The sequence below is a fragment of the Nonomuraea sp. NPDC005650 genome (genome assembly GCF_040605375.1).
Classification (GTDB): domain Bacteria; phylum Actinomycetota; class Actinomycetes; order Streptosporangiales; family Streptosporangiaceae; genus Nonomuraea.
In genome coordinates, this window is sequence record NZ_JBEXCR010000073.1 from 1 (window position 1) to 49,959 (window position 49,959).

44 protein-coding genes and 4 pseudogenes are annotated in these 49,959 nt (G+C 68.1%); 22 read left to right on the plus strand and 26 right to left on the minus strand.

The features are described 5' to 3' along the window. Positions 1-207, plus strand: a 207-nt coding sequence (locus ABZS69_RS62540; RefSeq protein WP_355393118.1) for a hypothetical protein, incomplete at its 5' end; no start/stop codon positions are given. A 183-nt stretch (positions 208-390) separates the two neighbouring features. Here the strand turns inward: ABZS69_RS62540 and ABZS69_RS62545 are convergent. Genes ABZS69_RS62545 through ABZS69_RS62560 form a run of 4 tightly spaced genes read right to left on the minus strand, consistent with a single transcriptional unit; the run spans position 391 to position 5,112 of the window. Beyond that, positions 391-753 (minus strand): hypothetical protein, encoded by a 363-nt coding sequence (locus ABZS69_RS62545; protein WP_355393121.1) that lies wholly within the window; start codon positions 751-753, stop codon positions 391-393. Positions 754-772: 19 nt separating this feature from the next. Next, positions 773-4,606, minus strand: a complete 3,834-nt coding sequence (locus ABZS69_RS62550) for a trypsin-like peptidase domain-containing protein (protein WP_355393124.1) — start codon at positions 4,604-4,606, stop codon at positions 773-775. Next, positions 4,588-4,902: a CU044_2847 family protein gene (locus tag ABZS69_RS62555; protein WP_355393127.1), complete on the minus strand. Its 315-nt coding sequence runs from the start codon at positions 4,900-4,902 to the stop codon at positions 4,588-4,590. Before ABZS69_RS62555 ends, ABZS69_RS62550 begins: the two co-directional genes overlap by 19 nt. A 39-nt stretch (positions 4,903-4,941) precedes the next feature. Next, complete coding sequence (locus ABZS69_RS62560) at positions 4,942-5,112, minus strand: hypothetical protein (protein ID WP_355393130.1); 171 nt, start codon at positions 5,110-5,112, stop codon at positions 4,942-4,944. 667 nt (positions 5,113-5,779) lie between these two features. Here ABZS69_RS62560 and ABZS69_RS62565 point away from each other — a divergent pair. Next, positions 5,780-5,926, plus strand: a complete 147-nt coding sequence (locus ABZS69_RS62565; RefSeq protein WP_355393133.1) for a hypothetical protein — start codon at positions 5,780-5,782, stop codon at positions 5,924-5,926. A 216-nt stretch (positions 5,927-6,142) separates the two neighbouring features. Here ABZS69_RS62565 and ABZS69_RS62570 read toward each other — a convergent pair whose 3' ends face one another. Next, the gene (locus tag ABZS69_RS62570; RefSeq protein WP_355393136.1) at positions 6,143-6,517 is read right to left on the minus strand and encodes a hypothetical protein; all 375 of its coding nucleotides are present in this window, start codon (positions 6,515-6,517) and stop codon (positions 6,143-6,145) included. Between the two features lie 301 nt (positions 6,518-6,818). On the opposite strand from ABZS69_RS62570, the gene ABZS69_RS62575 reads away from it, so the two are divergent. Further along, positions 6,819-7,118 (plus strand): hypothetical protein, encoded by a 300-nt coding sequence (locus ABZS69_RS62575; protein ID WP_355393138.1) that lies wholly within the window; start codon positions 6,819-6,821, stop codon positions 7,116-7,118. Here ABZS69_RS62575 and ABZS69_RS62580 read toward each other — a convergent pair. The 4 genes from ABZS69_RS62580 to ABZS69_RS62595 all read right to left on the minus strand — a co-directional run bounded on the left by ABZS69_RS62580 (position 7,115) and on the right by ABZS69_RS62595 (position 10,336). Then, entirely contained in the window at positions 7,115-8,248 is a 1,134-nt protein-coding gene (locus ABZS69_RS62580) for an integrase core domain-containing protein (protein ID WP_355393141.1), read from the minus strand. The two genes, ABZS69_RS62575 and ABZS69_RS62580, sit on opposite strands and share 4 nt — an antisense overlap. 28 nt (positions 8,249-8,276) lie before the next feature. After that, positions 8,277-8,834, minus strand: a complete 558-nt coding sequence (locus tag ABZS69_RS62585) for an alpha/beta hydrolase (RefSeq protein ID WP_355393144.1) — start codon at positions 8,832-8,834, stop codon at positions 8,277-8,279. An 80-nt stretch (positions 8,835-8,914) separates the two neighbouring features. Next, positions 8,915-9,940 carry an integrase core domain-containing protein gene (locus ABZS69_RS62590; RefSeq protein WP_355393146.1) on the minus strand — a complete coding sequence of 342 codons (1,026 nt, stop codon included), beginning with the start codon at positions 9,938-9,940 and terminating at the stop codon, positions 8,915-8,917. 126 nt (positions 9,941-10,066) lie between these two features. After that, entirely contained in the window at positions 10,067-10,336 is a 270-nt protein-coding gene (locus tag ABZS69_RS62595; protein WP_355393149.1) for a hypothetical protein, read from the minus strand. Between the two features lie 358 nt (positions 10,337-10,694). Between ABZS69_RS62595 and ABZS69_RS62600 the strand changes: the two genes are divergently transcribed. Next, the gene (locus ABZS69_RS62600; RefSeq protein ID WP_355393152.1) at positions 10,695-12,326 is read left to right on the plus strand and encodes a serine/threonine-protein kinase; all 1,632 of its coding nucleotides are present in this window, start codon (positions 10,695-10,697) and stop codon (positions 12,324-12,326) included. A 66-nt stretch (positions 12,327-12,392) separates the two neighbouring features. On the opposite strand, the gene ABZS69_RS62605 is transcribed toward ABZS69_RS62600, so the two are convergent. Further along, positions 12,393-12,785: an integrase core domain-containing protein gene (locus ABZS69_RS62605; RefSeq protein ID WP_355393155.1), complete on the minus strand. Its 393-nt coding sequence runs from the start codon at positions 12,783-12,785 to the stop codon at positions 12,393-12,395. Between ABZS69_RS62605 and ABZS69_RS62610 the strand changes: the two genes are divergently transcribed. Then, positions 12,695-12,997, plus strand: a complete 303-nt coding sequence (locus ABZS69_RS62610) for a hypothetical protein (protein WP_355393242.1) — start codon at positions 12,695-12,697, stop codon at positions 12,995-12,997. The two genes, ABZS69_RS62605 and ABZS69_RS62610, sit on opposite strands and share 91 nt — an antisense overlap. Positions 12,998-13,487: 490 nt before the next feature. On the opposite strand, the gene ABZS69_RS62615 is transcribed toward ABZS69_RS62610, so the two are convergent. The 3 genes and pseudogenes from ABZS69_RS62615 to ABZS69_RS62625 all read right to left on the minus strand — a co-directional run. Then, positions 13,488-13,895 carry a hypothetical protein gene (locus tag ABZS69_RS62615; RefSeq protein WP_355393158.1) on the minus strand — a complete coding sequence of 136 codons (408 nt, stop codon included), beginning with the start codon at positions 13,893-13,895 and terminating at the stop codon, positions 13,488-13,490. Then, entirely contained in the window at positions 13,876-14,046 is a 171-nt protein-coding gene (locus tag ABZS69_RS62620; protein ID WP_355393161.1) for a LuxR C-terminal-related transcriptional regulator, read from the minus strand. The genes ABZS69_RS62615 and ABZS69_RS62620 overlap by 20 nt, the downstream gene beginning before the upstream one ends. Positions 14,047-16,003: 1,957 nt before the next feature. After that, positions 16,004-16,627: pseudogene (locus ABZS69_RS62625) on the minus strand (NB-ARC domain-containing protein); the annotation flags it as partial. A gap of 161 nt (positions 16,628-16,788) precedes the next feature. Between ABZS69_RS62625 and ABZS69_RS62630 the strand changes: the two are divergent. From ABZS69_RS62630 to ABZS69_RS62645, 4 genes are all read left to right on the plus strand, one after another. Next, positions 16,789-17,304, plus strand: a complete 516-nt coding sequence (locus ABZS69_RS62630) for a deaminase (protein WP_355393164.1) — start codon at positions 16,789-16,791, stop codon at positions 17,302-17,304. 27 nt (positions 17,305-17,331) lie between these two features. Then, a complete protein-coding gene (locus tag ABZS69_RS62635) occupies positions 17,332-18,819 on the plus strand; it encodes a DUF6298 domain-containing protein (RefSeq protein ID WP_355393167.1) in 1,488 nt (495 codons plus the stop codon). A gap of 1,140 nt (positions 18,820-19,959) precedes the next feature. Then, entirely contained in the window at positions 19,960-21,057 is a 1,098-nt protein-coding gene (locus tag ABZS69_RS62640; protein WP_355393170.1) for an aminoglycoside phosphotransferase family protein, read from the plus strand. 28 nt (positions 21,058-21,085) lie between these two features. Continuing rightward, a complete protein-coding gene (locus ABZS69_RS62645; protein WP_355393173.1) occupies positions 21,086-22,447 on the plus strand; it encodes an MATE family efflux transporter in 1,362 nt (453 codons plus the stop codon). Here the strand turns inward: ABZS69_RS62645 and ABZS69_RS62650 are convergent. From ABZS69_RS62650 to ABZS69_RS62680, 7 genes are all read right to left on the minus strand, one after another. After that, positions 22,416-23,015, minus strand: coding sequence for a TetR/AcrR family transcriptional regulator (locus ABZS69_RS62650; protein ID WP_355393176.1), 600 nt, complete (start codon positions 23,013-23,015; stop codon positions 22,416-22,418). The genes ABZS69_RS62645 and ABZS69_RS62650 overlap by 32 nt on opposite strands. Before the next feature lie 289 nt (positions 23,016-23,304). Further along, on the minus strand, positions 23,305-24,816 hold the full coding sequence (locus tag ABZS69_RS62655) for a glycoside hydrolase family 43 protein (protein WP_355393179.1): 1,512 nt from the start codon (positions 24,814-24,816) through the stop codon (positions 23,305-23,307). 6 nt (positions 24,817-24,822) lie between these two features. Then, positions 24,823-27,261 carry a glycoside hydrolase family 2 TIM barrel-domain containing protein gene (locus ABZS69_RS62660; RefSeq protein WP_355393182.1) on the minus strand — a complete coding sequence of 813 codons (2,439 nt, stop codon included), beginning with the start codon at positions 27,259-27,261 and terminating at the stop codon, positions 24,823-24,825. 27 nt (positions 27,262-27,288) lie between these two features. After that, entirely contained in the window at positions 27,289-28,011 is a 723-nt protein-coding gene (locus ABZS69_RS62665; RefSeq protein WP_355393185.1) for a glycoside hydrolase family 3 N-terminal domain-containing protein, read from the minus strand. Beyond that, positions 27,911-29,956 (minus strand): glycoside hydrolase family 3 C-terminal domain-containing protein, encoded by a 2,046-nt coding sequence (locus tag ABZS69_RS62670; RefSeq protein ID WP_355393188.1) that lies wholly within the window; start codon positions 29,954-29,956, stop codon positions 27,911-27,913. The genes ABZS69_RS62665 and ABZS69_RS62670 overlap by 101 nt, the downstream gene beginning before the upstream one ends. A 66-nt stretch (positions 29,957-30,022) precedes the next feature. Further along, a complete protein-coding gene (locus tag ABZS69_RS62675; RefSeq protein WP_355393191.1) occupies positions 30,023-30,913 on the minus strand; it encodes a nucleoside hydrolase in 891 nt (296 codons plus the stop codon). A 106-nt stretch (positions 30,914-31,019) separates the two neighbouring features. Beyond that, positions 31,020-32,045, minus strand: coding sequence for a LacI family DNA-binding transcriptional regulator (locus tag ABZS69_RS62680; protein ID WP_355393194.1), 1,026 nt, complete (start codon positions 32,043-32,045; stop codon positions 31,020-31,022). 285 nt (positions 32,046-32,330) lie between these two features. Between ABZS69_RS62680 and ABZS69_RS62685 the strand changes: the two genes are divergently transcribed. The 6 genes from ABZS69_RS62685 (at position 32,331) to ABZS69_RS62710 (ending at position 39,399) form a co-directional block, all read left to right on the plus strand. Next, a complete protein-coding gene (locus ABZS69_RS62685) occupies positions 32,331-33,557 on the plus strand; it encodes a family 1 glycosylhydrolase (RefSeq protein ID WP_355393196.1) in 1,227 nt (408 codons plus the stop codon). A 92-nt stretch (positions 33,558-33,649) separates the two neighbouring features. Continuing rightward, a complete protein-coding gene (locus ABZS69_RS62690) occupies positions 33,650-35,800 on the plus strand; it encodes a hypothetical protein (protein WP_355393199.1) in 2,151 nt (716 codons plus the stop codon). A 153-nt stretch (positions 35,801-35,953) separates the two neighbouring features. Further along, entirely contained in the window at positions 35,954-37,246 is a 1,293-nt protein-coding gene (locus ABZS69_RS62695) for an ABC transporter substrate-binding protein (protein ID WP_355393202.1), read from the plus strand. Further along, positions 37,243-38,172 (plus strand): sugar ABC transporter permease, encoded by a 930-nt coding sequence (locus tag ABZS69_RS62700; RefSeq protein ID WP_355393205.1) that lies wholly within the window; start codon positions 37,243-37,245, stop codon positions 38,170-38,172. Before ABZS69_RS62695 ends, ABZS69_RS62700 begins: the two co-directional genes overlap by 4 nt. Continuing rightward, complete coding sequence (locus tag ABZS69_RS62705; protein WP_355393208.1) at positions 38,169-39,032, plus strand: carbohydrate ABC transporter permease; 864 nt, start codon at positions 38,169-38,171, stop codon at positions 39,030-39,032. Before ABZS69_RS62700 ends, ABZS69_RS62705 begins: the two co-directional genes overlap by 4 nt. A gap of 139 nt (positions 39,033-39,171) precedes the next feature. After that, positions 39,172-39,399, plus strand: coding sequence for an alpha-L-rhamnosidase C-terminal domain-containing protein (locus ABZS69_RS62710; protein ID WP_355393240.1), 228 nt, complete (start codon positions 39,172-39,174; stop codon positions 39,397-39,399). 77 nt (positions 39,400-39,476) lie between these two features. Here ABZS69_RS62710 and ABZS69_RS62715 read toward each other — a convergent pair. Beyond that, positions 39,477-39,764: pseudogene (locus ABZS69_RS62715) on the minus strand (integrase core domain-containing protein); the annotation flags it as partial. 50 nt (positions 39,765-39,814) lie between these two features. Here ABZS69_RS62715 and ABZS69_RS62720 point away from each other — a divergent pair. From ABZS69_RS62720 to ABZS69_RS62735, 4 genes and pseudogenes are all read left to right on the plus strand, one after another. Continuing rightward, entirely contained in the window at positions 39,815-41,215 is a 1,401-nt protein-coding gene (locus tag ABZS69_RS62720) for an IS30 family transposase (protein ID WP_355393211.1), read from the plus strand. Beyond that, on the plus strand, positions 41,199-41,537 hold the full coding sequence (locus ABZS69_RS62725) for an integrase core domain-containing protein (RefSeq protein ID WP_355393214.1): 339 nt from the start codon (positions 41,199-41,201) through the stop codon (positions 41,535-41,537). Before ABZS69_RS62720 ends, ABZS69_RS62725 begins: the two co-directional genes overlap by 17 nt. A gap of 23 nt (positions 41,538-41,560) precedes the next feature. Continuing rightward, positions 41,561-41,785 carry a TetR family transcriptional regulator gene (locus ABZS69_RS62730; RefSeq protein WP_355393216.1) on the plus strand — a complete coding sequence of 75 codons (225 nt, stop codon included), beginning with the start codon at positions 41,561-41,563 and terminating at the stop codon, positions 41,783-41,785. Positions 41,786-41,849: 64 nt separating this feature from the next. Then, positions 41,850-41,948, plus strand: a pseudogene (locus ABZS69_RS62735) (hypothetical protein); the annotation flags it as partial. A gap of 86 nt (positions 41,949-42,034) precedes the next feature. On the opposite strand, the gene ABZS69_RS62740 reads toward ABZS69_RS62735, so the two are convergent. Then, positions 42,035-42,520 carry a DUF1772 domain-containing protein gene (locus tag ABZS69_RS62740; protein WP_355393219.1) on the minus strand — a complete coding sequence of 162 codons (486 nt, stop codon included), beginning with the start codon at positions 42,518-42,520 and terminating at the stop codon, positions 42,035-42,037. Positions 42,521-42,531: 11 nt separating this feature from the next. Further along, positions 42,532-43,359 (minus strand): NmrA family transcriptional regulator, encoded by an 828-nt coding sequence (locus ABZS69_RS62745; protein WP_355393222.1) that lies wholly within the window; start codon positions 43,357-43,359, stop codon positions 42,532-42,534. A 71-nt stretch (positions 43,360-43,430) separates the two neighbouring features. Between ABZS69_RS62745 and ABZS69_RS62750 the strand changes: the two genes are divergently transcribed. Beyond that, on the plus strand, positions 43,431-44,324 hold the full coding sequence (locus tag ABZS69_RS62750; protein ID WP_355393225.1) for a LysR family transcriptional regulator: 894 nt from the start codon (positions 43,431-43,433) through the stop codon (positions 44,322-44,324). A gap of 224 nt (positions 44,325-44,548) precedes the next feature. Here ABZS69_RS62750 and ABZS69_RS62755 read toward each other — a convergent pair. Together ABZS69_RS62755 and ABZS69_RS62760 are read right to left on the minus strand one after the other, a co-directional pair. Next, a pseudogene (locus ABZS69_RS62755) lies at positions 44,549-44,698 on the minus strand (hypothetical protein); the annotation flags it as partial. A 672-nt stretch (positions 44,699-45,370) separates the two neighbouring features. Next, complete coding sequence (locus ABZS69_RS62760) at positions 45,371-46,033, minus strand: dihydrofolate reductase family protein (RefSeq protein ID WP_355393228.1); 663 nt, start codon at positions 46,031-46,033, stop codon at positions 45,371-45,373. Positions 46,034-46,141: 108 nt separating this feature from the next. Here ABZS69_RS62760 and ABZS69_RS62765 point away from each other — a divergent pair, with 108 nt between their 5' ends. Both ABZS69_RS62765 and ABZS69_RS62770 read left to right on the plus strand, forming a co-directional pair. Then, a complete protein-coding gene (locus ABZS69_RS62765; protein WP_355393231.1) occupies positions 46,142-46,849 on the plus strand; it encodes a TetR/AcrR family transcriptional regulator in 708 nt (235 codons plus the stop codon). A 160-nt stretch (positions 46,850-47,009) separates the two neighbouring features. After that, a complete protein-coding gene (locus tag ABZS69_RS62770) occupies positions 47,010-47,276 on the plus strand; it encodes a DUF1883 domain-containing protein (protein ID WP_355393234.1) in 267 nt (88 codons plus the stop codon). Positions 47,277-48,334: 1,058 nt separating this feature from the next. On the opposite strand, the gene ABZS69_RS62775 is transcribed toward ABZS69_RS62770, so the two are convergent. After that, a complete protein-coding gene (locus tag ABZS69_RS62775; RefSeq protein WP_355393237.1) occupies positions 48,335-49,399 on the minus strand; it encodes an integrase core domain-containing protein in 1,065 nt (354 codons plus the stop codon). Positions 49,400-49,959: the final 560 nt, after the last annotated feature.

Below are 49,959 nucleotides of genomic sequence, written 5' to 3' on the forward strand. Positions count from 1 at the left end.
ACGTGGTCCTGTCTCCTGAGTGGCCAGAACTCGCGCCGCCACGCGAAGCCCTCGCAGAGTCATGGCCTGGGCGGATGTAATTATCGGCAGGCGCACAACCGCGTTCTGACCAAGGACCTGGCCGTCGCCCGCGCCGAGGCCGCGGCCGCCGGGCAGGCCCGGTCTGCCGCTGAGGTCGCCGCCGAGCGCGACCCCGCCCGCCGCTGACGCACCCGCTGACCAAGCCAGCCCCCAGCGCCGACATCGGTTCCGCCATCGATGCAAAATGCCTTCAATGCCAGCCAACGTGCCTGACACGCCTTAAAAGATCATCTCGCTCTGACCTGCGAGAAGAGGCCAAGAACCCAAGATAACGATTGCTGCCTGGACCCGATAAGGAGCCGCGTCCGATCAAATGATCACTTCGCGCGAGTCGATCACGTTGCTGGCGTCGGTGGACCCATCGGCCGGGGTGACCAGTACCCAGATGTCAGCGCGGTCGGTGTCATATCCGTTGTCCGCTAGCCACCGCTGTGCTTCGGCGGGCAGGTCGGTGTAGCTGATGGGTGAGGTCGGGTCGCGCGAGGTCGACTGAGCGAACAATCTCTCTTGCGAGGATCTGCGGCACAAGCACCGCTCGTCGATGTCGGCATGCTTGGCCATCTCCACCAGCTCCCAGAATGGCGAGACTTCGACCTTCCGGAGCCGTACGAGCCGGTGTGCGCGCCGGTGCTCGGGCAGTGAACTTTCCGGGACTTCGGTGGGGACCAGCACGGCTCGTCGGGGGTGGGAGTTACCACTCTTCGAAGTCGATGGGGTAGTGGCCGGTGAGGCGGCCGCGGGCGAGCCTTCGGTAGTAGTCGTCGAGCGCCGGGTCAGCCACGATGGCCGCCCAGAGCTCGGCCACCCTCGGGTGGTCGCGCTCGGCCAGCCGGTCGATCGCATTGGTGCGCTGCTTGCCCTTCCCCTCAGGATCCTTCGCGAGTTGGACGAGCGCCCTCGGGTCACCGAGGTCGGCCAACTCCCTGGCGGCCCACACCCGGTGCGCCGTCTCCTGGGCCCGATCGCTCGCGAGCCGTAGGAGCAATGCCCGACCCGCCGGAGAGCCGGCGCGGCCCAGCGCCGCCGCCGCCCTGATTCGCAGTGACGGATGCAGCGCCTCGCCGGTGAAGCCAGTCAGCAGGGAGACCCCTCGGGAGTCGCCCACCTCCAGGAGCCTGGAGGCGGCAAGAACCCCCACATAACCGGGGTCGGTGGCCAGATCAGCAAGCAGATCGGCCTCGTCAGGCCCGGCGTACTCGACGAACCGTTCCGCCGCCCACGGATGGGACTCGCGCCGGGCCGCGGCGTGCAGGAGCAGCATGCCCTCGGGCCGGCGCAGCCGGGTGAGAGCGGCGGCGGCATGGGAGTCCTCGGCGGCCAGCCCGGTCAGCAGCCGCGCGCCACGCTCGGCGTCGAGAGCCGCAACGGCGACGGCCGCGCCGACCTGCGCGTACGGGGCGATCGTGGTGGCGAGAGCGGCAAGCAGCTCGACGGCGTCCCGGTCGCCGAGGTCGGCAAGCGCCTTGGCGGCGTCCAGCCGATAGCCGTCGTACACCTGGGGATCAGCCACGACCCCCTTGAGCAGCTCGTTGCCGCGAGGGTCGCCGCGCCCGCCCACCTCGGCCGCCACCCGGACGATCAGGTGCGGGCTCAGCGCGGAGGAGGCGTCGGCGAGGGCTGCCCACAGTTCCGACACGTCCAGACCGGGCACCCTAGCCAGGGCCTCCACCGCCTGGAACCGCAGCACCGGATCGCCAGCCAGATCGGTCAGGGCGGAGACGGCCTCCTCCGGAGCCAGGTCACACAGCTTGCCCAGTGCCTTCGACCGCAGGTGGTCCCGCAGGCCGGGGTCGGTGGCGAGCTGGGCGAGCGTCGCGGCCCCACGCGGGTCGCCCAGCTCGGCCAGCGCGACCGCGACCGTGACGCGGGAGACGTCGAGCTCGGGATCGGCCGCCGCGCGGGCGAGCGTGTCGGCGAACGCCTCCCTGACAAGGTCGCCTGGATCACCCAGGCGAGCCAGCGTCTCCGCCGCGAAGCCCCTGGCGAGCGGATCGTCGTCGTGCAGCGCCCGCTCGGTCAGCGCGGCCACCCCGCGCGGATCTCCCATCCCAGCCAGCTTGCCCGCCGCGGAGACGGCATTGATGTAGCGGAGGTCTCCGGTGGCGAGTGCGGCCAGCACATCGGCGGCGCGCGGGTCGCCGATTTCCGCGAGGCGGTGAGCGGCGTAGCGCCGGCGGTCGTCGCCGAAGGAGGCATCGACGCTCTGCGCAGTCCAGGCGGTGCCCGCGTCGAACGGGCGGCCCAGGTGCAGGAGCGCCTCAGCGGCGTCGGTCCTGCTCTGGTTGGCGAGTACGGGCGTCGGATCGGCGGCCAGCGCGAGCAGCAGCGCCACGCCCCGCGAGGCCTCGAGCCTGGCGAGGGCCTCCGCGGCCAGCACCTGGTTGGGCCCGTTCATCTCCTTGGTCCTGGCCAGGGCGGCGAGCAGGTCGGCTGCCTCCGGGGCACCCAGCCTGACCAGGGCGAAGGCGGCCTCGAGCCGGTCGCTCTGATAGCTGGTCTTGAACTTCCTCGCGCCTTCGCGCAGGGTCGCCGTGGTCCGCGCGATCAGCTCAGGGTCGTCCACCGCGCCCTCGGCGATGAGCGCGGCCACGAAGAGCGCCCCCGCCAGGCGCCTCGCGAGCTTGCGCAGCGCCTGGACCATCCGGCTGTCGCCCGCCAGCGCTCCGGCGAGGAACAGGTCCTGCGAGGTGGGCGCCTTGCGCAGACGTTTGATCTCCGCCGCGGTGCGATCCCTGTCGGTGGCGATCGCCTCGGCGGCCATGAACTCCAGGAGCGTCTGGTGCAGGAAACGGAAATCGCCCGCCTCCTCTACCAGCAGCCCGCAGCGGCGCAGCAACTCCCTGACCAGTTCCGTCCAGTCGGCCGCGCTCAGCTGGGCGGGGCGCTGCGCGGCGGTCCAGTCCGCTATCAGGTCGGCGGCTGGGTCGCTCATGCCGTCGTGGCGAGCCAGCGCCAGCCGCCCGACGAGCTCGGGCATCCGGTCGCGCAACGCCTCAGCGCCCGCCACCGCGCCCGGCCCGAACCTGGTCACCGCGGTGACGCTCTGCTGGACGACCCCATCGGCGCCGTCGCGGAACTGGTGCCTGTGCTGCAGTTCCACGAACCGCCGGTAGATCGCCTGGCGCGCGGAGGGAAGTGCCCAGCCTGGCTGCTCGGCGTAGATCAGGCAGAGCATCGTGGCCATCAGCGGCGTCGTGGCCACCTCGGTCAGACCCGCGTTCGCGACGGCCGCGGCGAAGGCGGACGGGTCGGCGATCCCGTACCCGGCGGCGAACGCGGCCAGCTCGCCGCTCTCAAGCGGCAGCAACGTCAGCGTGCGAACGTTCCAGTCGAGGTCGAGCGGGCGGGTCGCGACCAGGAAGCAGTGTCCGGCGGCCGACCTCTGGGCGCGCAGCGCGGTCAGCGCGGCGAGCAGGTCACGCCGCCTGTCGGGTGCCATGACCTCGTCGAGCCCGTCCACGAGCACGAGCCAGCGCACCCCGGCGACCGGCGGCTCGCGGAAGAACTCCGGCGGCGGGCTCTCCCAGCCGAGCGTCTCCGCCCTGACCGCGGCGGCGATCGCCTCGGGTAAGGACCCACCGGTGAGGGCGGCCGCAGGGACCAGTACCGGCAGCACGTCGGCGCCGTCGCCGTCGATCCAGCGGCGCGCCAGCGTGATCACGATGTGCCTGAGCATGATGGACTTGCCCGCGCCCGGCTCCCCGACGAGCAGGCAGTCGTCGGGCAGCTCCATGATCGCGGCGGCGGTCAGAATCTCGTTGGTGTCGCCGAGCCTTGCCCGCTGCTCGAAGTAGACCTCCGGCAGTTGCGGCGCCCGCCTGGTACCAGCGTTCGGGTGGTTTCGCGCCACGTGCGCCGCCGTACTCAGGTAGGTGCGCAGGCGCGGTCCCGCGTAGCGCAGGCCGCTCGCGCGGATCTGCTCGTCCGACAGCAGGACGAGCCACTCCTCGTGCGCCCGCACCGGCTGCGGGCAGCGCGCGAGGATCTCTCCTGCGGGTAGGAGGTGCGCGCTTCCCTTGTGATCGGATGTGCACAACATGCCGAGTACGCAGCCCGTACGCAGGTTCAGTACGGGGCTGCCGCTGAAACCGCCGGCGACCGGGGTGCCGCGTAGCCGTGGGAGTGCGAGGGCGCCCGTTTCCGCTGACCGGAGTGACGATCCCTCGTACCTGAAGGTCGCGGGCTGGCCCGCGCGGAAGGACCCCTTGGGGTGCCCGTAGGTCCACAGCGGGTCGCCGACCTCGGCGGCCCCGCACAGCGTGACGGGCGTCACCTGCGGCGGCTCGCCCACGACGGTGAGGAAGGCCAGGTCCAACCCGGAGGCGTCCCTGAAGTAGTGGCCTGGGTCGCAGGTGAACTCCAGCGCGACGCCGCCCAGAGTCCCCTCAATCGCCAAGCCGGGCTCCAGGACGTGCGCGCAGGTGGCGACCACGCCCGGCCCCACGAAGAACCCGGTGCCCAGGCTCGACAGCGACGGCACCGTGATGGCCACGGTCGCCGCGGGAACTAGGGCTTCGGCGCCCATTCCAGTCCGACCTTGAACGTCGACTTGCCGCTCGCCTTGCCGATGACCGCGACGAACGAGCCAGACTCCAGAGCGAACTCGCAGCCGAACTCCACGCTGACCTTGCTCGCGTCGGTCTCCCGCAGCCTGACGCCCATCACCTGGGCCAGGCTGGCGAGCCCGTCGAGCGCCTGCTCCAGCGTGGGGATCCGGGCGCCGATCTCCTTCTCTTCGCCATCGTCCGGGTTCAGCTCCCTGACCGAGAGGTAGATGCGCTGGCCGTCCGCATCGAGTGGTACCAGGAGTTCGTTGTCCAAGGCTCCGCCTCTCCTCGTGGTGGTCTGAGCGCAAGATACCTAAAAGCCGCACGCCTCGGCGCGGAGAAGCCGGGCGAGCTTCTCGCCGTCTGCCGCCCGTACGCCCTTGGTCGCGAACCACGTGCTCACGTTGTGCGCGTCGCGGTCGAAGAAGACGAAGCCGGTGGGGTACGCGATCACGTTCACGATCTGCTGTGGGTCGGTGATCATCAACCGGCTCACCATGGGGATGCGTGAGGAAGGTGGCGATGGCCGTGAGTGTCGCCGATCCAGGCCAGACCGTTGCCGATGGTGGCGATGAGGACGCCGGCATGGAGCCGCCGAAGACCCCGGTCAGCAGCGGCGCCAGGATGATCAGCGCCAGGATCGGCTTCCAGCTGCGGCTCGTTCACGCCGTCGTCCGCGAGGTTGGCCAACTCGTTAGACGATGGCATGGGTTGCGGGTCGTCCGCGCTGGTGGGGCTGGACGGCGGCGGCGTTCGGTGGGGGAACGTACGGGCGAAGCCCGTTCCTTTCATCGAGGGGTACGGCTGAGACGCCTTGGAAGGCGTCGACCAGATCATGGGGTGGCTCACCAGCCTCTACATGGTGCTGCTGCGCGCGGGAGAACAACGGTGAACGCAGCGGGCACCTTCCTGCGACGGCGGCCTGCTTCCACCGCCAGCTCGCCGCAGTGCCGCGCGGCGGCGCCAGACGCCGCCGCGCGCTACCTGCACCCCAGTTCCTGGATGGGCGCCCTGCTCGCCACCGCTGACATGCCGGAGATCACCTCATGCGATCAAGGGCGCCGGCCGAGGACCTCGGGCACCCGGCTGTGCTGCCGCACCATGGTCGCCAATCCAGCGTCGACGTAGCCGAGGCACTGCAGGATCGCCTCGTGGTCAGCGATGAGGTGGCGGTGATGGATCGGTCCGTGATGGGCGATTTTGTTGCGGAAGATCCTGAGGTGATCGACTTGTTGGTGCAGGAGCCGGCGGCGGCCGCGGTAGCCGGGGGGAAGGCCCGGGACAGGGCGGTGCGCTAGAGCCGCTGGTCATAGCCGTTGCCCGGCCCGAGCAATGAGTGGGCGTTCTGTGGGCGTTCGTCCGGTCTGAGTTTGAGCAGCGGGCTCTACAGGATCCCACGGCTTCGACTCGAAGCTAGGCGCAGCTGGCGCCATGCCAAGCCTTGAGTGCGCCGAGGCGGCTGTAGTCCAGCCACGAACGCATCCCACGGCGCTTCAGTCAACGCCGTCGCCGGTTCAGCCGTCGGTACCGCAGGGTGGGCAGCTCGGCGATGAACGCCCCGCTCGCTGTGTCCACTGCGGATTGTCCCAAGTCCCTGTCAAGCGGATAATGTAGTACTGTTCCTGCACCAATGAATCGTAGTAAAAATAGCCAAGCCGTTTGATCAAGCCAGTTGAATTTCGCTTGATCTCAATATAGACCATTTGTGAATAGCTCGGCTTCACGATTGTCTGAGTTGCGTTGTCGAACCAAAACGAAGTGTTGCCATCTTCTATATAACGAAACCTCATGTCCAGACCCCCATTCAGGGAGTCATTATCAGGAATAATGCCGAGATTACCGGCCATGATTGATTTCTGAATTGATGCAGCCTGTGCTGGGGTGCTCACAGTTGCCATTGGTGCCACGAGGATTGCCGAGGCGGTGAGGGCGCCCAGTAGGTGCCTGAGTGCAGACGGTCGACGCATTGTTCTCCTTGTTTAGGGCCGGGAGGTCAAGTTGACCCGCTCGGATAGCCGCGCTTCCGCGCGTGATCAGCGCAGAATGTGGAGACTTGGGACACCTTGATATCCAATCTCTCGCTCCACAATCCGATATTTTCACATCTCGAAATCCTTCGGCATCGGCAAGATGTGCCTAGATATTGTGCCTACCTGCGTTGTTGGCACGGCGTGGATGCTTAAGGAGCCCATGGTGGAGACGATCTCGTCGCTGTCGCGCGAGTACTTGCCGTTCTTCGTGCGCGGCGCGACGGGTGTGGAGCAGGTCGAGGTGGCGTTCACCGTCCCCGGCGTTGAGCCGGTCGAAGGCGACTGGCACGACGCCGAGTGGAAACCCGATTCGGTCACCGAGCACGGCACGACCGCGCGCATCCTGTTCGGACCGGGCGGTACCGTGGCGCGTCCGGACGGCACCTACCAGGCGTGGGTGCGCGTGACCGCCACCGTCGAGCAGCCGGTGCTGCCCGCGGGACTCATCGACGTCATCTAAGAGGATGTTCTGTGAGGATGTGGGCCTTTCGTCCCTGCGTTTCGGTAGGGATTTTCGGCAAATAGGTTGACGTTCAGTGTGGGTGCGCTCAACTGACAGTTATGGGCGAGCGTCTGCCATACCCCAGCGATCTGTCCGGCGAGCGGAGCTGCCTGAGCCAAGGCTTGATGGGCTCGGTGCTCGTTGTAGAACTCCTCATAGGCGTACAGGGCATGCCGCAGGTGGCGTTCGTTCCAGAGCAGGCAGCGGCCCAGGAGTTCGCGGCGGCAGGACTGCACCCATCGCTCCATGACCGCGTTCACACGTGGCACGCGGACGCCGGTGAGCACGGTTTGGATACCAATGTCAGCGAGGATCTCCTCCATCAGGGCCGGAAACTTCCCGTCCCGGTCTCGGATCAGATAGCGCGCCCGGCAGCCGGCGTCCTCAAGGTCCATCACGAGATTCTTGATCGCCTGGATGACCCAGGCCGCGGTCGGGTGGGCGGTGGTGCCCAGCACGCGGATGCGCCTGGTGGCGTGTCCGATGACGGCCAGGATGTATCGGCGCTGCCCGTTGAGGGTGATGGTCTCGATGAAGTCGCAGGCCAGCAGCGCGTCAGCTTGGGAGCGTAGGAAGTCCGCCCACGTCAACAATGCCCGCTCGGGAGCGGGATCGATGCCTTCCTGCTTTAGGATCTCCCAGACGGTGGAAGGCGCAATCTTGATGCCAAGGGTCGCAAGTTCGCCGTGCACGCGCCTGTACCCCCACGCTGGGTTCTCGCGGACCAGCCGCAAGATGAGCAGGCGGATGGAACGCAGGGTGGGCGGACGCCCGGGCCGCCTGTTCCGGCAGATGCGGGCGTGGCGCCGTTTCAGCAGATCGCGATGCCAGCGCAGGATGGTGTCCGGACGCACGAGGAGCCGCAGCCGGCGCAGGACCTCGCGGGGCACCGATGTCAGGAGTGCGGCCAGGAAGGCTCGATCCGCAGGAGCGACGTACACCTTGGCGTCGCCGAGCTGCCGTTCAAGAACGGTGATCTGGTGACGCAGAGCAAGGATTTCGGCATCTTTGTCCCTGTCCCCCAGCGGTAGCAACCGCAGCGCGGCAAAGGCGTTCGTGACGGCCAGGTAAGCCAGGCGAAACAGCACAAACGATCATCTTGCCGCGAACCTGCCCCTATCGAGAGCCAAGCCGGCGCACATCGGGATCAGTTGGGCAAGCTAGATGACCTGCACGGATGACATAGTCGGCAGGGACAGGGTCGCTACGGTGTTGCCACCCCTTGGCAGCCTCGGTCGATGCGGCCCGTAAGGAAGTACGACACCATCTCGGTGGCGCAATTCGGTTCCCTGTGGCGGATCCGTGCATGTCGTCTTCGACCGTGAACAGGGTGCCGCCGATGGTCTTGCGCATGCGCGTCGTCCATTCGTAGGGGGAAATGGTTTCGTTGCGGTGGCCGGACAGCACCAGCGACCCGGCGGTGCGGTGTATCAGGGTCTTCTGGACGGGGAGTGGCCAGCCGGCGCATCCGGCGGAGAAGCGCAGGGCTCGGCCGGTCACCGGGCTGCGCTCCAGGCGGCGCTGGTAGGCCGTCCAGGAGGCGTCGAAGCCGAGGCGGCTGGGGTCTTCGTTGCAGAAGGCCGCATGGCTGGTGGTCGGGTTGAACTGCTCCGGCGCATCCGGTGACGGGACGGGCGGCGGGCCGCCGAGCATCTCCTTGACGGTGGGCGGCATGGTAGTCCTGGTGGTGTACCGCTCGAAAACTGTGTTACGTGTCCTGAGCTGCGGTTAAGCTGCGTGGCTGTACTCGCTGATCATGCTGGCAACAACCGGTTTCGGCGGATGGATTGCAGGTCGTTGAGGTCGGTCACGTCGCGAGAGGGCTGCGTTGCGATGTCCGGGGGCCGTTGCTGCCGGGATCGGTGCGGCCGGTGCCCGTTGTAATGGATCAGGTACTCGTGGAGCACACGGCCCAGGTGGCGTTCGCCGAGGATCAGAATCCGGTCCAGGAGTTCGCGGCGCAGGGTGCCGATGACTCGCTCGCAGATGGCGTTCATCCTCGGCGTCCGCGGCATGGCGGTGATGACTCGCAGTTCCTCGGCCGTGAAGACCTCCCGAAAAGCGGAGGTGAAGAGCGGATCCCGATCATGGATTAAGAACCGCAGCCCTGCCATGCGATCCCCCAGATCTATCGCCAAGTTGCGAGCCTGCTGCACCACCCACATTCCGGTCGGGTTCGCGGTCACTCCGGCCACGTGCAGGCGCCGGGTGCCGCGCTCGATGAAGACCAGCACATACAGCCGTTGGAGCAGCACCGTCTCGACCACCAGGAAGTCACACGCGGCGATCGCGTGGGCATGAGCGGCCAGAAACTGCCGCCAGGTCGGCCCGGCCCGGCGAGGCGCCGGATCGACACCTGCGGCGTGCAGGACCTCCCACACTGTGGACACCGCGCTCAGGTAACCCAGCCGAGCCAACTCGCCCTGGATTCTCCTGTGCCCCCATGTCGGGTCCTCCCGCGCCTTCCGCATGATCAACGCCTTGACCAGCCGGCGGGTGCAGGGCCGTCCCTGGCGCCGCCTGTCGGAGAAGGTCCATTTACGTGCCACGAGGCTGCGATGCCAGCGCAAGATCGTCGCTGGAGTGACCGCGAACACCTCCACCCACCGACGGCGGTGGACCAGCCGCGACAACGCCGCCAGCCAGAGCCGGTCGGCGTGACCCCACCGCGGCCTGCCGCCCAGCTGACGGCGAAGCACCTGGTTCTCGTGACGCAGCACCAGCAGCTCAACATCCTTGGACGGATCCGACCGGACCAGCACTGCCAGCAGGCCGAACAAGCACCTCACCAACCGGTAGACAAGCGACAACAACACCCCGCGATGGTCGCAGCCGCCACCCTGATCACGCAGCAAACCCCATTTCAGAGCACGAAACCGGGTTTCCGAGCGGGACACGGCGCTCCGTCAGGCCGACGCGGCGGCCTGGTCCTCCGCTTGCTCAGCCGGCACCAGTTCTACCGTGACCGTGGTGCGATAGACCCGCGCGGCCTCGAACAGCGCGTTGAGGACCCTGGCGACCCGCTCGCCGTCCGAGCCGTCGAGCCGTGCCCGCCATGCCCAGGAGCCTTGATCCCAGGCCATGTGCGGCTTGATGAGCTCCACCTGGCGCTCGAACTCCTGCGACGTCAAGTCGCGGTTGGAGTGCGCCGTCACGTTCACCTCGAATGCGTCCATGACGCCGTTGTACGCCGCGGCGCCGACAGAGGATCTCCGCGATCCGGCCTCGCGATCACAGTGGGAGGCACGTCAGCAGTCGTCGGCCTGCAGATCGGCCCCGGTGAGGTCCTCCAGCTCATCGGCGAGCGACCAGTGGCTCCCCATTGGATCAAGATCCACCTGATGTGGGTTTTGGGCGTATGTGGGCTGAATGCCTAACAAGGCATGGAACACTTCAGACCCCGTCTACGAACATCGCGACGGCGCCTATGAACCGCCCTGAGCGGGGCGTCCGCCCTGAGCGGGGCGTCCCCGGCCCGTCGTCCTTGTGGAAGGGTGCGTTCTAAATCACCAGTGGGTGTGGGAGGCCGTGCGGGTGTCCAACGAGAAACTGAAGCCGCTTGAGGCGAGCGACCCGAAGAAGGTCGGTGGGTACCGGCTGCTGGCGCGGCTGGGGGCGGGCGGGATGGGTCGCGTCTACCTGGGCCGCTCGAAGGGCGGCCGGCCGGTCGCGGTCAAGGTGATCCACCCGTACCTGGCGGAGGACGCGCAGTTCCGGCGGCGGTTCGAGGCGGAGGTCGCCGCGGTGCGGCGGGTCGGGGGCATCCACACCGTGCAGGTGGTGGACGCCCGCGCCGACGCCGATCCGCCCTGGCTCGTGACCGAGTACATCGCGGGGCCGTCGCTGCACGAGGCCGTCGGCGAGCACGGCGCGTTCTCGGCGGCGGCGGTCGCAGGGCTCGGCGCGGGCCTGGCCGAAGGGCTGATGGCGATCCACGAGCGGGGCGTCGTCCACCGGGACCTCAAGCCCGGCAACGTGCTGCTCGCCCAGGACGGGCCCCGCATCATCGACTTCGGCATCGCACGCGCGCTCGACGCCACCTCGCAGACCACCCGCACCAGCGTGGTCGGCACGCCCGGGTTCATGTCGCCCGAGCAGCTTCGGGGCCGCGAGGTCGGGCCGGCCAGTGACGTGTTCTGCCTGGCTGCCGTGCTGGCCTTCGCCGCCACCGGCCGGCGGCCCTTCGGCGAGGGCCCGAGCGAGGCCCTCGGCTACCGCGTCGTCAACGAGGAACCCGACTTGACCGGCGTGCCGGAGCCGCTGCTCCCGCTGATCGCGTCCGGCCTGGAGAAGGATCCGGAAGACCGGCCCGGCCTCGACGCGTTCCTCGAACGTTGCTCCGCGCTCACCGAGGGCGGGGACGCTCCGCTGCCGGAGCCCGTCAGCACGATGATCGCCACGCGGGTGGCGGAGACCAAGGTGCTGGCGCCCCCGCCGCAGGACGCGCCGGGGAACGGCCGGCGGTTACCGCCGCTCGGACGCATGAAGCTCCCGGTGGCCGCAGTCGTGGGCGTCCTGCTGGTCGCCTTCGCCGCCTGGGCCATCGGGGACGACGGAAACGCACCGGCCACCTCCAAGGCCATCACCACTCCCCAGCAGACCCCGACTTCCCCGACACCCGCGCCTCAGCCGTCCGAGACCGCGAGCGCCACCGACAGTGCCACCCCCACCCCCACCCCCACATCCGATCCCACCCGCAAGGCGTTCGAGAAGATCTCGGCGGGCGACTGCCTGGACGCCTACGCGCGTCCGTCCGGCGAGTGGAACAGGAGCAAGCCGCGCGCGGTCGGCTGCGGCCGCTCCAACGCCTACCTGAAGGTGCTCAAGGTGGTCCACGACTCCTCCGAGTGCCTCGGGCACGGCGCCGATCCGGACGGGGAACTGTGGTGGAGCTACGACGAGGACGCGAACGAGATCGCCCTCTGCGTGCAGCGGCAGTTCCGCACGGGTGACTGTTTCCTGGCCACAAAGGGTGAGAACGAGAACACGGTCAGCATCAACAACCAGGATCTGATGACGTCGTGGCCGTGCCGGGCCGACTCCGCTCCAGAGGAGTACGACTTCGTCCTCCGTATCACCGCGTTCACCCTCGGTGCCTGCCCGCCGGGCGGCAGAAGGGTCCGCTGGGAGATTCGAGGCCGCACCCTCTGCACCCGCATAGTCTGACCACGTTCGCCACCACGGCACCGGCACCAACCCTGGAACGGATCCTGCTGACCGCGCGGGACCTGGTCATCGAGCGCGGCCTGTCCGGTGCCAAAACTCCTCGTAGCGCTGGCCTGCGGTTTCGTGCCTCGTCAAGCAGACGGCGCCTCGCCGCTCTATTCGAGCCGTGAGATCGACTACCCCGGCTGGATCGTGAAGGGGTTGGCGTAGTGACAGTGCCTGATGCGGACGGTGCTCGTTGTAGTGGCGCTCGTACTCGGCCAGGACCTGCCGAAGGTGGCGCTCGCCAAGGACCAGAAGGTGATCGAGGCATTCGCGCCGGAGCGTGCCGACGAACCGCTCGGCGAACGCGGCGGAATCTTGAGGGCGTGCACGTCCGCGCCGGTGAGCACCTCGTCGAATTCTCCGCCGAACTTGCCATCCCTGTCCCGGATCAGGAACCGGAACCCGTCGGCTCACTCGCCCAGTTCCATCAGCAGATTGCGCGCCTGCTACGCCGTCCAAGCACCCGTCGGATGAGCTGTGACACCGAGGATATGCACGCGCCGTGTTTTGATCTCCATGACGAACAATACGTACAGGCGTTTGAGGAACACCGTGTCGACGTGGAGAAAGTCGCAGGCCAGGATGCCGGAGGCTTGAGAGCTGAGGAACTGGCGCCAGGTCGGTGAAGCCCGGCGCGGCGCTGGCCCAAACCCCGCTGCCGCCAGGACCCGGCGGATGGTCCCCTCCCCCACCCGGTATCCAAGACCGAGGAGTTCGCCCTGGATTCTCCCGTGCCAACCGGACGATCAGATCGCGGGTCTCTTCGGAGAGTGGGGGCCGGCCCTGCTTGGCGAGGTAGGTCCACTTCTTCTTGGCCAGCCTGCGGTGCCCAGGCGAGCGGCGTGCCGGGCGTCACGATGCGATGCAGTCGAAGGCGAGCGGGTAACAGCCTCGCCAGTGCAGCCAGCAGCGCCCGATCGGCCCAGTCCGGCCTGGGCCGGGCGACCTGGCGACGCAGCACCGCGACCTCATGCCGCAACATCAAGATCTCCACCTCTTTGGCAGCGCTGCCCCGAGTGAGCGGCACGAGCCAGCCGAACACCCTGACCACCAGCAGATACAGAAGTCGAAACAGCACGAGAGCCAAGCCTAGAAGACCAGATCAGACCCTCTGCATCAGTTCTGGCACCGGACAACGTCTTGACCGGCGAACTCGTCCGACGACCTTGTCGAGTACGCATTGCTGCCCGCAGGCCCGAAAACGATCCTGTCAGTTGTGCCGACGGACGCTACAGGGCATGCCGGCTTATGGAACTCACAGCAATGGCCGTCCACCAGCTCCATGCCTACGACTGCGGGGACTATCTCGAGCATCAGCCGTGGATGGAGATCGGTGCCGAGCAGGTGCGCCAGGAGGAGGAGCGCGCCCAGCAACTTTTCCCCGACGCGGTGGCACGATTCCATGTAGCCCTGCAGGCCCTGCCTGCCGAGCGGGGCGACAGCCCGTTTGTGAAGGCCCTGGTGGAGCTGGTCACGCTGCGACACCATGCGGACGCTGAGCTGCTCATTGAGCGTTTTCAGCAAGGCGAGGATGTTTCTGAGATCGTCCAATGCGTTCGTCGCCGGCGGCGCGATCGTCGGTGAATGACGCTACTCCGGCGAGTTCGGTGCGGTTGGCGACACCAAGCTTGGCGTAGACGTTGGAGAGGTGGGTCTTGACAGTGCTGCGGCTCATGAAGAGCCGTGCTCCGATCTGCGGGTTGTTGAGGCCGGCGGCGGCCAGCCGGTGCCACGCTCAGCTCGGTCGGGGTGAGGCTGTCCCAACCGGCGGCCGGCCGGCCGCGGGCACCCCGGCTACGGCGTACGTAGGCGACCGCGTCGTCGAGGGACAGCTCGGCGCCCGCTGCCCATGCCGTCGCGAACTCTTCACCGAGCCGCTGCCTGAGCCGGTCGAGCAGTTCCTCATACTCGCGTCGTTCGGCCACGCGCCGGGGATATCCCAGGGCCGCGCGTGCTGTGGTGCTCGCGGCCAGCGTCCGCACCGCGTTCGGCGGGGCCAGCCACGCGGCGAGCGCGTCCAGGCTGTCCACCCAGAACGTGCGCAGTCCGTGGGCGAGGCGAATGGTCAGCGCCTCGTGGTGCAGGTCGGGGTCGCCGGTGAGACGGGCCTGTTGCTGCAACACGTCCGCGAGGACGCGTGGCATGCCGAGCTTGCGAGCGATGGCCGCTGCCCGGTCGAGCTCGCCGCGGGCGTCCTCGTACCGGCCGGCGCGTCGTAGGGCCTCTCCGTAGCCGGCGTGCACCTGCGCCGCGAGGTAGGTCGGCGCGACGTGCTCGGTCTGGCGCACATCGTGCTCGAACCAGCGCAGCGCCCCGTCGAGATCGCCGCTGGCCACCAGCACTTGTGCGAGTGCCGACCCCACGCCGGGCACGAAGACGGCTGCTTCGGCATTCTCCATGAGCTGCAGCAGTGGCCGCATCGCCTCCAGCGCCGCGCTCACGTCTCCGGACGCGGTGTGCGCCGCGGCCAGGGCACCGCGTGCCATGCCGACGCGCAGATAGTCGCCGAGCGGCTCCGCGAGTTCGAGCGACTGCCCGGCCAGGCGGCGGGCCTCGGCCAGCCGGCCGCTCGCGAGCGCTCCGCTCGACAGGTACGCCAGTGTAGTCGACGCTATCCCACGGTGACGGTGGCGCAGGCCGTCGAGTGCCGCCTCCAGCAGTGGACGGGCCTCGTCGTGCCGGTCCTGCAGCTGTCTGATCATGCCCTGCAGCGCCAGCTGAGCATGCCTGAACAACTGGTCGCCCGCGAGGTCGGCGGAGCGGCTCGCCTCGACGGTGAGGTCCCAGGCAGCGGCGAAGTCGGTGTAGAACCGGCCGACCGCGGCCAGTGAAAGGCACTGGCTGCGCAGGCTCTCGTCACCGTGCGCGGTGGCCAGTTCGAGCGCCTGCTGTGCCACGTCGTATTCCATGTCCAGCGGGCTCGTGGTGTCCGCGACCAGCGCCAACCCGGTGAGCAGCTGTGCCTGCAGCAGCGATCGGTCCGCCGGCACGCGGTCGATGGCGCGCCGCAGGAAGGCGATGCCCTCGTGCCCGTGCCGGTGCAGATGCCACAACCACGACAGCTCGGCGGCGAGGCGGCGCCCCTTGTCGGGATCGGCGGCGTCCAGCCCCCACTCCAAAGCGGCGCGCAGGTTGTCGTACTCACCCTCGAGCCGGGCGCGCCAGGCATCGAGATCGACGGCCCGCTCGGGCCCGCCGGCGGCGAAGGCGAGGAAGTGGCCGAGATGGCGGTCGCGGACGAGGTGGACCTCCCCGGCCTCACGCAACCGGTCAGCGGCGTAGCCGCGAAGGGTCTCCAGCAGCAGGAAGCGGGACACGCCGCCGCGGGTCTCCGCGACCACCAGCGACTTGTCCACCAGCCGGCCGATGCTGCCGAGCACGTCGTCGCGGGCAATCGTTCCGCCTGAACAGGCCGCCCGTACAGCGTCCAGGTCGAACCCTGAAGGAAACACCGCGAGGCGGCGAAACACCGTCCGGTCCGGCTCGTTGAGCAGGTCGTGGCTCCAGGCGATGGACGCCGCCAGGGTCTGCTGCCGAGCGGCGACGCCGCGGGGGCTGCGGACGAGCAGGCCGAACCGGTCGTCCAAGCCGTGCTCGATCTGTTGCGGGGTGAGGGAGCCCAGCCACGCGGCCGCGAGCTCGATGGCCAGTGGGATGCCGTCGAGCCTGGAGCACATCACCCGTGCGGCGGCCTCGCCCGCCCGGTCCAGGCCGAACTGCTGCCGGACCTGGCGGCCCCGTTTGACGAACAGCTCCAACGCCTCGTCCGGCGCCAGCGACGGCACCCGCCAGACCACCTCGCCCGGCACGGCCAGCGGCTCGCGGCTGGTGATGAGCACCGACAGCTCCGGGCACGACGACAGTAGCGCGCCGGTCAGTTCGGCGGCGCCGTCGATGACGTGCTCGCAGTTGTCCAGGCAGAGCAGCGCGCGGCGGCCGTGCAACTGCGCCGTCATCGACCGTACGGGGCCTTGGACGGGTTCGACGAGCACGCCGAGCTTCGCCGCGACCAGCTCGGCGAGTCTCGCCTGGTCGCCGACGGCCGCCAGCTCGACCCACCAGACACCGTCCGGCCGGCGCGCGACCTCGGTGGCGGCGATCTCCGCGGCGAGCCGGGTCTTGCCGACGCCGCCGGTGCCGGTCAGTGTCACCAGCCGCTCGGTCTCCAGCAACGCGTGTATCGCGGCCAGCTCGGACCGCCTGCCTACCAAGGTGGCGAGCTGGACGGGCAGGTCAGGAGGCGTTGCGGACGTCATGGCAGGGCTCAGTCTGCCATCGAAGTGATGAAATCGGCCACCGGAGAGTTCTGGCCTCGGCCACCTGGCCGATGTTCTGCTCAGCCGTCGAAGGCAGGCTTGCCGCCAACAGCCGAACTCGACGACCAGGGAGCGACGTGATGGGATCCGTCATCGCCAGCATGTCAATGTCTCTCGACGGCTTCGTCGCCGGTCCGAACGACGAGGTGGACCACCTGTTCGCCTGGTACGACGTGGAGCGGGCCGGCGCCGAGGTGTTCCCGCCCGGCTCGCTGGGCTCGCTGGTCTGTGGCCGCAGGCTGTTCGAGCTGACCAACGCGTGGGGCGGCAGACACCCGATGGGCGCGCACGTCTTCGTCGTGACCCACAGCGTGCCGGACGCCTGGCCGCGCCAGGACACGCCGTTCACCTTCGTCACCGACGGTGTGGCCAGCGCGGTGCGGCAGGCCAAGGATCTTGCTGGCAGCCGCGATATCGCCATCGCCACCCCCGCCATCACCCAACAGTGTCTCGACCTCGGACTGGTCGACATGCTCGCGGTGGACCTCGTGCCCGTCCTGCTGGGAAAGGGCATCCCGTTCTTCGCCGGACTCTCCAAGGGGCCGGTCGGGTTGGGCACCCCGACGGTCATCGAGGGCAAGGGCGTCACGCACCTGCGCTACCCGCTCCACCACTGACACCGCCACAACCCGAAAGAAGACATCATGTCGGATACATCTACATACCGCGATCGGATGCCCGGCCCGCTGGAGGTATCCACGGACAACTCACGCTACTTCACCGTGCGTTCGGACAATCGGGTCGTGTATCTCACCGGCTCGCACATCTGGAACAACTTCCACGACGGCATGGGGCCCGGCGCGACTGCACCGGCTGAGCCCGAGAAGATGGACTACAGCGCCTACCTGGATTTCCTCGCCGCTCGCGGGCACAACTTCATCCGGCTGTGGCGCTGGGAACAGTTCCAGTCGCAGGCTGCCGGCGGCGCGTACCACCTGAACATGAGCCCGCAGCCATGGCCGCGCACGGGACAGGGCACGGCCAAGGACGGCGATCCGAAGTTCGACCTGTCCCAGTTCGACCCGGCCTATTTCCAGCGGCTGCGCGAGCGGGTCACAGCGGCCGGCGAGCGCGGCATGTACGTGGCGGTGATGCTGTTCGACGGCTGGGCGCTGCACCTCAGCCCGGCGCCGGACAACGTCGAGGGGCATCCTTTCCACGCCGGCAACAACGTCAACGGCATCGGGATCACCTCGATCCTCGACCACCAGGTCCTGCCGCTCGACCCCGCCGTACGGGCACTGCAGGAGGCCTACATCCGGCAGGTCGTCGACACCCTGCATGACCTGCCCAACGTCCTGTACGAGGTCTCCAACGAGTCATGCGGAGGTGGCGCCGTCAGCCCGGAGATGGCCGACGTGCTCGGCGTACCGCTGGAGATCGAGTGGGGTGATTCGACCGGCTGGCAGTACTGGGTGATCGAGTTCGTCCGGCAGTACCAGCGGCAGCAGGGATATGACCCGCGTCCGATCGGCATGACCATGCAGTTCCCGGTGGCCGACCAGACCCTGGTCAACGCGCCCCTGTTCGACGGGCCCGCCGACTGGATCTCGCCTGGCTACGATGACGAGATCTTCCGCGAGGGCGGTCACCCGTCCGCCCCGGGCGGCTCGCCGTCGCGATGGCTGGACAACCCGCCGCCCGCCGACGGCCGGAAGGTCCTGCTCAGCGACACCGACCACTTCGCCCCCGGCCAGGGCGACGCCCTCTGGGTGTGGAAGGCGTTCCTGCGCGGCCACAACCCGATCTTGATGGACTACGGCCTCATCGACGGTGTCCCGTCGTCGCCGGACGCCTTCGAACCGGCCCGCCAGGCCATGGGCGACACCCTGCGCTACGCCGAGAGGATCGACCTCATCGGCATGCCTCCTCGCGGCGACCTCACCTCCACCGGCTACGCGCTCGCACACCCCGGCAAGGAATACCTCATCCTGAAACCGGGCGGGACCAGCGAGGCGTTCACCGCCGAGTTGCCGGCCGGCGCCTACGCAGCCGACTGGTACGCCATCGACGAGCGGACATCCCTGGCCGGCGACGAGGTCACGGTGCCGAGCGACGGTCTGGTGAAGTTCACCGTACCGTCCACGATCCAGGGCCCGGCCGTCCTGCATCTGGCGGCCACCACCATCTGAGACCGGTGACCGGCATGTGGGAGCTGGTTGCCCGGCTGCTCGGCGACAGCCGCTACCTCGTGCTCGCCACCGCCGATCGCCAAGGGCGGCCGTGGGCCACACCCGTCTTCTTCGCCGTCCGAGATGAGGACCGGCTCGTTGCGCCGCACTTCTTCGACCGGCGGCAGCGCCTTGGTGTCCTTCAGCATGGACAGCATCAGCTCGGTGACCTTGCGCTGGATGTGCGGGTCCTCATCCAGCGCCAGCAGCGCGCGGGCGTGCTCCAGTTCGGCCTCGACCTCCTCCAGCGTGGCGAAGCCGCGCCGCCGCAACGGGTTGCGCCGCCGCCCGTCGGCGTGCGCGGGCAACTCAAGCTGATAGGCCCACCGGCCATGAGTGCTGCTCCACCACTCCCCGCCACCGGGGCGGCGCAGCTTCGGGCAGGCCTTGCCCAGTTTCTTGCCGGTCGCCTCGTCCCGGCAGGAACACGAGTTGAAGGTGGTTCCGTTCATCGTCGCTGTCGCGCCTTTCCCTTGTTCGCTGACCTCGCGTCGCCGCTGTGCCCGACGTCGCGCTTCCTGCGGCGCTCCCCTATCCCCCAACCCCCGCCGAGCGCCATCGGGGCACTGGGGCCGGTGCCGGACACCACCGGCGGAATCGCGTACCCGGCCCATCACCACGCGGGTCACTGTCCGGCGGCCCGGAGTGGGGATTACCATGCCCCCGGCCGAAGGGCGGCCTCGGTCGGCCCGCACAGGCCCGTCATGGGGCCGCGGCGGGGACGTTCCGGGGCCACCGGCTGGCCCGGGCCGGTCGGTATCGACGCCCATCTCCACCACCTACGTCAAGCGATATCCGCTGGTCACATGTCCGGCCCCACGCGCTGGTCACATGGCCACGCCAGCTGGCGTGGCCCGGCATGGCCTCGAGATCCAGTTGAATCGGCTGGACTGCACGGTCACCATCAGGCGCCCGATCTGGCGGGCGGCATCATCCCTGTCACTTATCTAAATACCGGCCAGAAACGCCGAGTTGGGACAGCATGCAAGGTCAACTCTTAGCCATCCGGCATCGCGACTCACCCCGAGCAGCCCCAGCGACCAACGCCATCGCGCGGTCTCCAACCCGCCACGTGCAAGGACGAATCACCGCGACCGCTTCATGAGAGCCCGGCACCAACAGATTCCGTCACCCATGCCGGTTTTCTGTAGAATCCCTCGGCAGGCGATCGCGTTGAGGCACGGCAATGGCGGCCGGATGGGAGTTCCGATGGAGAGCATCACGAAGAACCGGCAGCCGCTCAAGACGCTCCGGGCGATGATCGAACGGGCCTATGGGACCGCCCGGGTGCCCGGCGGTGACGACTTCGCCGAGGAGATCACGCACGGCTGGTTCAACGTGATCTACCGCATCCGGCTTCGTGACGGGCAGCAGGTGGTGCTGAAAATCGCCCCTCCCGGGCATGTGGCGGTGCTGACCCGCGAGCAGAACATGATGCGCAACGAGCTTGCCGCGATGGCGCTGGTCCGGGATCGCACCGGGGTTCCGGTGCCGCAGGTCGATCACGCGGATCTGTCCCGGGAGCTGATCAATGCGGACTACTTCTTCATGGAGTACGTCGACGCCGACAACTTCGGCCTCGCGGCGGCAGACGGTCGCCTGACGGCCGAGGTCATCACCGCAGGCGGACGACAACTCGGCGCCCTCAACCGGGAGCTGAACTCCATCGTGGGGCCGCACTTCGGGCCGCTGGAAGGCCCGGGATCGGCGACATGGCACGCGGCGTTCACCACGATGATCGAGGACACGCTCACCGACGGCGCCCGCGTCCAGGTCGACCTCGGCTGGGACCACGACGACATCCGCGCTGTGCTCGCCGAGAACGCGAGCGCACTCGATGCCGTGACCGAGCCCCGTTTCGTCGAGGTCGATCTCTGGACGAAGAACTCGATGATCCGCGACGGCCAGATCGTGTCCATCCTCGACCACGAGCGTGCCGTCTATGGCGATCCACTCATGGAGGCCGGACTCACCGGGATCGACCTGCCCGTCTTCGGAGATCCCGCCGACTTCATGCAGGGATACGGGCTCGGTGAATTGTCCGAGGCGCAACGAGTGCGCCGCCGGCTGTACTCGCTGTACCTGGCCGTCATCATGATCGTCGAGACGAAGTACCGAGGTCACACCGACACCACGACCTACGACTTCGGCCGTGCGCAGCTCGATCTGCTGATGGCGCAGTTCGGCCGTACCCGGTGACACGCTGATGGGCCGGCGCGGACCGGCAGTGCGCGATCACACGCAATCGCTGGGCAGCCGCCCGATCGGGCGGCTGCTGTGGTGGACCTGCTCGCAGACGACGCTCTCGGTGGGCGTTTACGGGATCTACGCACTCACCAACGCCTGGTTCGTCGCCCGAGGCGTCGGCGAGACGGCGCTGGCAGCGGTCAACCTCGTCGCACCGATCATCTTGATGCTGGGCGCGGTCTCGACGACCGTCGGCGTCGGCGGCGCGTCCGTGGTCTCGCGCATGCTCGGTGCCGGCCGACCCGATCAGGCCGCACGCGCCGCGGGGAACGCGTTCGTCGTGTTCTGGCTCGTGGCGTCGTCCGTCACCGTGGCCGGCCTTGTCGCGCTCGATCCGCTGCTGACCATGCTGGGTGCGTCCGGTCCGACGATCGCGTACGCGCGGCCCTACGCGGCCGTGATCATCGCAGGGTCGATCTTCTCGACCGGGTTCTCGGCTCTGGTGCGCGCGGAAGGGCGGCTGCGGTTCTCAACGATGCTGTGGGTGCTACCCGTGCTGGTGCAGATCGTTCTCGATCCGCTGCTGATCTTCGTCTGCGGCCTGGGCGTCGCCGGCGCGGCTCTCGGCACGGTCGGCGGCCAGGCCGTGTCGGCCGGCATGGCGATCTGGTTCTTCTTCCTCCAGCGCGGGCGACCGTACCGGATCCGGCCCGTCGACCTGCGCCCGCACCCGGCGACGATCGGGGCCGTGCTCGCGGTGGGCGCCCCCTCCTTCCTCGCCGGCTTCGGCACCACGTTGCTGGCAGCCCTGATCAACACGACTCTCGCCGCGACCGGCGCGGTCGCGCTGGCCGCCTACGCGGTGTGCGCTCGGCTGCAGACCTTCGTGTTCACGCCGCAGATCGGCATCACCCAAGGGATCCAGCCGATCGTCGGCTACAACGCCGGCCGCGGGCTGACCGGCCGCGTCAACCGCACTCTCACGCTGGCCATGCGCGCCACCGTCATCTACGGGACGATCACCGCGGCGCTCATCGCCCTGCTCGCGCAGCCGCTCGTGGGACTGTTCATCAGCGATCCGCAAACCACGGCCGTCACGGTCGATGCGCTGCGCATCATCGCGATCGGATTCGTCTTCGCCGGCATCCCGCCGCTGATCTCCGCCTACTTCCAGGCCCTCGGCAGCGCCACGCCGTCGTATCTGATCTCGATCGGCACGCTCTTGATCATCAAGGCGCCCCTCGTCCTGGCGCTCGGGACGCGCGGCCCCACGGGAATCTGGATCAGCCTGCCGATCGGTGAAGCGCTCTCGGTCGTGGCCGCCACCGGCCTTCTGTGGAAGTTCGGCCGGCCCAAGACACAGCCGGTCGTCAGAGAACCTCGACCAGGAGCATCTCGCTGAGCCGCTGCCGGAAGCGGGCACCCATGTCCACGCTGGCCGGGTCGAGGAGCCACTGCACCTGCAGACCGTCGATCAACGCCATGAGATCCGATTCGGCACCCGCGATGCTCACCCCCGGCCGCACGAGCCCTCGGGCGTGGAGCTCCTCAAGCGCATCGCGAATATCCCGCCGGATGTACATATACCGGTCGACGAAGTACGCGTGCGCCGGATGCGCCGGATCAGCGGCCTCGACCGACAGCACGGCGTACAAGCTCACCAGCTCCGGCACCGTCGCGTTGTACTCCACCAGTCGCGCGAGCCGGGAGAAATAGTCCAGGCCATCCGCCGCCGCGTCGAATCCGGCGAAGAACAACTCGCCGTTGACCCGATCCCGTTCTTCGAGCACAGCGCCCAGGAGCGCTTCCTTCGTCGGAAAATGATGCGCCAGGCCCATCCGCGACACCCCACAGTCCGCGGCGATCTGCACCATGCTCGCATTGCGGTACCCGACCGAGGCGAACTTGGCGAACGCGGCCTCGACGATCTCAGCACGTCGCCGTCGCCCCTTCGGATAGCCCGCGCTCACCGATCGACCCCCTCAGCTGCATGGCGGCTTCCTTGACCGGCTCAATGGTGAAGCCCGGGCAAGGTGGGCAGCACCATCGAAGATACCCGCCGAACGCCGTCCATCAGCGGCTCACGGACACTCCGGGCCGGCGCGCCCGTTCAGCTGGTCAGAGCCGCCTGGCCACCAGAACGCGGCGCAACGCAGCGATCGCATCGTGGATCATCCGCTGGAAGATCGGAAACATGCAGTCGTGCATGCGCGTGACCTCGCTGCCCGCGGCAGAGCGAAACGGTGGGGCCGGGCCTGTTCAGGACTGCGTGGGTTGGTAGGCGAACCAGTCGAAGGCGGCGGAGCCCTCGGCGGCGTACATGCCGATGACCCGGCCGGTGAAGCCGGTGGCGACCTCCGTGGACAGGTAGCGGCCGTCCAGCTCGGCCAGCGGCTCCCCTCCCGCTGACAGGGTGATGGTGTCCGGTCCAGTGGCGAACACGCCCAGGGGGTCGCTGTCGAGCTGGTCGGAGCTGGTCAGGGACGGCGGCAGGATGTCGTGCGTGCGGATGTCGATGGCCAGGGTCACCGGCCCGGGTGGTAGCGGGCGGCTGGCCACCTGCTGGCGCAGTGGGCCGATCCTGGCGATCACGCGCACGTGCCCGCCGCCTGTCTCCAGGTCGTAGTGGTGAGCCTCGTCGAGGCGGATGCACAAGCCGCCGGTGGCCGTGCCGGGATCCATCCGGGCCTGGATGCGGCAGTCGTGGTGTTGCTGGCGGCGGCCGATGAACGTATGGCCGGGGCGGTCCAGGGTGGGGCCGGTGGCGTGCAGGGTGAGCCAGCCGGGGCGTTCGGTCAGTGACCACGAGGTGGGGGGACGGCTGCGGGGCGAGATCCAGTAGGGGGCCAGGGACGGGCTGTCGAAGTCGTCCTGGGAGGCGGGTTCGGGCAGGGGGTGCCACGTCGAGGGGGCGGGATGGTGCTCCTCCACCGGCCCGGTGGCAGGCCAGCCGTCCTGCCAGGTCACCGGGATGAGGAAGGTCTCGCGGCCGAGCACGTGGAAGCCCGGGGTGGCGCCGCGTGGGCGGGTGCCGAGCAGCAGCATCCACCAGGTGCCGTCGGCTGCTTGGACGAGATCGGCGTGGCCGGTGCTCTGGATCGGCCGGTTGGTGCTGCGGTGGGTGAGGATCGGGTTGGCCGGCGCCGGCTCGTACGGGCCTCGTGGTGAGCGGGCGCGGGCCACGGACACGCAGTGGCCGCGCGCGGTGCCGCCTTCGGCGATCAGCAGGTACCACCAGTCGCCGATCCGGTAGAGGTGCGGTGCCTCCGGGAATTGCATGCCGGTGCCCGGCCAGGCCGGGTAGGGGCCCTCCAGCACCGTGCCGCGCCGAGGATCGATGCGGGCCACGTTGGTGCCGGAGACGGCGCACCAGCAATCGCCGTTCTCGTCCCAGGCCAGGTCGGGGTCGATGCCGGGCAGGTCGAGCCAGACGGGGTCGGACCAGGGGCCTTCGGGACGGTCGCTGGAGACGATGAAGGTGCCACCGGCGCCGACCAGCGTGGTGATCAGGTAGAACCGGCCGTCGTGGTAGCGGATGGTGGGCGCGTAGATGCCACGCGAGGCCGGGATGCCCGGGCGCAGCCGTAGCTGGGAAGGCCGGTCCAGGACGTTGCCGATCTGCTGCCAGTGCACCAGATCCCGGCTGTGGAAGATCGGCACACCGGGGAAGTACTCGAAGCTGGAGCACACCAGGTAGTAGTCATCGCCGACCCGGCACACGCTCGGGTCGGGGAAGAATCCGCCGATGACAGGATTGCCGTACTCGCGCATCAAGGCTCACAAGGTCGTGGTGGAGATCCGGGGGCCCGCCGGTTGCGCCACCGTGACCAGGACGCCGACCGGGTCGCAGTCCGGGGCAGTCGCGGTCAGGCGGATGGTGCCGGGTGCGGTCGGTTTCACCACGGCGAGGGCGCGGCCCTGGTAGGTGTGGCGCTCGGTCGCGTCGAAGCGTTCCTCTGTCGACGGGTCGGCGCTGCCGAAGCCGATCAGCGTTCCTTCACCGGAGACTTCCACGTGTACGGGACGGTCGGCGGCGGTGTGCACCATCCCGGCTGAATCGACCAGGGTCAAGGTGATGTGGGCGAGGTCGCCGACCCCCGCCGTGACGACCGGCCGCTCGGCTGCGGCACGCAGGACGACGGGGCCGGTCGCGGTGCGCAGGATGTCGCGCCCGGCTTCGACGCCGTCGCGGTAGGCGATCGCGACGAGTTCGCCTGGTTCGTAGGCGGTCTCGAAGCCGGTGCGGAAGCGGTGTTGTTCGCCGACCGGGTTGCGTCCGAGGGAGCGGCCGTTGAGCTGGAGTTCGACCTCGTCCGCGTCGCTGTACACCTCGACGAAGATCGGGGCGTTCTCGTGACCGGGCCAGGTCCAGCCGGCAATGCTGTCACTCCAGGCCCACCGACTGCTGATGACGGTCTTGCCGTGGTGTTGCGGCCGCTGGACGGCGAGGTAGGGCTGGTCGCGCAGGCCGTAGACGATCTCCCGGTAGTAGGAGATGGGCAGCCGGTGACCGGTGATGTCGATGTCTCCGCAGTCGGCCAGCAGGTACGGATACGGCGCCATGAACGTGGGCTGCGGGGTGCCCGGGGTGGCGTACTGCGGCCGGCCGATGCCGACCTCGCCCAGGTAGTCCCAGCCGGTCCAGGTGAAGTCGCCGATGACGTGGCTGTGCTGTTGGACCAGTCGCCAGTTGTGGTCGATGCGGGGCGGGAAGGTCTCGGTGCCCAGGATGACCCGGTTGGGGAACAGCGTGCGGTCGGTCGCGTAGCGGATCTCCGAGTAGTTCATCCCGGCCACGTCGAGCACGCTGTAGGACTCGGCGGTGCGGGTGGTCACCAGGTCGGAGCCAGCGACGGCGTTGACGTCGAAGCCGCTGTCGGCCATCAGGGTGTTGATGCCGGTGTCGTCGCCTTCCTGTGCTCGCAGATCGGGCAGCAGGGCCAGCAGGTTGTTGATCCCGTTGGTGAGGAAGCGGGTGTCGTCCAGCGCACGAACCTTCTCGGCGAGCCGGCGGCCCCATAGGGCTCCAGTGGCCGCTCCGGTTTCGGGGATTTCGTTGCCGAGGGAGTACAGGATGACGCTGGGATGGTTGAAGTCCTTGGCCACCATCGCCTCGATGTCGCGTTCCCACCATTCCGAGAAGTCGAGGCTGTAGTCGAACGGGCTCTTGGCCCAGGTCCACATGTCGAACGCCTCGTCGACCACCAGCATGCCGAGACGGTCGCAGGCATCGAGCATCGCGGTGCTCATGGGATGGTGCGACATGCGGATGGCGTTGAACCCTGCGTTCTTGAGCAGCCGCACGCGACGTTCCTCGGCCTGGGCGAACGTCGCGGCGCCCAGCGGGCCGTTGTCATGGTGAATGCACGCGCCGCGCAGCTTGACCGTCTCGCCGTTGATCCTCAGCCCGCGCTCGGGGTCCAGGCGCAGGGACCGGATGCCGAAGGCGGCCTGCGCGGCGTCGATGTCCGTGAGGGAGGCGGCGCACGTGTAGAGCGCGGGCGAGTCCGGGCTCCACAGCGAGGGGTCGCGGACGTAGAGACGCTGTCGGGCGACGGCCGGTTCGCCGGGGTGCACGGTGACGGGCGCGGTGTCGGACGCGACGACGGCTCCCGCGGCGTCGCGGATCTCGGTGACCAGTTCGACGGTGCGGATGTCGATGGAGTCGTTCTCGATCGTGGTGGCGACCTCCACGACCGCGCGTTCGGCGTCGATGTCCGGGGTGGTGACCTGGACGCCGTCCGGGCTGATGCGGACCACGTCGCCGACGAGCAGCCAGGTGTCGCGGTAGATGCCCGCGCCGGAGTACCAGCGCGAGTCCTGGTGGGTGCGGCACTCCACCCGGATCTCGTTGTTCTCCCCGAACCGCAGGAACCGGCCGGCGTCGATGAAGAATTTCGAGTATCCGTACGGGCGTTGCCCGGCGTAGTTCCCATTGACGAACACGGTGGCGTCCCGATAGACGCCCTCGAACTCCAGCACGATCCGCTTACCCCGGTGCTCCTCGGGCGCGAAGAACGTCTTGCGGTACTCGTACGCCCCACCGGGGAAATAGGCGGTCGCGGCGCCGTCCACGGTGGCCTCGCGGTCGCGGGTGAGCATCGCGTCGTGCGGCACCGTCACCGGCTCGAACGGGACCGCCCTTCCTGCCAGTTCGGCGAAGGGATTGACCTTCGGACGGTACTGCCAATCGTCGTTGAATGATGTTCGGATCACGTGGCTCCCTCGGTCGCGGTCGGCGGATCACTTCGCTCGGGCACGGGCGGCCTTGAGCCTGGCGATCGTCCGGATGAGGAAGGTCGTGCCCTCTCTCAGGCGAGCTTCGGGCAGCCTTCCGGAGGTGACGGCCTTCTCGAGCCGGCCGGTGTGAGTGTCGTCCGGGCCGCCTGGGGTGAGCCAGTTGTTACCACCTGCGATCATGTCGACGACGTCGCAGGTGTCGTAGGAGTTCCAGTCGGTCATGACGAGGCCGGTGAAGCCGAACTCCTCCCGGAACACTCCCTCGATCAGCTCGGGGTCGGTGGCGGTGTGCAGCCCGTTGACGGCGTTGTAGGCGGTCATGATCGTGTACGGCTGGTGAACGTCCATCGCGATCTCGAAGGTCTTCAGGTACAGCTCGCGCAGGCTGCGCTCATCGATGACGGACTGGTTGCGCTTGCGTGAGGACTCGGCGTTGTTCGCGACGACATGCTTGTAGCAGGCGCCCACACCGGTCGATTCGAGTCCGCGCGCGAAATGGCCGGCGAGCACACCGGACAGCAGCGGATCCTCCGAGAAGTACTCCGGGTGCCGCCCGTTCAGCGGGTGCCGGTGCAGGTTGAAGGCGGGCGCCAGGATCACGTCCACGTCGAAAGCCCGCGCCTCCTCACCGATGACCCGGCCGACCTGCTCGGCGAGGTCGCGGTCGAAGGTCGAGGCGAGCACCACGGTCGTCGGCATGCCGACGTTCGCGGCGTTGACGTTCACCCCGGAGTTGCCGTCGGCGACCTGGAAGAGCGGGAGACCGAGCCCGTCCGGGCGGGCGAGGACGCCGGCGACGCCGGTGCCCTCCATGCCCCCAGCCGTGCTGGGCGCAGACCAGCAGCCGGGCACATTCCGCGATGCTCAGGCCGGCGACGAACTCGGCGGCACGCGTCACGTCGTCCAGAACGGCGGAGAAGGTCAAGCGCTCCGCCTCGGGAGTCATGACGGCGGCCGTGTGCGGGGCGGGATCCCGGGCGGGTTCGAACGCATGGACGCCTTCCTTGACTCCGGAGCGCGCTCCGGTTGGGAACGTCCCCTCGGGGTCGTGGCGGGAGAGGGTCCCGATCGGCTCCACCGGCAACATCCGCGGCGCGGCCTGCCGCACCGGCACCGGGCTGTCGAGTGTGAAGTGACCGGCCACGACCGTGTCGGCCACGGAGGATCCGACGTGCACGAGATATTCGCCGGGCTGGGCGACGAACGCGCTCATGGGCGGGTCGTAGGTCGCGAGTGCACCGGGCCTGATCGACAGGACGACGGTCTCACAGGCTCCGGCGGCCAGGTCACCGGTCTTGGCGAAGTCGGCGAGCTCCAGGGCGGGCTGTTCGAGAGCCCCATCCGGCTTCGAGACGTATGCCTGCACCACCTGACGACCGGCGACCTCGCCGGTGTTCGTCACCGTGACGGCGATCTGGAACGCCTCGCGCCCGGGATCGAGGGCGGTGAACGGCTCGGGGACGAGGTCGAACGTCGTGTAGGACAGCCCGTATCCGAACGGGTAGGCGGGCTCGACGCCGAAGGTGGAGAAATAGCGGTAGCCGACGTACAGGCCCTCCTCGTACACGGTGTCGATCCACACGTCGACATCGGCGGGATAGCGTGGCTTGCCGCCCGCGCAGTCGTAGAAATTCCTGCTGGCGGGGATGTCGGCATAGGCCTTCGCCCACGTGTCGGGCAGGCGTCCGGAGGGGTTGACGGTGCCGTCGAGGACCCGCAGCAGCGCCGGCCCGGCCAGCATGCCGCCGATCCCTGCCAGGACCAGCGCGTCCACAGCGTGACGCGCGACGAACGAGGTGTCGATCGGGTACGGCGTGTTCAGCACCACGACGGTGCGCGCGAACGCGCCGCTCACGGCGCCGATGAGGACGTCCTCGTCATCGGTCAGGTAGAACTCGCCCGGGTCGGAGCTGTTGTCCATGTTCTCCCCGGACGCGCGGGTGAGCACGACGATGCCCACCTCGGACGCCGCGCGTGCGCGTGCGAGGACGCCTGGTCCGGGCACCGCGTCGCCGCCTGCCTGGTAGAAGGCCGCGAGTTCCTCGTTCAGCGTGAACACGTCGCTGTCGCCGATGGCGGAGCGCAGACCGATCGTGTGACGAGGGTTGATCTTGCCGGCACCGACCAGCGAGGTCCGGTACGAGTGCAGCGCATGCCCGAAGACGTTGAGCGTGCCCGGAGCAAGGGGCAGGACGCCACCGCGGTTCTCCAGAAGGACGATGCCCTCCTCTGCCACTCTCCGAGCGATCTCCTCATGCCCGGCGAACTCCTGCCGCGCTGCCGCACGGGGCCGGGTGCGGACAATGAGATCGATCGGCTCCATCATGATGCCGTCGGTGTCCGTGAATCCTTCGACGTGCAGCGCGTGCACACGCCCGTGGGCCGTGAGCCGGCCGAAGACGCGGACGGCCAGCACGGAGGAGACGACGCCTGACAGCTCCAGCTCCTTGACCAGGTGCGGCACCGGCTCGCCATCGAGGACGACCGTGCCGGAGACGGATCGGTCGATCCGTTTGGAGAAGAACACCACCGCCGAGCCGCCGAGGTCCCGGTCGAGCATGAACAGGCGGCCATCGACGTCGTCGATGTCGAACTCCACGACCTTGTCTTCGCGTACGGCGAGACGAGGCGGGTCCTGGGGGCCGCATGGGATCTGGGACGGGAAAGGCATTCAAACTCCTTGAGGTAGGCCGACGACCGAAGTGGTTCGCCACGATCACCCGCGTCGGGTCTGGCCTCACGCGAACCAGGCGTGCTCCCGGCCGAAAACCCGGATCTTGGCGAACATGTCCTCCAGCAGGAAGCGCACGTCGATCTCCTCGCAAACCTTGATCGGATGGTTGGAGCCGGGCAGGTGGGAGCCGTCCGCACCGAAGCGGGGAGCAGGTCGCACGCGGAGATTGCCACTCTCGGGGTAGAGCATCAGCGCGATTGCCGGATTGTCGCCTAGCGAGCGGGACTCGATCGGCCAGGGGTGGTAGGTGGCGTTCACCTCGCGCAGTTGCTTGATCAGGTAGCGGCCCAGCGGGCCGGTGTCACCGATCTTCTCCTCCAGCTCGGCGTAGCTGACCGAGACCTTGGTGTAGACGTCCCTGGGCACCTGCCACACGGTGAGGCCGGAGCCGAACACCACGTTGGCGGCGTGGATGTCGTTGGAGAGGTTGAACTCGATTCGCGGGCCCTCGTCATAGCCGCGGTAGCCGGGGCCGCCGATCCAGATCACCACCACGGGCCGGCGTACCAGCTCGGGGTCCAGCAGGATCCCCGAGGCCATGTCGGTCAGCGGTCCGAGGAACGCCACATAGAGCGGATCCTTCTCGCTTGCGAGCTTCGACTCCTCGATGATCAGACGGGCGCCGGGCGAGTCCACGGCAGTGTGCTCGTCGGGCAGCGCCGTCGCTGCGCCGTTCGCCACGGTGACGGAGTCCGTCAGATGGAGTAGGTCGAGCAGGAGATCGATCTCCTCGCGGGACTCTTCCATGCTGCGGCTCGTGCGCCGGGTGCCGAAGTGGGCTGGGACCAGCCCGCGAATGTCGAAGGTCGGTGACAGCAGTCCTTGGACGATGGCGAACTGATCGTCGGCCTCGTTCTTGGCGTCGCTATTGATGATCACTCTGCGTTGGCGCATCTCAGTCTCCGATGCATAAATAGTTGCTCGCGCATAGTCTTTCGAGCCGTAGATGGCCGATTCCCCGGGTAGTGTCAATGCGCTCGTAGAGCGCTCTGACGCACTCTCACCCCGACGGCGGTTGGGTTCCGGTGTCGCTGGGACACGAGCGGGGAGAGGCGGTGGAGTGCCGCACGACCAGGGTCGGGATGACCGAGAAGTGCACCGCCGACGTGCGGCCTTCGATGCGCTCCAGCAGCAGCCGTCCCGCCGTGCGGCCCATGACGACGCCGTCCTGGTTGACGGTGGTCAGCGAGATGTTGGGATGTGCGGCCAGCTTGGTGTTGTCGTAGCCGGCCACGGAGACATCGCCCGGGACGGACAGGCCGGCCTCGTGCAGCGCGGTCAGGACGCCGAGGGCCGCCTCGTCGGAGCCGGCGAAGATCGCGGTGGGGCGCGGTGACCGGCTCAGCAGTTCCTGGGCACCGCGGTAGCCGCCCTCCTCGGTGTAGGAGGTCGTGGCGACGGCGATCTCACCGGCCAGCCCGTGCTCGCGCATCACCCGCTCGTAGGTCTCGGCCCTGATCTGCGGCGTCCGGTCCGCGGCCTGCCCGTTCCCCTTGTCGAAGGTGATGTGCCCGATGCGTCGGTGACCGAGCCCGATCAGGTGCTCCATGACGAGCTCGGAGCCGACCCGGTCGTCGTCCACGATCGAGTCGAACGCCGGGGACCGGTCGTGCCTGCCGAGCAGCAGCGTGGGGATCTCGCGGGCCACCTGCTCCAGGTGAGTGCGGCCGGCCAGGGGGGCGATCATGAGGATGCCGTCCACCTGCCGGTCGATGAGGGCGTCGATGGCTCGCTTCTCGGTTTTGTCGCGGGTGCCGCCCTGGATCATGATCGCCTGGTAGTCGGACTCGGCGAGCTCGTCCACCAGGCCGGTCACGATCTCGGCGTAGAACGGGATGCCGATGTGCTGCATGAGCACGCCGATGGTGTACGCCCGCCCGCGCAGCGCCCGCGCGGCGGCCTGCGGCCGGTAGCCCAGCTCATCGATGGCTCGCTGAACGCGGTCGCGCATGGCCTCGCTGACGCCGTAGTCGTTCCGGATGACCTTGGAGACCGCCGCCTTGGAGACTCCGGCGTGTTTCGCCACGTCAGAAATGGTTGCTCTTCGTCGTCGCTCGGGCGCGACCATGGGCTTCCCTTCTCAAACCGAGTTCCGCCGATCCTACGGTGCCGAGACCACTGCGTGGATCGGTCTACGAAGACTAACGAAAGATCTCTTAACCAGGTACATCGGCTGGTACAGACGTCGTAGACCGGTACACATTTTTTCCTTGACCTCCGGACGACGTAACGGCTACGTTAACTCGCATTCCGGGGCTCGCCCCGGCTCTGCCCGCCATTTCTGCGGCACCGACACGTGATCGAGAGACGCATGCACACCTTCCCCGACGGCTTCCTCTGGGGCGCGGCGAGCGCGCCCCACCAGGTCGAGGGCAACAACGTCAACAGCGACTTCTGGGCGCAGGAGGAGCGCATGCCAGGAGCGGATCGCAGCGGCGACGCCCTCGACAGCTACCACCGCTACACCGAGGACATCCGGCTCGTCGCGGAGTCGGGTCTGAACACCTACCGCTTCGGCATCGAGTGGGCGCGTATCGAACCAGCCCCCGGACGGGTGTCCCGCGCGGCGCTCGCGCACTACCGGCGCATGATCGACGCATGTCTCGCCGCGGACGTCACTCCGTTCGTCACGATCCACCACTTCACCTCGCCGAGATGGTTCGCCGAGGAGGGCGGCTGGCAGGGAGACCGGGCCGTGGACCGCTTCCGCGCCTACGTCGAGACGGCCACCTCGATCCTCGACGACGTCGAGTGGATCTGCACGATCAACGAGCCCAACATCCTCGCGATCATGGTGCGCGAGGCGGAGGCGACGCTGGACTCCGATGCGGGCTCGGAATGGCTGAGCCCCACGCTGGAGGCGGACACCCCCCGGCCGGTGAAGCCGGCTCCGCCGATGGAGATCGGGCGCCGTCTCATCGAAGCCCACCACGCCGCCCGGGACGTGCTGCGCGAGCGCACGGACGCCCGGGTGGGCTGGTCGGTCGCGAGCCGCGCGTTCGAGACCCGCCCTGGTGCGGAGGAGGTGCGCCGCAAACTGGAGTACGTCTGGGAGGACCTCTACCTCGAGGCGGCGCGCGGCGACGACTTCATCGGGGTGCAGGCCTACTCGGCGCAGTGGGTGGGGCCGGAGGGCATCGAACCGCATCCCGTGCACCCGGACAACACCCTCGTGCGGACGGCGTACCGCCCCGACGCTCTCGGCATCGCCGTCCGGCACACCGCCGAGGTACTGCCCGACGTCCCGATCGTCGTCACCGAGAACGGCATCGCGACCGGCGACGACTCCCGGCGCATCGCGTACACCACCACCGCGCTCGCCGCGCTGTCCGAAGCGATGAATGACGGCGTGGACGTGCGGGGCTACATCCACTGGAGCCTGCTCGACAACTACGAGTGGGGGCACTGGGACCCGACCTTCGGCCTTGTCGCCGTTGACCGGGAGACGTTCGAGCGCCGGGCCAAGCCGAGCCTCGCGTGGCTGGGCGGCGTCGCCCAGGCCGGAAGGCTCCGGGACGGCGGGCTTCAGACGGCCTGACAGCGCCCGGACCGGCCCTTCGACCACGCAAGTCGAACCACGGTCCTTCTCTCCACCGCAGCCGAGAACGAAGAGCAAGAGGAAAGACGAGGATGCCCGAAGCAATCGACCGCCGCCAACTCGTGCGACGGCACAACCCCGTGCTGACGTCCGCGCACCCCGCCGGCGTCCTGACGGTCGGCAACGGTGACATCGCGCTCACGGTCGACATCTCCGGACTGCAGACGTTCCCGTCCTTCCACGAACTGGTCCCCGATCCGCACCGTGTCATGCGCGACGGGTTGTCCGGTCTGCCCGAGCAGCGCTCGCGTGTCTTCGACGCCGACGACTTCCAGATCCCGCTGCGCACGCAGTCGACCTGGGGCTGGTACGAGACGCGCACCGACCGGGAGCTGCGGCTGGAGGACGCGGCCACGGTGTACGAGACGTCCCGCGGCCCGGTGCCCTACCTCGACCGCATGGGTCTGCAGCGGGCCGGTGACCCGATCGCCGACGAGTTCGTCACGGGCGCCTGGTACCACTTCAACCCCCGCCGCGCCCACCTCGGCCGCCTCGCCCTGGTCCGCTCCGACGGGACGGGCCTCGACGACCCGGCCACGCTGACGGACGTCCGTACCGAGCTCGACCTGTGGACGGGAACGATCCACGCCGCGTACGTGCTCGACGGTGAGCCCGTGCGCGTCACCACCATCGCCGACCCGCACGAGCATCGCTTCGCCGTGCGGCTGGAGTCCGGCCTGTTGCGCCGGGGATGGGGCGTCGTCTGGACATTCGATGACCAGCCGGACGATCTCGCCGCCTTCGAGCTCCCCCTCCGGCAGGAGACGGTCTGGGACCAGCGCACGGAGCAGCACTGGAACGCCCGGCGCACGGTGGAGAACCTGTCCTACGACGTCAGTGTCCGCACCACCGGCAGCCTGCACGAGGAAGTCGATGCCGTCGTCGCGCGGACCGATGCCGATGCTCTTGAGGTCGTGGTGACGCTGACGCCGGATCATCACCGGCGGCAGGACGAACCCGGCTTCTCCGCAGTCCTCGACTCCGCGAAGACCTGGTGGGCGGAGCACTGGAGCACCGGCGCCGCGGTCAGCCTCGCCGGCAGCACGGACGTCCGTGCTCCGGAGCTCGAACGCCGCGTCGTTCTCTCGCAGTATCTTCTGGCCGTCAACAGCGCCGGCGTCACGCCTCCCGCGGAGTCCGGCCTGACGTACAACACCTGGACGGGCAAGTTCCACCTCGAGATGCACTGGTGGCACGCGGCGCATTTCCCGATGTGGGGCCGCGGGCACCTGCTGGAGCGCAGCATCGGCTGGTATCACGACGCCCTGGAGGCGGCCAGGGCGACCGCTCGCCGTCAGGGGTTCCGGGGAGCCCGCTGGCCGAAGCAGACCGATCCGTCCGCGCGCGAGTCGCCGAGCCACATCGGCGTCTTCCTGCTGTGGCAGCAGCCGCACGTGATCCACCTGCTGGAGTTGCTGCGCGGCGAGGGGCGCGGTGAGTCGTTCCTGCGTGAGCACTATCCGCTCGTGGAGGCGACCGCCGACTTCATGGCCGACTTCACCGAGGAGCGCGACGGCTCGTACGTGTTGCCGCCCCCGCTCATCCCCGCGCAGGAAAGCTACCTCATCGACCGGGCGACGAACACCGATCCGACCTTCGAGCTGGCGTACTGGTCATGGGCGCTCGGCGTGGCGAACGACTGGAGAACCCGGCTCGGTCTCGAGCCGCGCGAGGAGTGGGACCGGGTGGCGCGGAACATGCGCCGCCCCGCAGTTCTGGACGACGGCACCTACGCCGCGATCGCGACGCCTCCGCGGCTCATCCGCAAGGATCACCCGTCCATGCTCATGGCTCTGGGCTGGCTCCCGGACACCCACCTCGTGGACCCGGCCACGATGGCGGCCACGCTCGACTCCGTATGGGAGCACTGGGACCTGCAGTCCAGCTGGGGCTGGGACTACCCCGTCATGGCGATGGCCGCGGCCCGCCTCGGCGACGTCGGCCGGGCCATCGACGCCCTCCTGCTCCCCTCCCCCAAGAACGTGTTCCTCCCCAACGGACACAATCCGCAAATGCCGGGATTTCTCACCATTTATCTTCCGGCGAACGGAGGACTGCTGGCCGCGATGGCGCACCTCGCCACAGCGGTGCACCAGGGGGCAGAGCCTCCCGAGGGCTGGGTGATCACATCAGAAGGACTGGGCGCGCTCCCCCGCCCCCGGGTCCTGTCCGCACCAGAGTAACTTCCATGTGCCAGAAGGAGAATCACCGGCCGACACGATCGGCGACCAGTAACAAAAACATATTGATGGCGTTGTACGGCGTCCACCGCAAAATGCCGGGCGGGCATAGCAGAGTGGCCGCTTTCCCATCCAAGGCTGCCAAAGGTGAGGACCATGGGTAATTATTCTTCAGCACGCGGCACTCGTCGCCGCGCCATCGTCGCGGCAGGGGCATTGGCGATCGTCGGGGCGCTCGCCCTGGCAGGCTGCTCGTCGTCCGATGAATCCGCCACCGGGGACGTCGGACTGACCTTCATGAACCAGTCGCGCGGGCAAGAGGCCGCGCTCACCAAACTCGCGCAGCAGTACACCAAAAAGACCGGCGTCAAGGTCACCATTGAGACGCCCGGGCCGGTCGACTACCTGCCGAAGCTTCAGGCGAAGGCGCAGTCCAGATCCATGCCCGACATCTATTCGTCATTCGACGCGTCTCAGATGGCGCCGTTCTACAAGGCCGGCTGGGCGATGGACCTCTCTTCCGAGTTGAACGCCGGCTGGAGCAAGAATTTCACCCCCGCCGTGCTCAAGATGTCGACGTTCCAGGAAGGCAACAACCTCGGCGTCAAGCCCGGCGTCTACTCGGTGCACTGGGAGACGCAGACATACGGCTTTCTCATCAACCCGGCACTGACCGGAATGTCGGCGGAAAAGCCGCCCGCGACGACGGCCGAGTTCATCGAGGCGCTCGCCGCCAAGGGAGCAAAGATCTCCATCGCGGCCTCGCAGACGCCGAACATCATCCAGGGCCTCGCCTCGAACTGGCTGACGGACACCGAGATCGAGGCGACCCTCAACGGAAAAGCGAGCTGGAAACAGGACGGCTGGCGCAACGCCTTCCAGTTCCTGGTCGATCTGAAGAAGGCCGGCGTCCTCGCCAACGACTCCATCCCCGGCGGCCAGGACGACCACCCGAACGTGGAGTCGTCCTTCTTCACCAAATCGATGGGCGCCATCTTCGACGCCGCCCCCGGCATCGCAGTCGGCCTCAGGACGAACCCGGAATTCGAGGACTACTTCTCCACCGGGCTGCCCAAGGCTCCCGGAAGCGTCCACGACCCACGCTCGCCGGGTATCCCCGGCAAGGGCGCGGTGATCAACCCGAGAGGCAAGCACGCCAAGGAGGCGCTCGCGTTCGTGAAGTGGCTGACCGAGCCCGAGCAGCAGGCGGTGTTCGCCAAGGACGCCCGCATCCTGCCCAGCAACCCGGAACTCCTCGCCGGCGCGGACATCCCTTCCCAGCTCGCGGGCTTCGCCGCCGGCGTGAAGACCATGCAGGTCATGTCGACGACCTTCACGCCCGACGTGAACACCGCGATCAGGGCGGAGTCCCAGCGCCTGGTGCTGGGCGAGACGACGGTGGACGAAGCACTCACCACCATCCAGGCGGCGCAGGACCGTACGTCATGACGACGCAGAACCTCGCGCTTCCCGCACGGCGCCGCGAGGCGCGCGGGAAGCGCGCTCTCCGGCGCAATCTGATCGGCTGGTTGTTCCTGGCCCCGGCCATCGCGCTCATCGGGATCTTCACGATCACCCCGTTCGCACAGGCCATCCTGCTGAGCTTCCAGTCCTGGGACGGCGTCAGCCCCGACACCCCGTGGGTTGGGCTGGACAACTACGCCTTCGTCGCCTCCGACCCGATCTTCTGGGCGTCCATGCGCAACGTCCTCTTCTTCGGCGTCGTCGGCTTCGTCGTCGGCAACGGAGTCGCCCTGGGCATGGCGCTGGCCGTCAATAGCATTACCCGCGGCAAGACGTTCTTCCGCACCGTCTTCTACCTGCCGGGCGTGTTGTCGGTGGTCGTCGTCGGCCTGCTGTTCTCCTTCATCCTGGCCCCGGGATCCGGCATCCTCAACCGGCTGCTCGGCCTGGTGGGGCTGGACGCGCTGCAGCAGAACTGGCTGGGCGACCCGGCCGTCGCGCTGCCCGTCGTGGCGGCGGTGTTCGTCTGGTTCCACTGGGGGTTCGGCTTCCTGCTCTTCCTCGCCGGGCTGCAGGACGTGCCGAAGGAACTGTACGAGGCCGCCGAACTCGACGGCGCGAACCGCTGGTCGAAGTTCCGGTACATCACCTGGCCGCAACTGGCCCCGGTCACGTCGATCGTCAGCCTGCTCACCCTGCTCGCCGCCCTCCAGATCTTCGGCACCGTGCAGGTGCTGACCAACGGCGGGCCGGGCCACCACACGATGGTGCCGACCCTCGCGATCTACAACGAGGCGTTCGTCAACTGGCGGTACGGCAGCGCCGCGGCCATGTCGGTCATCTTCGGCGGCGCACTCGTGCTGCTGTCCGTGCTCCAGCTCACCATCACCAGGCGGAGGTCCCGCGTATGAGCGCCCAGATGACGGAAAGGGCCACAGGTAGGACTCGACGAGGGGTACGCCTCGACAAGGTCGGCCTGTACGGACTGCTGGTCGTCGCCGCGCTGATCGCGCTGTTCCCGCTGCTGTGGATGTTGTCCGGGTCTCTACAGAGCCTCACGGAGCTGCTCTCGAACGACAGGTTTCTGCCCGCCGACCCGCAGTGGCACAACTACGTGACCGCGTGGGTGCAGGGCGAACTCGGCGTCTACCTGCGCAACAGCGTCCTCTACACGGGATCCGCGGTCATCGGCATCCTGGTGGTGTCCAGCCTCGCCGGGTACGCGCTCGCGCGGCTCGACTTCGCGGGCAAGGGCGTGTTCACGTTCGTCATCCTCGCCGTAATGATCATCCCTGCGCCCGCCATGTTCCTCGCCCAGTACAAACTGCTCATCTCGCTGAACCTGACGAACAACCCCGCCGGGTACGTGCTGATCCTCATCACCTCGGGCATCCCGATGTCGACGCTCATCATGCGCAGCTTCTTCGTCGGCCAGCCCCGCGCCCTGGAGGAGGCGGCCGCGCTGGACGGCGCCGGCCCGCTGCGCATCTTCTGGAACGTGATCCTCCCCCTGGCCCGGCCCGGCCTCGCCGCAGTGGCGGTCATCCAGGGCCTCGGCGCGTGGAACGAGTACCTGATGGCGCTCGTCCTGTTCGAGGACAACTCCCTCATGCCGATCCAGCGCGGTCTGACCGCCTTCACCTCAGCTGAGACTCCACAGCAGCAGATTCTCCTGGCCGCCACGACCATCTCGATCGTGCCGGTCGTGATCTTCTATCTGATGGCTCAGCGCCACATCGTGAAAGGCATCGGCGCGGGCGCGATCAAATAGGCAGGCCCTGGGCGACGTCACAACGAGCGGCGCCCAGCGGCATCCACCGGCGGCAGTCCGGACGGCAGCTCCAGGATGACCGAGGCCAAAACTGCCGGATGGCTGATTCGATCTTCACGGAGTCGCGGTCGAAGAGCCACTGCGCCAGCAGGCCGTCGCGCCCGTGCCCGGCGACACGATCACGTGGGCGAAGGGAACGTTCGACAGCCCGCAAGGAGAGATCACCGTCGACTGGAGCATCCAGGACGACCACCTGACCATCACGGCCGACATCCCCGGCGGCTCTCAGGCTCAGGTCCGGTTTCTCGACGGCACCACGTACCACACCGGGCCCGGCCACTTCTCGCGGCGGCGCCCGATCTCCTGATACGACCGCGGTCCCTTCACGACAGACGCTCGACACGGGCTGAGCTTCCCCCCGCATCACGGACACCTGAGGTGAGGTCACTCAGCGGTGTCTGACGGCCGGTAGAGGCCCTCGAACGTGACGGGGCTGTGCATTCCGATACTGGAATGGCGTCGGTATGGATTGTACCAGCATTCGATCCACTCAAAGATTGCGTTGGCCAGTTCTTCTCGGGTTTTCCAGATTCTGGCATCGAGAAGTTCGAGCTGCATCGTCCCCCAGAACGACTCCATCATCGCATTGTCATAGCAATCACCCACCGTCCCCATGGAACCGAGCAAGCCTGCATCTCGCAGCCGTTTGCCAAAGGCCCAAGACGTATATTGGGCGGATTCAATCGGTGCTCGCAACACTTCGTCGTTGGAGGTGTTGGTGCATGGGCGTGGGCAAGAAGCAGCAGGCTGTCCGGCTGTATCGCGGTCAGATTCCCTCGCCGGGACGGCCGAGTGTCGCCTGGCGTGAGGACCGTGTCCAGTTCTGGCAAGCGATCGCTCGTGGGGTGAGCTCGGAGGACGCCGCGGCGGAGATCGGCGTGTCGCCAGCGGTGGGGACACGCTGGTTTCGCCAGGCTGGCGGGGTGGGACCATGCCTTGCCCCGACGGTGTCGGGCCGTTACCTGTCGTTCGCAGAGCGGGAAGAGATCGCGTTATGCCGTGCCCAGAAGATCGGCGTGCGCGAGATCGCACGGCGCCTGGGGCGCTCGCCGTCGACGATTTCGCGCGAGCTGCGGCGCAATGCCTCGACGCGGACGTATGACGTGGACTATCGAGCGACGGTCGCGCAATGGCACGCCGAGCGCCGAGCCCGGCGGCCGAAGACCGCGAAACTGGCGGTTAACCAGCAGTTACGCGAGTATGTGCAGCAGCGGCTGGCCGGGCAGGTCCGCCATCCGGACGGCACGCTGGTGGCGGGGCCGCAGACGGCGCCCTGGAAGGGACGGAACAAACCCCACCGTCAGGACCGCCGCTGGACGACATCGTGGAGTCCAGAACAGATCTCCCACCGGCTGAAGGTCGATTTCCCCGAGGACGACACCATGCGGATCTCACACGAGGCGATCTACCAGGCCCTATTCATCCAGGGGCGTGGAGCGCTCAAGCGAGAGCTGGTCGCCTGCCTGCGCACCGGGCGTGCGCTGCGGGTGCCACGAGCCCGCGCCCGGAAGAAGACCGGCGGCCACGTGACCCCCGAGGTGCTGATCAGCGAAAGGCCCGCCGAGGCCGAAGACCGCGCGGTCCCGGGCCACTGGGAGGGCGACCTCATCATCGGCACCGGCAGATCGGCGATCGGCACCCTGGTAGAGCGCACGACGCGATTCACCCTGCTGTTGCACCTGCCCCGGATGGAGGGCTTCGGCACGCAGGAACGCGTGAAGAACGGCCCGGCGCTGGCCGGCCGTGGCGCCGAAGCCGTGCGAGACGCGATCATCAAAGAGATCACCGGGTTGCCCGAGCAGCTACGTCGCTCGCTGACCTGGGACCGGGGAACGGAGCTGGCCCAGCATGCCCAACTGCGCATCGACACCGGCTTGCTGGTCTATTTCGCCGACCCTCATAGCCCTTGGCAGCGTGGCACCAACGAGAACACCAACGGCCTGCTGCGGCAGTACTTTCCCAAGGGCACCGACCTGTCACGCTGGGATGCCGGGGAGTTGGCGGCTGTTGCGTTTGCGCTCAACACCAGGCCCCGAAAGACCCTCGGATGGAAGACACCGGCAGAAGCCTTCAGCGAGCATTTAAACTTGCTGCTGAGCAGCAGTGTTGCGACGACTGATTGAATCCGAGGAATACACCGCTGCCCGCTACCAGGAGCTATGCCAGCGCTTGGGCGTCATCCAGTCGATGGGCCGGGTGGGCTGCGCGCTCGACAACGCGGCCGCCGAGGCGTTCAACAGCACGCTTAAGGTCGAGTACGTGCACCGCCACCGGTTCCGCACCCGGGCCGAAGCCCGCCTCAAGATCGCGACCTGGATCGCCGACTTCTACAACACCACCCGGCGGCACAGCGCCAACGACGGCTTGGCGCCTATCGCATTCGAACGTCACATCATCGAGAAGAGAAAAGCCTCATCGGCCCTGTTGAGGACCGCTGTGGCATAGACCATCTCCACGTTTTCGGGGGATTGACACGGAGCAGCATCGAGGGCATAGCGCGGCGGGCCGGTACGAGCAAGCAGACGATCTACCGGTGGTGGCCGTCGAGGGCGGCAGTGCTCTCGGAGGCGTTCGAGGAGGTTCTCGGCGATCAACTTGTATTTCCAGACACGGGGGATCTTGTTGCCAATCTCCGGACGCAGATGACGTCGCCGGCCAGGTCTTCCCGCCGACTCAGAGGCATGGAGGCATGATCGCCGCCGCGCCGTCCAGCCAGGAGGCCGCCGAGGGATTCCTGCACTCGCCCGTCCGCCACGCCTGCGCGGTCCGGAGACTCGGACCGCGGCAGCGCAACGGGCCGACCAGCTCGATGAGCGGCTCGACCCGGTGCTGCTGATCGACCTGTTGTACGCGCCTCGCTACCACCGGCTGCTGATCACCCAGGGCCCGATGACTGTCGAGTACGTCGACGACATGCTGCCCGCCGGGCCCTGTCGCGCACATCACCGCGAGGTCAGCGTGAGGCTCCAGGCGAGCAGCCCGAACGCGGCGGTGGAGGTGACCACCCGGACGAGGTTCCAGCCGATCCACCGGGCCTCGTCGAACCGCTCACGTACGGCCGCCACGTCGATGCGCGCGGGGTCGCCGGCATTCTTGATCGCGTCGTTGAGCGGCACGTTCACGGCGAGCGTGATGACCACCGCGACCGCGTAGAGGATCAGCGCGGCCACGATCCAGGGAAAGGCCCGCTGCCCGATGTGGGTGAACGCGGCTATGGCGGTGAAGATCAGGGCGCCGAGGAAGCAGAGGCCGATGAACCACACGTTCATGATCGCGCGGTCGGTCGCCTGGAACGCTGCCACGAACGTCCGATCGTCGGTCCGCCCGAGACCGGGCATGATCGTATGCGCGTACAGGGCGAACGCCCCTGCCGCCAGGCCCATCGCCAGCGTGGCGGCCATCAGGGCGGTGACGCGAAGAGTTTCCATGATCGTTCTCCTCAGGAGTTCCAGATACCGGCGGACGCCGTCTCGCGGGCGTAGTCGTCGAAGCCGCGGGGCTCCCGCCCCAGGGCGCGCTGGACGCCGTCCCCGACGTGGGCGTTGCGGCCGTCGAGCACGGTGGTCAGTACGTACATGATCAGTTCGGCCAGCCCGGCGGGAACCTGCTCGGCCGCCAGCGCCGCCGCGTACTCCTCCTCTGAGACCCGCGTGAAGGCGAGGTCGCGACCGCTCTCGCGCCCGATCGCCGCCACCGCCTGCTCGAACGTCAGCAGCCGCGGCCCGGTCAGCTCGTAGATCTCCCCGGCGTGGCGATCGGAGGTGAGCGCGGCGGACGCCACGTCGGCGATGTCCTCGACGTCGACGAACGGCTCGCCCACCGGCCCCACCGGGAGCGCCACGCGGCCGGAGCGTACGGCGTCGAGCAGGAAGCTCTCGCTGAAGTTCTGGTTGAACCAGGCACAGCGGACCACCGTCCACTCCGCCCCCGAAGCCGCGACCGCCTTCTCGGCCAGCCGAGCCTCCTCCTCGCCGCGGCCCGAGAGCAGGACCAGGCGGCGTACGCCGTTCGAGACGGCCAGGTCGGAGAAGGCGGCCACCGCGTCGGCGGAGCCGGGGAGCGCCAGGTCCGGGTAGTAGGAGACGTACGCGGCGGAGACGCCCTCAAGCGCGCGCGCCCAGGTGTTCCGGTTCGCCCAGTCGAAGGGGACGCCGCCCCACCGGGTGCCGATCCGCACCGGTACGTCACCTCTGGTGAGCCGCTCGACGATCCTGCGTCCCGTCTTGCCGGTACCGCCGGTGACCAGGGTCAATGTCGTGTTTCGCATGTCTTTACGATCTCGGCCGCGAGACCCCGCAACAACGAGCAAATCAGCAACGATCGTTAACATGGATATTCATGGAACGCCGTGACCTCGAGATCTTCCTGACCCTCGCCGAGGAGCTGCACTTCGGCCGTACCGCCGAGCGCCTGCACGTCTCGACCGCCATGGTCAGCCAGACGATCAAGAGCATCGAGCGGCGCATCGGCGTACCGCTGTTCGAGCGGACCAGCCGACGGGTCGCGCTCACCCCCGTCGGGCGCCGCCTGCAGGAGGACATACGGCCGGCGTTCCTGCAGATCGAGGAGGGCATCGCCCGGGCCGTGGCGGCGGGCAGGGGTGTCACCGGGACGCTGCGCGTGGGCTTCGTCGGCACGGCGATCGGCCAGTTCGTCATGGGGGTCGCCGACCGGTTCTCTGCGCGCCACCCCGAATGCGAGGTGCGGATCATCGAGATCCGGTACGCCGACGGCACGTCACAAGTGCACGCCGACGAGATCGACCTTCTGCTGGCCGGCGCGCCGTCTCTGGAGGACGACCTCGCCGAGAGCCCCGTGCTGTTCCGCGAGCCGCCGGTGCTGGCCGTCTCCGCGCGCCACCCCTTCGCCAGGCGCGAGTCCGTGGCGGTGGCGGACCTCACCCGCGACCAGGTGCTCGTGCCGCGCTCGCTCAGCCAAGAGGTGGACGAACTCGTCGTACCACCGCTCGAAGGCCTGCGCCGCGGGCCGTCGTTCAGCACGATCCAGGAGATGCTCGCACTGATCGGAGCGGGCAAGGGCGTCTTCCCCGTGCCCGCGCACGCCGTCCACTACGACTCGCGGCCGGACGTCACCTATGTGCCCATCCACGACGGGCAACCGTTCGCGTGGCGGCTCATCTGGCGCGCCACGGCGGAGTCAGCCCGCATCCGCGCCTTCGTCCAGGCGGCCGAGGACGCCGTCAAGGACGACCCCAGCCCGCTGATCCCCTGACCACGGCGCGGGCGGCCTCCAACAGCAGCGGCTCGCGGCCCGTACGGCAGACGAGCTGCAACCCGACCATGGGACGGCCGTCCCCAAGCAGGCGTGCATCGCCGCGTGCTGCTGGAGCAGCCCGGGGTAGCGTGAGGTGTTCGGAGATGTCCAGGGCGTTGTGGAAGACGACCAGGTTGGCGCGGGCCGAAACCACCTCCGAGAGGAGGCTGGTACTGCGTGCCGTACACCTGGGGACGCCCCTCGCCCACGCGTACGCGATCGACCAGATACGCGAGATCCTGCGTGGTCGCCTGCCCTTTGGAGACGGCATCCCGCAGCAGCGGCAGGCACCGGCGCTGAAACTCCCGATCGCGGTCAGCGTGCTGGGCCATTCACTAGTCAAGTCCTCTGTCGGAACCGGCGTTGTCGGATTCCAGAACGAGGTGCCGCGAGCCCATCCCACGCTATCGGCGCTGAAGGCATGGCGCACCCGCGGCATGTCCCGGTCCCGCCAGCCACTGCGACGGGGGAAACGGGGGACGAGATCGGCACTGGGGGATGTCGCGGCGTGGCGATCCGGTGCCGCGATCTGCCGGGCGCCGCACGGTGTGGGACGCGATGTACCAGATAACGTGCCGGAGCCGTGCAGCGTCCAGGAGAGGGGTTGTCCTGGTCGCTGCTTTGCGATAATCGCTCATGTACGTGCTAAGAGGCCATTATCACGTACATGCTACGTCTGTGTTTTCAGTGTGGGGTGACGTCGTCGAGACCTCGTCGAAGCGAACGGCCGGTGGGAACCGGCTCAGTCCGCGAGCCCGGACCCGCCCAGGCCGCGCTCCAGCAGTTCGAAGGCACGCTCGGCCGCAGCGGTCGCGGTGGTGCCGACGCCTGCCAGCCGCTTGAGCGTCGGGGTGCCACCCGCGCCGGGAGCATCGAACTGGCCGTACCCCGGCTACGACAGGGCTCCTCCGACAGGGCATTTGCCCAGGTCGGCGGCGTGGCGCCGTCAGGGGCGCGGTCCGCCGAGCTGGTCGTATGTCCCTCCAGCGGAGCCGCACGTCATCTCAAGGTGCCGAGTTGGGGTCGCGGCGGGTGATGTGCAGGTGTGTGGCGGCGTTGGTGCTGACCTGCTCGATGCACTCGTAGCCGTCGAGGGTGCCGTCCAGGTTGTCGAAGAGGCGCTCCCCGCTGCCGATGAAGATCGGTGCGATGACGAGGTAGAGGTCGTCGATCAGCCCGTCCCGCAGGAACTGGCGGATGGTGGCCGCCCCTCCGGCCAGCAGGACGTCGTTGCCGTCGGCGGCGTCCAAGGCCCGCTTCAGCACCGCTTCGGGGCCCTCGTCGACGAAGTGGAAGGTGTTGCCGCCCTCCAGGCTGAAGGTGGGCCGGGGGTAGTGCGTCATCACGAAGACGTCGTTGTGGTAGGGCGGGTTGGGTCCCCACCAGCCCGTCCACGAGTAGTCCGGCCACTGGCCGCGCACCGGGCCGAACATGTTGCGGCCCATGATGGTGGCGCCGATACCGCGCTCGGCCAGCAGGATGCGTTCGTTGTCCAGGTCTTCCGTGCCGCCGTCGAGGCCTTGCGCGGCCCGGACGGTGCGGGTGCCGAACATCCAGTCGTGCATTCCGTCCACGCCGTCGCCGAAGGGGGCGTCCAGGCGCTGGTTCGGGCCGGCCGCGTAGCCGTCCAGCGAGAGCGTGAAGTTGTGTACGCGCAGCTTGGGCATGGTGGGTCCACTCCTTGAGTTTCCTGCGGATACTAGTGTGTCCGGCAGACACAATGGTATAAGCTAGACACAACTTTGTAGAGAACGCAAGCGAAAGCAGGACCGGACATGCCGAGCCCCTCCGCGTCGGATGCCTCGCGGCTGCTGTGGTCACAGACCCGCGATCAGGACAGACGACCCCCGCTGTCGCTGGACAAGATCGCGCGGACCGCGACCGACATCGCCGACGCCGAGGGCCTGGACGCGGTCTCCATGCAACGTATCGCCGCCGACCTCGGCTTCACCAAGATGTCGCTGTACCGCCACGTCAGCAACAAGGCGGAGCTGGTCGCGATCATGATAGACCTGGCCGTGGGCCAGCCCCCGGTCCTCTCGGCGATCTCCGGCGGCTGGCGCCCGCGCATCGAGCACCTCCTGCGGCACCTGACCCAGACCTGGTCCCGCCATCCCTGGCTGCCCTCGACCACCACGGGCGAGCGGCCGATGGGACCCAACGAGGTTGCCTGGACCGACCGGGCGGTCGAAGCACTGTCCGGCACCGGCCTGGGCGGGGACGAGCGCCTGGCGGCCGCCTTTGTCCTGTTCGGCCACATCCGCAACACCCAGTCCATGGCCACGGCGGGCACGCAACCCTGGGCCTCCGGCGGACACTTCGACCCGGCCCTGACCGAACTTCTGCGCGGCAGGCGCGACGACTTTCCCGCACTGGCCGAGGCCATCTCCGGCGGCGCGGACGCCCTGGCCGACAACGGCAGGCGCTTCGGCCTGGATCGCATCCTCGACGGCCTGGCCGCCCTGATCGCGCAACGGACATGATCGGCGAGTCATGGTTGGACAAGTCGTTGGCGATCAGCTGGAGTACGTCTCGCTCACGTACGAACCGCGTGGAGTGGGAAAGGCCGTGCAGCTCGTAGCTATCAATCGCTGAGCGGATCCGCGCTCGGCTTCCTGCCCATTGCGTGATCAGTTACAAACGATGTGTGCGGCATCTCTACTGGGACCTCGGAGAACCGGGGCCGGCGCCTGCTTCGAGGTGGACTGGCGCGACTCGACCGCCCGGGTCTGCCTCATGGACAGCGAGGAATACCAGGCATACCTCGATGAGGAGGAGTACCAGTACCACGGCGGCTTCTTCGACTACAGCCCCATCATCCTGCGGGTGCCCTACGACCACTATTGGTACCTGGTCGTCGACAGCTACGACCGGGTCAAGGGAGTCTCCGTCGACCAGATCTTCGACTGACCGCGTCATCCCGCCGGCTGTGGTCGGCGTTACGGTGAAGGTGTGGCTGGCCAACGCCGGTGCGGGTTCTGCGGAAAGCCGCTGCGGTCTACGCCCGCGCGGATGCGATCTACTGCGCCCCGGCCTGCAGGGCCGCCGCGGCCCGCTGGCACCGCCGCTTCCTCGACTTCGTGGACGCACACGCCGCCATCCGCCGCGGTAAGAAGGCCGACGTTGCACGCCGGTGCCCACAGTGCGGGCGGTGGTTCGCCCCTGGCTTCGGCCACCGCCGTGATTAGGGGGCGCGGCCTCCTCCAGAACCCTTGCGCCCACCCCTCGCCTCACCGTCGACGGTATGGCGGCTGGGGACATGTTCGGTTGCGACATGAGGTCGCACGCTTTGAGTGATCACGAGGAAGGAGGCCCGCTGATGTCGGGACCGTGATCCAGGTCAGTGTCTGAGACCTGTCCCTGCTCTGGCGTGCGCTGCGGGTAACTGCGGGGTGCGGAGCCCAGAGGGAAGCCCAAGGGTGCCCGTTCCGTCCGGGGACCACAGGCGAGGGGAAGGCTGGAGGGGCGAACGACCGTGAATCCTTGCTGATGCCTCGTCATGTCCACATCACGGGACGGGATGCTGACCGTGGTGAATAGGGGCCGTGTCGTTGGAAAGCGGCGAACGGCTGTCGGGGACCGAACCCGGCTGTGCGGACACCGTTGCCCCCGGGGTACAGAGGACGCCCGATCCCAGCCGCGTCTCATGCGTGCGAAACATGGAAACCCTGTCGTGGTCCGCTCCCAGGTGATCGGGAGCGGTAAGCCGACCGCGAGGAGAGCTGAACTCCCCGGCGGGAACAGGATGCCCAAGAAGCCAAGGCCGGCGGCCGAAAGGCGGCAGGAAACCGGGACGGCAAGGCCGCTTCCTCCAGCAGTGGTCTCGGATAACTGGCCGGATACCGGGCCTGGTGCCCGGGCCCGAAAGGGCGCTGACGTGGGCAGGTGAGCCTTTGACGACGAAGCACCGGTTCCGCTGGAACCTAGGGACAAGTTGGACACCTGTGGGTGCCAAGAACTCGGCCACCCTATGCGACCTGCGCGTATTCGTGGATCAGCCCGCCGAGGCGGTCACGTCGAACGACCTTGATATCGTCCTCGGCCGGGTCGGGAAGGGCTCGTAGCGGAGCGGCCTGGCCCAGGGAGCGATGCGGGCGATGCTCATTGAAGTGGGTCTCGTAGGTGGCCAGCACGCGTCGTAAGTGGCGGGCGTTGACGATGAGGATCCGATCGAGGAGTTCTCGGCGCAGGCCGCCGATCCAGCGTTCGGTGAACGCGTTGGCCCGCGGAGCTCGAGGTGGCGTCTTGAGGATGCGGATGCCTGCGGCCGTGAAGACTTCGTCGAACATCGTGGTGAACTTCGTATCCCGATCGCAGATGAGGAACCTGAACCCCTCCACCCTGTCCCCCAACTCGATCATCAGGTTTCTGGCCTGCTGTGTAACCCACGGCCCGGTCGGTTGCTCGGTGACGCCGAGGATGTGCACCCGGCGGGTGTTGAGCTCCATGACGACCAGGCAATACAGGCGCTTGAACAGCACGGTGTCACAGTGGAAGAAGTCGCATGCCAGGATCGCCGTGGCTTGAGCGCGCAGGAACTCACTGCAGGACGGTCCCGCGCGCCGTGGCGCCGGGTCGAGGCCGGCCTGCTTCAAGATCAGCCACACCGTGGAGGCTCCCACCCGGTAGCCCAGAGCCGCAAGTTCCCCGGCGATCCGCCGGTAGCCCCACAGCGGATTCTCCCGGGCCAGACGAAGTGCCAAGGTCCGGATGGAGGCACGGGTGGGCGGCCGACCCTGGCTGCGGCGCTTGAAGGTCCAGCGCCGCCGTACGAGATCGGCGTGCCAGCGCAGCAGTGTGCCCGGCGTCACAAACAACCGTCGACGACCGGCTGGAGACAGCAGCCGCGCCAGCGCGGAAATGATCGCCCGATCCGCCCACGACGGCCGGGGCCTTGCCACCTGACGACGCAACACCGCGAGCTGATGACGCAAGACCAGACTCTCCGCATCTTTCGACCTCTGCGAACACCCCAGCAGCACCACCCAACCCGCGAGATGGACGAAGATCAGATAGAGCAGCCGCAACGCCATGGACAGCGATCATGCCTGCAAGAACGGGAACGCCAAACCCCAGGCCAGCCCTGACAGCCGAGTTTCGGGCACCCACAGGCATTCCAACTTCATCGAGCGCACCTTCGGCGAGACCCGACGCCGGGTCAAGGTCATCGGCCGCTTCCCCGGCGAGACCCTCTGCGTCAGCTTGGTGTGGGCCGTCCTGGACCGTGCTGCCCGCGGTTGGCGCGGCTTCACCAGCACCAGCAAGGGCCTGCGCGTCCTGCAGGACCTCCGCCGAGCCCTGCTCCACCCGCCCGCACAGCTCCGCCCGACCGACCGACGACCCGGCCTTGGCACCCGCTACCGAGGCCGCCTAAGATCCACCCACGGCACCTACCTCGTCGAGCCTTTTACACCGCTCCAAGGACGCGACCGCACAAAGAGGATCCTACGCCAGTCGCACAGCCGTGCCGGTTCGATCAGTTGCGCCACCGCTTCCTGCTGCCCTGACAGTCACTTACCGCCACCACCGATTACGGGCCAGAGCCGTTGTTCTTACACTCCCTGAGCGATCAAGGTCGGGGGTTGGCCGATGA

Bases quoted from the DNA above. Each gene is read 5' to 3' on its own strand.
- ABZS69_RS62670 (WP_355393188.1), bottom strand. From the start codon at position 29,956: ATGCCTTTCCCGTCCCAGATCCCATGCGGCCCCCAGGACCCGCCTCGT.
- ABZS69_RS62750 (WP_355393225.1), top strand. From the start codon at position 43,431: ATGGAACGCCGTGACCTCGAGATCTTCCTGACCCTCGCCGAGGAGCTG.
- ABZS69_RS62640 (WP_355393170.1), top strand. From the start codon at position 19,960: ATGAGAGCCCGGCACCAACAGATTCCGTCACCCATGCCGGTTTTCTGT.
- ABZS69_RS62595 (WP_355393149.1), bottom strand. From the start codon at position 10,336: ATGGACGCATTCGAGGTGAACGTGACGGCGCACTCCAACCGCGACTTG.
- ABZS69_RS62550 (WP_355393124.1), bottom strand. From the start codon at position 4,606: ATGGGCGCCGAAGCCCTAGTTCCCGCGGCGACCGTGGCCATCACGGTG.
- ABZS69_RS62705 (WP_355393208.1), top strand. From the start codon at position 38,169: ATGAGCGCCCAGATGACGGAAAGGGCCACAGGTAGGACTCGACGAGGG.
- ABZS69_RS62675 (WP_355393191.1), bottom strand. From the start codon at position 30,913: ATGCGCCAACGCAGAGTGATCATCAATAGCGACGCCAAGAACGAGGCC.
- ABZS69_RS62575 (WP_355393138.1), top strand. From the start codon at position 6,819: ATGGTGGAGACGATCTCGTCGCTGTCGCGCGAGTACTTGCCGTTCTTC.
- ABZS69_RS62745 (WP_355393222.1), bottom strand. From the start codon at position 43,359: ATGCGAAACACGACATTGACCCTGGTCACCGGCGGTACCGGCAAGACG.
- ABZS69_RS62635 (WP_355393167.1), top strand. From the start codon at position 17,332: ATGTCGGATACATCTACATACCGCGATCGGATGCCCGGCCCGCTGGAG.
- ABZS69_RS62585 (WP_355393144.1), bottom strand. From the start codon at position 8,834: ATGCCGCCCACCGTCAAGGAGATGCTCGGCGGCCCGCCGCCCGTCCCG.
- ABZS69_RS62690 (WP_355393199.1), top strand. From the start codon at position 33,650: ATGCCCGAAGCAATCGACCGCCGCCAACTCGTGCGACGGCACAACCCC.
- ABZS69_RS62630 (WP_355393164.1), top strand. From the start codon at position 16,789: ATGTCAATGTCTCTCGACGGCTTCGTCGCCGGTCCGAACGACGAGGTG.
- ABZS69_RS62770 (WP_355393234.1), top strand. From the start codon at position 47,010: ATGTGTGCGGCATCTCTACTGGGACCTCGGAGAACCGGGGCCGGCGCC.
- ABZS69_RS62775 (WP_355393237.1), bottom strand. From the start codon at position 49,399: ATGGCGTTGCGGCTGCTCTATCTGATCTTCGTCCATCTCGCGGGTTGG.
- ABZS69_RS62620 (WP_355393161.1), bottom strand. From the start codon at position 14,046: ATGAGCCGCAGCACTGTCAAGACCCACCTCTCCAACGTCTACGCCAAG.
- ABZS69_RS62740 (WP_355393219.1), bottom strand. From the start codon at position 42,520: ATGGAAACTCTTCGCGTCACCGCCCTGATGGCCGCCACGCTGGCGATG.
- ABZS69_RS62760 (WP_355393228.1), bottom strand. From the start codon at position 46,033: ATGCCCAAGCTGCGCGTACACAACTTCACGCTCTCGCTGGACGGCTAC.
- ABZS69_RS62695 (WP_355393202.1), top strand. From the start codon at position 35,954: ATGGGTAATTATTCTTCAGCACGCGGCACTCGTCGCCGCGCCATCGTC.
- ABZS69_RS62655 (WP_355393179.1), bottom strand. From the start codon at position 24,816: ATGCGCGAGTACGGCAATCCTGTCATCGGCGGATTCTTCCCCGACCCG.
- ABZS69_RS62560 (WP_355393130.1), bottom strand. From the start codon at position 5,112: ATGATCACCGACCCACAGCAGATCGTGAACGTGATCGCGTACCCCACC.
- ABZS69_RS62765 (WP_355393231.1), top strand. From the start codon at position 46,142: ATGCCGAGCCCCTCCGCGTCGGATGCCTCGCGGCTGCTGTGGTCACAG.
- ABZS69_RS62700 (WP_355393205.1), top strand. From the start codon at position 37,243: ATGACGACGCAGAACCTCGCGCTTCCCGCACGGCGCCGCGAGGCGCGC.
- ABZS69_RS62720 (WP_355393211.1), top strand. From the start codon at position 39,815: ATGGGCGTGGGCAAGAAGCAGCAGGCTGTCCGGCTGTATCGCGGTCAG.
- ABZS69_RS62685 (WP_355393196.1), top strand. From the start codon at position 32,331: ATGCACACCTTCCCCGACGGCTTCCTCTGGGGCGCGGCGAGCGCGCCC.